The 56144-nt window shown below is 59.0% G+C and carries 56 protein-coding genes and 3 tRNA genes (2 of these 59 only partly in view); 22 read left to right on the top strand and 37 right to left on the bottom strand.

Translation table 11 applies throughout. The features are described from left to right. The 10 genes from serS to ACXHXG_RS30105 all read right to left on the bottom strand — a co-directional run. Positions 1-895: the 5' portion of a serine--tRNA ligase gene (gene serS / locus ACXHXG_RS30150; protein WP_283050192.1), read on the bottom strand. 389 nt of this gene lie to the left of the window's left edge; only the first 895 of its 1284 coding nucleotides appear in the window; it begins with the start codon at positions 893-895; its stop codon lies beyond the left edge, outside the window. A gap of 100 nt (positions 896-995) precedes the next feature. After that, entirely contained in the window at positions 996-1823 is an 828-nt protein-coding gene (gene tatC / locus ACXHXG_RS30145; RefSeq protein WP_285167109.1) for a twin-arginine translocase subunit TatC, read from the bottom strand. Then, entirely contained in the window at positions 1820-2509 is a 690-nt protein-coding gene (gene tatB / locus ACXHXG_RS30140; protein ID WP_285167107.1) for a Sec-independent protein translocase protein TatB, read from the bottom strand. Before tatB ends, tatC begins: the two co-directional genes overlap by 4 nt. A 55-nt stretch (positions 2510-2564) precedes the next feature. Beyond that, positions 2565-2768 (bottom strand): twin-arginine translocase TatA/TatE family subunit, encoded by a 204-nt coding sequence (locus tag ACXHXG_RS30135; RefSeq protein WP_104822927.1) that lies wholly within the window; start codon positions 2766-2768, stop codon positions 2565-2567. 236 nt (positions 2769-3004) lie between these two features. Next, positions 3005-3703 carry an SMC-Scp complex subunit ScpB gene (gene scpB, locus ACXHXG_RS30130; RefSeq protein ID WP_104825081.1) on the bottom strand — a complete coding sequence of 233 codons (699 nt, stop codon included), beginning with the start codon at positions 3701-3703 and terminating at the stop codon, positions 3005-3007. A gap of 40 nt (positions 3704-3743) precedes the next feature. Continuing rightward, positions 3744-4589, bottom strand: coding sequence for a segregation and condensation protein A (locus ACXHXG_RS30125; protein ID WP_457901653.1), 846 nt, complete (start codon positions 4587-4589; stop codon positions 3744-3746). A gap of 123 nt (positions 4590-4712) precedes the next feature. Next, on the bottom strand, positions 4713-5726 hold the full coding sequence (gene nagZ, locus ACXHXG_RS30120; protein ID WP_457901652.1) for a beta-N-acetylhexosaminidase: 1014 nt from the start codon (positions 5724-5726) through the stop codon (positions 4713-4715). A 113-nt stretch (positions 5727-5839) separates the two neighbouring features. Then, positions 5840-8707 (bottom strand): SPOR domain-containing protein, encoded by a 2868-nt coding sequence (locus ACXHXG_RS30115; RefSeq protein ID WP_457901651.1) that lies wholly within the window; start codon positions 8705-8707, stop codon positions 5840-5842. Positions 8708-8769: 62 nt separating this feature from the next. Next, the gene (gene argS, locus ACXHXG_RS30110; RefSeq protein WP_457901650.1) at positions 8770-10530 is read right to left on the bottom strand and encodes an arginine--tRNA ligase; all 1761 of its coding nucleotides are present in this window, start codon (positions 10528-10530) and stop codon (positions 8770-8772) included. Between the two features lie 54 nt (positions 10531-10584). After that, the gene (locus ACXHXG_RS30105; protein ID WP_283050180.1) at positions 10585-11802 is read right to left on the bottom strand and encodes a deoxyguanosinetriphosphate triphosphohydrolase; all 1218 of its coding nucleotides are present in this window, start codon (positions 11800-11802) and stop codon (positions 10585-10587) included. Positions 11803-12116: 314 nt separating this feature from the next. Between ACXHXG_RS30105 and erpA the strand changes: the two genes are divergently transcribed. Together erpA and xth are read left to right on the top strand one after the other, a co-directional pair. Beyond that, positions 12117-12449 carry an iron-sulfur cluster insertion protein ErpA gene (gene erpA / locus ACXHXG_RS30100; protein WP_104822921.1) on the top strand — a complete coding sequence of 111 codons (333 nt, stop codon included), beginning with the start codon at positions 12117-12119 and terminating at the stop codon, positions 12447-12449. Positions 12450-12580: 131 nt separating this feature from the next. Next, positions 12581-13372: an exodeoxyribonuclease III gene (xth, locus tag ACXHXG_RS30095; protein WP_104822920.1), complete on the top strand. Its 792-nt coding sequence runs from the start codon at positions 12581-12583 to the stop codon at positions 13370-13372. Between the two features lie 9 nt (positions 13373-13381). On the opposite strand, the gene exoR is transcribed toward xth, so the two are convergent. The 6 genes from exoR to ACXHXG_RS30065 all read right to left on the bottom strand — a co-directional run bounded on the left by exoR (position 13382) and on the right by ACXHXG_RS30065 (position 21749). Next, positions 13382-14185 carry an exopolysaccharide production regulator ExoR gene (exoR, locus tag ACXHXG_RS30090; RefSeq protein WP_104822919.1) on the bottom strand — a complete coding sequence of 268 codons (804 nt, stop codon included), beginning with the start codon at positions 14183-14185 and terminating at the stop codon, positions 13382-13384. Positions 14186-14891: 706 nt separating this feature from the next. Further along, positions 14892-16145, bottom strand: a complete 1254-nt coding sequence (locus ACXHXG_RS30085; protein WP_457901649.1) for an OmpP1/FadL family transporter — start codon at positions 16143-16145, stop codon at positions 14892-14894. A gap of 411 nt (positions 16146-16556) precedes the next feature. Next, positions 16557-19400 carry a valine--tRNA ligase gene (locus tag ACXHXG_RS30080; protein WP_457901648.1) on the bottom strand — a complete coding sequence of 948 codons (2844 nt, stop codon included), beginning with the start codon at positions 19398-19400 and terminating at the stop codon, positions 16557-16559. Positions 19401-19521: 121 nt separating this feature from the next. Next, positions 19522-20451: a PopZ family protein gene (locus tag ACXHXG_RS30075; RefSeq protein WP_457901647.1), complete on the bottom strand. Its 930-nt coding sequence runs from the start codon at positions 20449-20451 to the stop codon at positions 19522-19524. Between the two features lie 242 nt (positions 20452-20693). Continuing rightward, positions 20694-21365, bottom strand: a complete 672-nt coding sequence (locus ACXHXG_RS30070; RefSeq protein ID WP_457901646.1) for a protein-L-isoaspartate O-methyltransferase family protein — start codon at positions 21363-21365, stop codon at positions 20694-20696. Between the two features lie 310 nt (positions 21366-21675). Next, positions 21676-21749 (bottom strand) — tRNA-Cys (locus ACXHXG_RS30065). A gap of 394 nt (positions 21750-22143) precedes the next feature. On the opposite strand from ACXHXG_RS30065, the gene ACXHXG_RS30060 reads away from it, so the two are divergent. Together ACXHXG_RS30060 and ACXHXG_RS30055 are read left to right on the top strand one after the other, a co-directional pair. Beyond that, on the top strand, positions 22144-23247 hold the full coding sequence (locus ACXHXG_RS30060) for a porin (protein WP_457901645.1): 1104 nt from the start codon (positions 22144-22146) through the stop codon (positions 23245-23247). 444 nt (positions 23248-23691) lie between these two features. Continuing rightward, positions 23692-23847: a hypothetical protein gene (locus tag ACXHXG_RS30055; protein WP_158704448.1), complete on the top strand. Its 156-nt coding sequence runs from the start codon at positions 23692-23694 to the stop codon at positions 23845-23847. A 171-nt stretch (positions 23848-24018) separates the two neighbouring features. On the opposite strand, the gene ACXHXG_RS30050 is transcribed toward ACXHXG_RS30055, so the two are convergent. The 3 genes from ACXHXG_RS30050 to ACXHXG_RS30040 all read right to left on the bottom strand — a co-directional run bounded on the left by ACXHXG_RS30050 (position 24019) and on the right by ACXHXG_RS30040 (position 24979). Continuing rightward, positions 24019-24201 carry a hypothetical protein gene (locus ACXHXG_RS30050; protein WP_104822914.1) on the bottom strand — a complete coding sequence of 61 codons (183 nt, stop codon included), beginning with the start codon at positions 24199-24201 and terminating at the stop codon, positions 24019-24021. Positions 24202-24379: 178 nt separating this feature from the next. Next, a complete protein-coding gene (locus tag ACXHXG_RS30045; protein ID WP_158704447.1) occupies positions 24380-24583 on the bottom strand; it encodes a hypothetical protein in 204 nt (67 codons plus the stop codon). A gap of 321 nt (positions 24584-24904) precedes the next feature. Then, positions 24905-24979: transfer RNA gene (locus tag ACXHXG_RS30040), tRNA-Asn, on the bottom strand. Positions 24980-25096: 117 nt separating this feature from the next. Here ACXHXG_RS30040 and ACXHXG_RS30035 point away from each other — a divergent pair. After that, the gene (locus tag ACXHXG_RS30035) at positions 25097-25411 is read left to right on the top strand and encodes a hypothetical protein (protein ID WP_457901662.1); all 315 of its coding nucleotides are present in this window, start codon (positions 25097-25099) and stop codon (positions 25409-25411) included. Between the two features lie 10 nt (positions 25412-25421). Here the strand turns inward: ACXHXG_RS30035 and ACXHXG_RS30030 are convergent, their stop codons facing one another. Both ACXHXG_RS30030 and ACXHXG_RS30025 read right to left on the bottom strand, forming a co-directional pair. Then, positions 25422-25979, bottom strand: coding sequence for a sugar O-acetyltransferase (locus ACXHXG_RS30030; protein WP_457901644.1), 558 nt, complete (start codon positions 25977-25979; stop codon positions 25422-25424). Positions 25980-26076: 97 nt separating this feature from the next. After that, the gene (locus ACXHXG_RS30025) at positions 26077-26202 is read right to left on the bottom strand and encodes a hypothetical protein (RefSeq protein ID WP_283050160.1); all 126 of its coding nucleotides are present in this window, start codon (positions 26200-26202) and stop codon (positions 26077-26079) included. Positions 26203-26442: 240 nt separating this feature from the next. Here ACXHXG_RS30025 and ACXHXG_RS30020 point away from each other — a divergent pair, with 240 nt between their 5' ends. The 3 genes from ACXHXG_RS30020 to ACXHXG_RS30010 all read left to right on the top strand — a co-directional run bounded on the left by ACXHXG_RS30020 (position 26443) and on the right by ACXHXG_RS30010 (position 29799). Beyond that, positions 26443-27795 (top strand): extracellular solute-binding protein, encoded by a 1353-nt coding sequence (locus tag ACXHXG_RS30020; RefSeq protein WP_104822910.1) that lies wholly within the window; start codon positions 26443-26445, stop codon positions 27793-27795. A gap of 197 nt (positions 27796-27992) precedes the next feature. Then, a complete protein-coding gene (locus ACXHXG_RS30015) occupies positions 27993-28877 on the top strand; it encodes a carbohydrate ABC transporter permease (protein WP_457901643.1) in 885 nt (294 codons plus the stop codon). A gap of 7 nt (positions 28878-28884) precedes the next feature. Continuing rightward, positions 28885-29799 carry an ABC transporter permease subunit gene (locus ACXHXG_RS30010; protein ID WP_104822908.1) on the top strand — a complete coding sequence of 305 codons (915 nt, stop codon included), beginning with the start codon at positions 28885-28887 and terminating at the stop codon, positions 29797-29799. A gap of 244 nt (positions 29800-30043) precedes the next feature. Here ACXHXG_RS30010 and ACXHXG_RS30005 read toward each other — a convergent pair whose 3' ends face one another. Next, positions 30044-31156, bottom strand: a complete 1113-nt coding sequence (locus ACXHXG_RS30005; RefSeq protein ID WP_104822907.1) for a sn-glycerol-3-phosphate import ATP-binding protein UgpC — start codon at positions 31154-31156, stop codon at positions 30044-30046. Positions 31157-31404: 248 nt separating this feature from the next. Between ACXHXG_RS30005 and ACXHXG_RS30000 the strand changes: the two genes are divergently transcribed. Beyond that, entirely contained in the window at positions 31405-32862 is a 1458-nt protein-coding gene (locus ACXHXG_RS30000) for a cryptochrome/photolyase family protein (protein ID WP_457901642.1), read from the top strand. A gap of 4 nt (positions 32863-32866) precedes the next feature. Here ACXHXG_RS30000 and ACXHXG_RS29995 read toward each other — a convergent pair whose 3' ends face one another. Further along, positions 32867-33697, bottom strand: a complete 831-nt coding sequence (locus ACXHXG_RS29995; protein WP_457901641.1) for an SDR family NAD(P)-dependent oxidoreductase — start codon at positions 33695-33697, stop codon at positions 32867-32869. A gap of 295 nt (positions 33698-33992) precedes the next feature. Here ACXHXG_RS29995 and ACXHXG_RS29990 point away from each other — a divergent pair, with 295 nt between their 5' ends. From ACXHXG_RS29990 to ACXHXG_RS29970, 5 genes are all read left to right on the top strand, one after another. After that, a complete protein-coding gene (locus tag ACXHXG_RS29990; RefSeq protein ID WP_283050152.1) occupies positions 33993-35033 on the top strand; it encodes a cysteine synthase A in 1041 nt (346 codons plus the stop codon). A gap of 4 nt (positions 35034-35037) precedes the next feature. Beyond that, positions 35038-35775, top strand: a complete 738-nt coding sequence (locus tag ACXHXG_RS29985) for an alanyl-tRNA editing protein (protein ID WP_104822904.1) — start codon at positions 35038-35040, stop codon at positions 35773-35775. 53 nt (positions 35776-35828) lie between these two features. Continuing rightward, on the top strand, positions 35829-36686 hold the full coding sequence (gene sseA / locus ACXHXG_RS29980) for a 3-mercaptopyruvate sulfurtransferase (protein WP_457901640.1): 858 nt from the start codon (positions 35829-35831) through the stop codon (positions 36684-36686). Between the two features lie 59 nt (positions 36687-36745). Next, positions 36746-37258, top strand: a complete 513-nt coding sequence (locus ACXHXG_RS29975) for a GNAT family N-acetyltransferase (RefSeq protein WP_457901661.1) — start codon at positions 36746-36748, stop codon at positions 37256-37258. A gap of 71 nt (positions 37259-37329) precedes the next feature. Beyond that, positions 37330-37839: a DUF1203 domain-containing protein gene (locus tag ACXHXG_RS29970; RefSeq protein ID WP_457901639.1), complete on the top strand. Its 510-nt coding sequence runs from the start codon at positions 37330-37332 to the stop codon at positions 37837-37839. Between the two features lie 17 nt (positions 37840-37856). Here ACXHXG_RS29970 and ald read toward each other — a convergent pair whose 3' ends face one another. Further along, on the bottom strand, positions 37857-38975 hold the full coding sequence (gene ald / locus ACXHXG_RS29965) for an alanine dehydrogenase (protein ID WP_457901638.1): 1119 nt from the start codon (positions 38973-38975) through the stop codon (positions 37857-37859). 150 nt (positions 38976-39125) lie between these two features. Between ald and ACXHXG_RS29960 the strand changes: the two genes are divergently transcribed. Next, positions 39126-39587 (top strand): Lrp/AsnC family transcriptional regulator, encoded by a 462-nt coding sequence (locus ACXHXG_RS29960; RefSeq protein ID WP_104822900.1) that lies wholly within the window; start codon positions 39126-39128, stop codon positions 39585-39587. An 18-nt stretch (positions 39588-39605) separates the two neighbouring features. Here ACXHXG_RS29960 and ACXHXG_RS29955 read toward each other — a convergent pair whose 3' ends face one another. Further along, on the bottom strand, positions 39606-40415 hold the full coding sequence (locus ACXHXG_RS29955) for an endonuclease/exonuclease/phosphatase family protein (protein WP_457901637.1): 810 nt from the start codon (positions 40413-40415) through the stop codon (positions 39606-39608). 174 nt (positions 40416-40589) lie between these two features. On the opposite strand from ACXHXG_RS29955, the gene ACXHXG_RS29950 reads away from it, so the two are divergent. Next, a complete protein-coding gene (locus ACXHXG_RS29950) occupies positions 40590-40949 on the top strand; it encodes a PilZ domain-containing protein (RefSeq protein WP_104822899.1) in 360 nt (119 codons plus the stop codon). Positions 40950-41086: 137 nt separating this feature from the next. Next, on the top strand, positions 41087-43075 hold the full coding sequence (locus ACXHXG_RS29945) for a bifunctional 2',3'-cyclic-nucleotide 2'-phosphodiesterase/3'-nucleotidase (protein ID WP_285167095.1): 1989 nt from the start codon (positions 41087-41089) through the stop codon (positions 43073-43075). Positions 43076-43110: 35 nt separating this feature from the next. Here ACXHXG_RS29945 and ACXHXG_RS29940 read toward each other — a convergent pair whose 3' ends face one another. Then, a complete protein-coding gene (locus ACXHXG_RS29940) occupies positions 43111-44079 on the bottom strand; it encodes a LysR family transcriptional regulator (protein ID WP_283050140.1) in 969 nt (322 codons plus the stop codon). 136 nt (positions 44080-44215) lie between these two features. Between ACXHXG_RS29940 and ACXHXG_RS29935 the strand changes: the two genes are divergently transcribed. Further along, entirely contained in the window at positions 44216-44830 is a 615-nt protein-coding gene (locus ACXHXG_RS29935) for an FMN-dependent NADH-azoreductase (RefSeq protein WP_457901636.1), read from the top strand. Between the two features lie 57 nt (positions 44831-44887). Here ACXHXG_RS29935 and ACXHXG_RS29930 read toward each other — a convergent pair whose 3' ends face one another. Further along, positions 44888-45475: a TetR/AcrR family transcriptional regulator gene (locus tag ACXHXG_RS29930; RefSeq protein WP_457901635.1), complete on the bottom strand. Its 588-nt coding sequence runs from the start codon at positions 45473-45475 to the stop codon at positions 44888-44890. 106 nt (positions 45476-45581) lie between these two features. Here ACXHXG_RS29930 and ACXHXG_RS29925 point away from each other — a divergent pair, with 106 nt between their 5' ends. Beyond that, positions 45582-46358, top strand: coding sequence for an SDR family NAD(P)-dependent oxidoreductase (locus ACXHXG_RS29925; protein WP_104822894.1), 777 nt, complete (start codon positions 45582-45584; stop codon positions 46356-46358). Between the two features lie 185 nt (positions 46359-46543). Here ACXHXG_RS29925 and ACXHXG_RS29920 read toward each other — a convergent pair whose 3' ends face one another. From ACXHXG_RS29920 to ilvA, 3 genes are all read right to left on the bottom strand, one after another. Then, positions 46544-48550: an ABC transporter ATP-binding protein/permease gene (locus ACXHXG_RS29920; RefSeq protein WP_457901634.1), complete on the bottom strand. Its 2007-nt coding sequence runs from the start codon at positions 48548-48550 to the stop codon at positions 46544-46546. Between the two features lie 247 nt (positions 48551-48797). After that, the gene (locus ACXHXG_RS29915) at positions 48798-49136 is read right to left on the bottom strand and encodes an HlyU family transcriptional regulator (RefSeq protein ID WP_104822891.1); all 339 of its coding nucleotides are present in this window, start codon (positions 49134-49136) and stop codon (positions 48798-48800) included. A 37-nt stretch (positions 49137-49173) separates the two neighbouring features. Next, the gene (gene ilvA, locus ACXHXG_RS29910) at positions 49174-50424 is read right to left on the bottom strand and encodes a threonine ammonia-lyase (RefSeq protein ID WP_457901633.1); all 1251 of its coding nucleotides are present in this window, start codon (positions 50422-50424) and stop codon (positions 49174-49176) included. 448 nt (positions 50425-50872) lie between these two features. Here ilvA and ACXHXG_RS29905 point away from each other — a divergent pair. The 3 genes from ACXHXG_RS29905 (at position 50873) to ACXHXG_RS29895 (ending at position 52644) form a co-directional block, all read left to right on the top strand. Next, positions 50873-50957, top strand: a tRNA-Leu gene (locus ACXHXG_RS29905). Positions 50958-51199: 242 nt separating this feature from the next. Continuing rightward, positions 51200-51574, top strand: a complete 375-nt coding sequence (locus tag ACXHXG_RS29900; RefSeq protein WP_457901632.1) for a Rap1a/Tai family immunity protein — start codon at positions 51200-51202, stop codon at positions 51572-51574. After that, positions 51571-52644, top strand: coding sequence for a hypothetical protein (locus ACXHXG_RS29895; RefSeq protein WP_457901631.1), 1074 nt, complete (start codon positions 51571-51573; stop codon positions 52642-52644). The genes ACXHXG_RS29900 and ACXHXG_RS29895 overlap by 4 nt, the downstream gene beginning before the upstream one ends. A gap of 141 nt (positions 52645-52785) precedes the next feature. On the opposite strand, the gene ACXHXG_RS29890 is transcribed toward ACXHXG_RS29895, so the two are convergent. The 7 genes from ACXHXG_RS29890 to ACXHXG_RS29860 form a co-directional block, all read right to left on the bottom strand. After that, positions 52786-53391 carry a hypothetical protein gene (locus ACXHXG_RS29890; RefSeq protein WP_457901630.1) on the bottom strand — a complete coding sequence of 202 codons (606 nt, stop codon included), beginning with the start codon at positions 53389-53391 and terminating at the stop codon, positions 52786-52788. Next, the gene (locus ACXHXG_RS29885) at positions 53388-53735 is read right to left on the bottom strand and encodes a Rap1a/Tai family immunity protein (RefSeq protein ID WP_457901629.1); all 348 of its coding nucleotides are present in this window, start codon (positions 53733-53735) and stop codon (positions 53388-53390) included. Before ACXHXG_RS29885 ends, ACXHXG_RS29890 begins: the two co-directional genes overlap by 4 nt. A 9-nt stretch (positions 53736-53744) precedes the next feature. Then, positions 53745-54083, bottom strand: coding sequence for a hypothetical protein (locus ACXHXG_RS29880; protein WP_457901628.1), 339 nt, complete (start codon positions 54081-54083; stop codon positions 53745-53747). A gap of 293 nt (positions 54084-54376) precedes the next feature. Next, positions 54377-55066: a recombinase family protein gene (locus ACXHXG_RS29875; protein ID WP_457901627.1), complete on the bottom strand. Its 690-nt coding sequence runs from the start codon at positions 55064-55066 to the stop codon at positions 54377-54379. Between the two features lie 135 nt (positions 55067-55201). Next, entirely contained in the window at positions 55202-55645 is a 444-nt protein-coding gene (locus ACXHXG_RS29870) for a hypothetical protein (protein ID WP_457901626.1), read from the bottom strand. Beyond that, on the bottom strand, positions 55593-55934 hold the full coding sequence (locus tag ACXHXG_RS29865; RefSeq protein WP_457901625.1) for a hypothetical protein: 342 nt from the start codon (positions 55932-55934) through the stop codon (positions 55593-55595). The genes ACXHXG_RS29870 and ACXHXG_RS29865 overlap by 53 nt, the downstream gene beginning before the upstream one ends. Beyond that, positions 55927-56144 carry the 3' portion of a terminase small subunit gene (locus ACXHXG_RS29860; protein ID WP_457901624.1) on the bottom strand. It continues 370 nt past the right edge of the window, so 218 of the gene's 588 nt are visible here — the last part of the coding sequence; its start codon lies off the right edge, out of view — the gene reads right to left on this strand; its stop codon occupies positions 55927-55929. Before ACXHXG_RS29860 ends, ACXHXG_RS29865 begins: the two co-directional genes overlap by 8 nt.

Here is a 56144-nt window from a genome sequence, read left to right as displayed (position 1 = left end):
GCTCGGCAATCGAGCTTTCTGCGTCGGTTATGGAAACGAGTTCGCATTTCCAGAACTGGTGCTGGCGCAGCATGCCGCGCGTATCACGACCGGCCGAGCCCGCTTCCGACCGGAAAGACGGCGTCAGCGCCGTGAAGCGCAGCGGCAGCTTCTCCTGATCGAGGATTTCACCGGAGACGAGGTTGGTCAGCGTTACTTCGGCGGTCGGGATCAGCCAGCGGCCATCCGTGGTCTTGAACAGGTCCTCGGCGAATTTCGGCAATTGGCCGGTGCCGAACATGGCCTCGTCGCGCACCATCAGCGGAGAGCTGACTTCGGTATAGCCGTGTTCACCTGTATGAAGGTCCAGCATGAATTGGCCGAGCGCCCGTTCCAGGCGCGCAAGCTGCGAGGTCAGCACGGTGAAACGCGAGCCGGAGAGCTTGGCAGCGCGCTCGAAATCCATGTAGCCGAGTGCTTCGCCGATCTCGTAGTGCTCCTTCGGCGGATGGTTCCAGGTCGGCTTGGCGCCCCAGGCATGCTTGACGACATTGTCGTGCTCATCCTTGCCAACCGGCACGTCGTCGAGCGGAATATTGGGAATGCGCGACAGGGCGTCGTTGAGCTCGGCCGTCAGCACGCGCTCCTCTTCTTCCGCGGCCGGCAGCGACGTTTTGATCTCGGCGACTTCCGCCTTCAGCTTCTCGGCAAGCTCGGTGTTCTTCTGCGCCATGGCCGCGCCGATTTCCTTCGAAGCGGCGTTGCGGCGAGACTGCATATCCTGGACGGATTGGATGACGGAGCGGCGCTTCTCGTCGAGCGCAATGAGGCTTTGCGACAAAGGCTCGGCTCCGCGCTTAGCAAGCGCTGCATCCAAAGCCTCGGCATTCTCACGAATCCATCTGATATCAAGCATCGTCGTTCCAGGTCGTTGCACAAGATGATGACTCCGCCCGAGATTTCGGACGGAGATTAAACCGGCAGAACCTTATGGAAAGACGATGCGGACCTGCCGCTCAGACGCTATCCGTCTTGGCGACATCGGACGTCTCGTCACTCTCCTCGAGCGCTTGCCGGGCACGCTGGCGTTCCACGAGTCGCGCCGCGTAGATGGAAATCTCGTAGAGAAGGATCGTCGGCAGTGCAAGGCCGATCTGGGACATCGGATCCGGCGGCGTCAGCACGGCGGCGACGATGAAGGCGAAGACGATCGCGAACTTGCGCTTTTGCGCCAGCCAAGCCGATGTCAGCAGGCCGACGCGCGCCAGCAGCGTAGTGATGACCGGAAGCTGGAAGACGAGACCGAAGGAGAAGACCAGCGTCATGATGAGGCTGAGATATTCCGAGACCTTCGGCAGCAGCGCGATGCCCACCTGACCCTCGGCCGGTGCCTGCTGCATCTTCAGGAAGAACCACATCACCATGGGCGTGAAGAAGAAGTAGACGAGTGCGGCGCCCATCAGAAACAGAATCGGCGATGCGATCAGGAACGGCAGGAAGGCAGAACGCTCGTTCTTGTAGAGCCCGGGCGCGACGAATTTATAGATCTGTGCAGCGATGATCGGAAAAGAGATCACCAGCGCACCGAACATGGCAACCTTCACCTGCGTGAAGAAAAACTCCTGCGGCGCGGTATAGATCAGCTCGGCCTTGGTAACATCGAGGTGCGCCCAGACGACAGCCCATTTGTATGGATAGACCAGATAGTTGAAGAGATGTTTGGCAAAGGCGAAACATCCGATGAAGGCAATGAAAAACGCCACCAGCGACCAGATCAGCCGCGTGCGCAATTCCATGAGGTGTTCGATAAGCGGCTGCGGCTTATCGTCGATGTCACCCGTCATGCCTCGTCCTTCTTCTTAGGCGTTATTTTGCTCGCTGCAGGGCGCTTCCTGGGAGAGGCCGCGGCGGCTGGAGCATCGGCCGTGGCCGCTGCAACCTTGCGAGGCGCCCGCTTCGGCTTTTCCGCGACAACCGATGTGTCGACCAGCGCAGCAGCGACCTCGTCCGTCTTGCCCGGTGCTTTTGCCCGAGGCTTGCGAACAGCTTTCGGCTTAGCAGGCGCTTCCGCCGCAACGGCGGCCGGCTGCGGCGTAAGCGGCGCGGACGATACGGCCGGTGCGGCCTCGCTAGCTGCCGGAACGATTGGAGACATTTCCGGCAGCCCCATGGACGGCTCGGACACTGGTTCGGCCGGCGTCGATGTTGCCGCGACGGGCTGATCAGCGGTCGTCGAACGCTGCAAGTCGGCCTTGATCTCGTTGCCCATCTGCCGCAGCGGGTTCATTGCTTCTCGCAATGAATTGACCGGATTGAGTTTTTGCGCATCGGAGATCGTCTGGCGCACATCGTCCAGCTCCGCCTCACGCATGGCCTCATCGAATTGCGCGCGGAACTCGCCCGCCACTTTTCGGGCCCGCGCCGTCATTTTGCCGATTGTCCGCAACGTTGCCGGCAGTTCCTTAGGGCCAATGACCACAAGCGCCACGACGGCGATAACCAGCAGCTCAGACCAGCCTACATCGAACATGAAAAGGCTCCTGGGCCGACAGCGAGCGTCTCAACTCCCTGCGCACCCGACATGATTATTTCGATTCGTCGGCCTTGTGTTCAACCGTGCGGGACGCTGTCGTCTGAGACGGCGTCTCATCCTCGTCGCTCATGCCTTTTTTGAAGCTCTTGATGCCCTTGGCAACGTCACCCATCAGCTCCGGGATCTTTCCACGGCCGAACAACAACAGCGCGATGGCCAGGACGATAAGCCAGTGCCATATGCTTAGAGAACCCATTGCGATAACTCCCAATTTCAACGTCTTCCCGATGTAAGACGTTTACGGACGTTTTTCAAACACCAAAATGTGCTGCACCGGCGCACTTGGGGATAGCGAGCGCCAAAGCCGCAGTCGAACATCTCCAACTGAGGAGAACGGCTTCTATATTCGCATCTGCTAATGGCGAAACCGAGACTTGATGTCACTGTCTGGAAAAAAGCTTTGTCGCGGCCAATCCGCCTGCAACGACCCGCTTATTCATCCGAAGCGCCGCCTGGCGCCAGAAGGCCGAGTTCCTCCAGATCCAGTTGCGTGATCGGATCTTCGTCCTCGGTCAATTCGTCGCTCATCAATGGCGACGGAATGTTGAAATTGGCGGGAATACGGCCCGAAAGCAGCCCCGCCCCCTTCAATTCTTCGAGGCCGGGGAGGTCTCGCAGCTCTTCCAGCCCGAAATGATCGAGAAAATCCCGCGTCGTACCCAGCGTCACCGGACGGCCGGGCGTGCGCCGGCGACCGCGAAAGCGAACCCAGCCGGATTCCATCAGGACGTCCAGCGTCCCCTTGGAGGTCTGCACGCCTCTGATATCTTCAATCTCGGCGCGCGTCACCGGCTGGTGATAGGCAATGATGGCCAGGACTTCGAGTGCTGCGCGCGACAGTTTGCGCACCTCGTTGTCATCGCGGCGAATTACGAAGGAAAGATCGGCGGCCGTGCGAAAAGCCCAGGCGCCGTCGACCTGTATCAGATTGACGCCACGCGTCGCATAATCGGCCTTCAGACGCTGCATGATGGAGCGCACATCGATGCCGCGGGGAACGCGATCGGCGATAAAACCTTCGGACACCGGCTGAGCGGAGGCGAAGACCAAGGCCTCGGCGATGCGTTCGGCCTCGCGGATGAGGTGTTCGTCGACGGCCGGCTCTGTCGGCGCAGCCGCTTCATCGTCCATATGGTGGTCGTCGTCCGGGCCGGTCACGCTCACTCCTGCTCTATTCCGCCGCTTCGAGTTCTATATGGTTCGGCCCGCGACGCATATAGAGCGGCTGAAACGCGCCCTCCTGGCGGATTTCCAGCTTGCCCTCGCGCACGAGTTCCAGCGAGGCGGCAAAGGCGCTGGCGATGGCGGTGACACGCTCGCTCGCGCTGGTCATATAGCGCAGCAGATAGTGTTCCAGGGCCGTCCAGTCGGTGATCTCGCCGATCATACGGTTGAGAATCGTCCGGGCGTCGACCAGCGACCAAACGCGGCGACGCTCGATCGTTACCTGCGTGATCGCCTGGCGCTGACGCAGGCCGGCATAGGCAGTCAAGAGATCATAGAGGCTTGCGTCATAGGCCGATTGGCGCCGGTCGGGAATATGTTCGGGCGCGCCGCGGACGAAGACGTCGCGGCCGAGACGATTGCGGTTGACGAGGCCGGTCGCTGCGTCCCGCATGGCTTCCAGACGCTTCAGCCGGAAGGCAAGCGTTGCGGCCATTTCCTCGCCGGTCGGACCTTCTTCCTTGCTCTGCTGCGGAATGAGCAGCTTCGACTTGAGATAGGCGAGCCAGGCGGCCATGACTAGGTAATCGGCGGCAAGCTCGATACGGATCCGGCGGGCACGCTCGATGAACAACAGATATTGCTCGGCGAGCGCCAGCACGGAGATACGCGACAGATCGACCTTCTGGTTGCGGGCAAGATGTAGCAGAAGGTCGAGCGGGCCTTCGAAACCGGCGATATCGACGACCAGGGCAGGCTCATGCATGCCGCGCTCGGCACTATTGTCCTGCCACAGCTTGTCCATCGGCGCCGCCGCCTGCAGGCTGTTTTCCGTGCCGTCCACCTTGTTCACCTTTCAGATCCCTACTGCATAATTCCTTAAATCGGTACCGATTTAAGGAATTATGCAGCATTTCAAAGCGCTACAGCGTCCTTAGCGCGTCTTAAAAGACGCGCGGCGCTGTAGAGTTCGGTCTTACGCCACCGCAAATATCGCGTCGAATTCAGCGCGGATCGAAGCCTCGTCGGCACCGTCGTTGCGGCCGAAGGCTGCCTCGACCGCTTTCGCACGCGCCAGAGAAGCTCCGGCCAGCACCGGAACATTACGCACCACCTGCTGCATCTCATCCATGACGCCATTGCAGTGCAGCACGATATCGCATCCGCCCGCAACAATATTCGCCGCCCGCTCGCCGATTGTGCCGGCTAGAGCGTTCATCGAGGTATCGTCGGAAAGCAGCAGCCCCTGGAAGCCGATATGACCACGGATGATCTCGTCGATGACCTTCCGCGACGTCGTCGCCGGATTGGTGGGGTCGATGTCGGTAAAGACGACGTGGCAGGTCATTGCTATCAACTCGTCCTTGAGCGCCACGAAGGGCGGAAAATCATGCGCCTCCAGCTCCGCACGCGGAACCGTGACGACCGGCAATTCATGATGCGAATCGGCAAAGCCGCGGCCATGCCCGGGCATGTGCTTCATCACCGGCAGCACGCCGCCAGCCTTCAGACCTTCGGCGGCCGCGCGCCCCATCTCCGTCACCGTCGCAGGATCACCGCCATAGGCGCGGTTGCCGATAACATTGCTCGAGCCTTCGACGGGCACGTCGAGCACCGGCAGGCAATCGACGTTGATGCCGAACTTCAGGAGATCGAAGGCATGCAGCCGCGACATCAGCCAGGCGGCGCGCAGGCCCTGTTCGCGATCTTTGCGATAGATATCGCCCAGTGCCTGGCCGGACGGATAATGCGGCAGAATCGGCGGACGGATGCGCTGCACCCTGCCCCCTTCCTGATCGATCAATACCGGTGCATCGCGGCCGACGCTGTCGCGTAACGAAGCGACGAGATCGGCGATCTGCGCGGGCTCGGAAATGTTGCGTCCAAACAGGATAAAACCCCAAGGCTGTTCCGACTGATAGAAGGAACGCTCTTCGGGCGTGATGGAATGGCCGCTACAGCCGAGGATCATGGATTTTGATTCGGTCATGTTCGAATCATAAAGGCCACCTCGCGAAATGCGAATAACCTCAAACCGAGATACACAAAAGAAAACGGCGAGCCTCGGCCCGCCGTTTCAACAATCGTTGGGGCCTAGATCTCTTATTTAGAGATCAGGCAGGTGCCGCCTGCGGCGCGGTAACGCTGGCAGATGTCGGCAGCCTCATCCTTGGAGCCGGCGACGACGCGGACGCGATAGTAGGTGCCCTTGCCAGCGATATCGGCCTTGCGAATTTCGAGCGGGTGACCCCCGATGACGCTGGCGAACTTGACCTTCAGATTGGCCTGCGACTTCTGCGCTTCCGCCTCGGAAGGCAGCGAAGCGATCTGCACGCCGTAAGCACCGCTTGCACTTGCCGACGCGGCCGGAGCAGCCTGGGCCGCAGCCGGGCTCGCCGACGCGACCTGCTGCGGTTTCGGCTGAGCGGGAGTCGGAGCCGGGTGAGAGGCAGCGGCGTTATTCGTGGCAGCGACGGCGGGGGCGGCCTTGGCCGGCTGCTGCGCCGGACGCGAGGTCGGAACCGGAGTCGTTTTCACGACACGGATCGGCGTGCTTTCGGCGCTGGCTGAGTCGCCGTCGTCGGCCTGGTCCGCAGCCGGTTGCGAGGCCTGCGTCTCTGCCGTCGAGGGGCGAAGGTCGGCGGAGGCGACCTGATTGCCGACCGGCGGTTTTGCAGCCGGGGTCTTCGGCGTCGAAGCCGGAGATGCCGCCGTCGTCGTGTTGTCGACAGCCGGCTCCTCGCGGGCAACCAGCGAGCCATCTGGCTTGACGATCATCGTGCGCACCTTGCGCGGCGATACCGACGGAACCTGCGAATCATCGTTGGCGGCCGTATTGGCATTGTTGCCGTTCTGGTTCGGCAGCAACCGTGGATCCTCGGTTTCGCCGACCGGAGTCGGAGTGACCTGATCCTCGCTGCCGTCGTCAGGCGACACGGATTCGGGGATCAGCGTCTTCTGGACGACATCCACCGGCTGCTCATTGGAGGAAACCAGTTCCTTCTGCTTCGGCGCCGCGGTGCTGTCGCCGGCTACGCGGTCGTAGACTGCCTTGTCCTGGTTGGGAACAACCGTACCGCCCGGATTTTCCGGAGCGACCTTGACCGGATCGGCATCGGCCGTGATCACGCGCGGCTCTCCGGAGAAGGTCGAAATCGGCGAACCGTGACGAACCCAGCCGTAGATACCATAGGCGCCAAGACCCAGAACTGCGATGACGGCAGCGGCGGTCGCCATGCCACGGAACGAGCGTGCCGGACGACGGCTGGCCACAGCGGCCGGGTTCAGCGTCATGCGGGCGACGTTCTCGACCGGATTGGACGCTTCACGGTAGCTGCGGCGGAAATCCTCTTCCAACGCCCGTTCGAACTCGTCGAATTCCTCTGCAGGCTGTTTGGCCACAGCAGCGGGCTTTGCTGCCGCATTCTTGGACCAGGATGCGGCCATCGCGCCGCCGCCGAGGGCGGCTGCGGCAGCCGGCTTGATCGGCTCGGGGGCCGCTTCCTTGGCGGGCGTACCGAACAGGCTCGCCATCTCCGAGTCGATGTCGAAATCATATTCCGGCGGCACCACGATCGGCTCTTCCGGCTCGACCGGCGGCAGGTTTGGAACATGCGAGCCTTCGAAGTTCTCGACACGATCTTCAGTATCGGAGATTTCGGACGGATCGAATGGCAGAGCCTGATCGGCATCAAGAGCAGGCGCAGCCTTGCGGGCTATCGGTGCTGTGGCAACAGCGACGGGTTCAGTCGGGCGCTGCGGAGCCGGCTCCTGACGCGGAGGCTGCATGACGCTGGGCGCAGCAGCTGCGGCAGTCATCGCTGCCGCAGTGACGACGGGAGCAGCCGGAGGCGGCGCTACCGGGGTTGCCCGAGAGACAATGGGAGCAGGCTGCTGCGCAACCACCGGAGCGGGCGCAGGCTGCGGGATCGGTGCGGACTTGTTCGTTTCGGCAAAATCGAGCTCGGCAAGTTCCATCTCGATATCTGCGAGATCGAACTCGAAGTCCTGGCCGGCGAAGGGATCTTCGGCTTCCAGAGCGATCGGCTTTGGCTCTTCGCGCTGCGGAGGCACAGCAACGGGCGCAGTCACAGCAGCGACGGGGGCATCAACAGGTGCTGCCGGCGCCTTGGGCTCCAAGCCGAAAATATCGAAGCTCGGCTCGACCTTCGCCGTCGGCGCGGCACCCCTGGAGGGAACCGGATAGCGGTCGACATCGGCCAGCAGATCGTCGATTTCGGCGGAAAGAGCCGCAGCGTCCATCTGGACGGGCTCCGGCGCCCTGGCGACCGGCGCATCCGGTTGAGCCACGGCGGGCCGAGGCTGAGGCAGGTCCTGCATCATCGGCAGATCGAAATCGAGCGCCGTTTCGATGGGCGGCTGCGCCTGAACAACCGGCGGCGCGACCGGAGCTTGAGCCAAAGGCTTTGCTTGCGTCGGAGCCGCAACGGTGAAATTAGCAAGCGGCAGCCGCACGGTGGCGGCAGCGGACTGCGGCAGCGGCGCAGGTTTCGGAGCCGGAGCTACCGCCTGCGGTGCCGGAACGGGCTGCGGAGCAGGAGCTGGCTGCAAGGCCGGCGCGATCGACATTTCCAGTTCGTCGATCAGATCGCGTGCACCGACGGTTGGCTTGGCCGGAGCCACTGGCTGCGGCAACTCGGCAAACTGAGGTTCGCTGCGCACCGGCTCGACCGGATGCGAGAGCTGGGCTTCGCCGGCAAAAGGCTGATCTTCCGGCGAGACCGGAATGTCATCAGCAGGACTCAAACGAGGCGCATCATAACGCTCGAACTCCCGCAAGAGCTCATCTTCGAGATCGAAGGCCGGCTCTTGCCGCTGGGCTGCGGGCGCCGCCTGGGCGGCAGGCCGCGGCTCGAAACCGACGATGCGGGCGAGTTCGGCAAGCGGATCATCATCCGCAAAGAACTCGTCGTTTCCGCTTGCGCGATACGCCAACTGTTTTTCTGCCATCACCCAATCCACTCGCAAACGCTACAGATAAATGCCAGCGCAATGTGGGTAAATGGTGACGTTTATCGCATTTCATCCGGTGCTGCGGTCCCGGTTATACCAAGACCTGACTTCAAAACCGACGCGACAGCGTGCACCAGCCCAAGTCTGGCAATGCTTAATTCTCGGTTCTTATCGTTAACAAATCGTAATTCAGGTAAATCTTTACCTTTATTCCAATGTCCATGGAAGGAACTTGCCAGATCGTAAAGATAAAAAGCGATGCGGTGAGGCTCCTGCGACTGGGCTGCAGCCTCAATGATTCGCGGGAATTCCGCAATCTTTGCGATGAGCTGTAATTCGGTCGGATCGGAGATCGCGCCGCTGACCGCTTTTGCCAGATCGAGCGAGGCAATATCGAGATCAGGGAAGGCTTCCTTGGCCTGCCGGAAAACCGACATGCAGCGCGCATGCGCGTATTGCACGTAGAAGACAGGATTGTCCTTGGACTGCTCGGTCACCTTGGCGAAGTCGAAGTCCAGAGGTTCGGAATTCTTCCGGTACAGCATCATGAAGCGTACAGAATCGCGGCCGACTTCTTCGACCACGTCGCGCAGCGTGACGAAGTCGCCAGAGCGCTTCGACATCTTCACCGGCTCGCCATTACGGAACAACTTGACGAGCTGGCACAGCAGCACCGTCAGTTTCGCCTGACCGTCCGAAACACCACGCGCCACGGCTTCCAGCCGCTTGACGTAGCCGCCATGGTCGGCGCCGAGAATATAGATCATCTCGTTGAAGCCGCGGTCGAACTTGTTCTTGAAGTAGGCGACGTCGGCGGCGAAATAGGTATAGGAGCCATCCGACTTGATCAGCGGACGGTCGATGTCGTCACCCACTTCCGTCGAACGGAACAGGGTCTGCTCACGATCTTCCCAATCTTCCGGCAACTGTCCCTTCGGCGGCGGCAGCGCGCCCTTGTAGACGTATCCCTTGAAGGTCAGGTCGTTGATCGCGGTACGGATCAGGGCGGCACCATTGGCATGCAGCGTCCGCTCGGAGAAGAAGACGTCATGATGGACGTTCAACGCTTCCAGATCGGCACGGATCATCGCCATCATCGCGTCGATGGCGCGTTCCTTGATAATCGGCAGCCATTGATCTTCCGGCATGCCACGCAGCTTGGTGCCGAATTCCTTCGCCAGTGCCTCACCGACCGGAACGAGATAGTCGCCGGGATAGAGACCGGCCGGGATGTCGCCGACCTGCTCGCCAAGCGCCTCGCGGTAACGGAGGAAGACCGACCGCGCCAGCACATCGATCTGCGAGCCGGCGTCGTTGATGTAATATTCCTTGGTAACGTCATAGCCGGCAAAACCGAGCAGATTCGCCAGTGCATCGCCGACGACGGCGCCGCGGCAATGGCCGACATGCATCGGCCCCGTCGGATTGGCGGAGACATATTCGACGTTGACTTTCTGGCCTGCACCAAGGGTCGAGCGTCCGAATTTTTGGCCTTCGGAGATCATCGTCGCCAGCAGGCGCTGCCAATAGCCAACCGAAAGGCGAATATTGATGAAGCCGGGGCCAGCCACCGAAACCTCGGCAACATCGGCATCTTCCTTCAGCTTGCCGATGATGATCTCAGCGAGCGCGCGGGGATTGGTGCCGAGCGGCTTCGACAGCACCATGGCCGCATTGGTGGCGACATCGCCGTGGCTGGGATCTCGCGGCGGCTCCACGCCGATGCGTCCAAAGTCGAGTTCGGATCGCTCTTCCTTCACAATATCAATTTGTTCAAGAGCGTTCTTAATTCTGACTTCGAAATCGGTGAAAAGGTTCATCATAGTGTCCACGCATAGCTTGGGCGGGCCCTGTCGGCCCGACGCCGCCGCTGCCTATCGCAAATCGGGAGTCTGGTCAAACAAACGCCTGTGGGCGCTGATGGCGTAGGTATCGGTCATCCCCGCCAGATAGTCGCCGACATGGCGAGCCTTGGCGGCAACGGCGAGGCCGGCGATATGGTCGACCCAATAATGGCTCTGCATCTCCTGGGGATTGTCCATATAGGCGCGGAACAGATCAGTGACGATCTGCGCGGCGCCGGCGCGGATGCGCATGATATCCGGATGGCGGTAGATGCGTTTGAAGAGCATCTGCTTGATCTGCTTGTCCGTCTCGGCCATTTCCGGAGAGAAGGTGGCGATGATGCGGCCAGCAGCGCGGATATCGGCAACGTTGCTCGGCCTGATCTCGCCCAGCGCTTTTTGCGCAACGGAGATCACATCCTCCACCATGCGGGTGATCTGCCGGCGCATGATCTCATGCGTGAAGCGACTCGGCTCCAGATGCGGATAAAGCGCCCTCACCTCGGCCATCAGCGCCGAAAGAAATGGAATCTCCTCCAGCATCTCGAAATTCAGATAGCCGGAGCGCAGGCCGTCATCGATGTCATGGGTATTGTAAGCGATGTCGTCGGCGATCGCCGCCACCTGCGCCTCAAGGCTCGCAAAGGTCGCAATCTCCAGATCGTGGATTTCGCAATAGTCGAGGATCGGCTGCGGCACCGGGCCGCGCGTGCCCTGCCCATCTGATGTCAGCAGCGGACCGTTGTGCTTGACCAGCCCCTCCAACGTTTCCCAGGTGAGATTCAAACCATCGAATTCGGCATAACGCCGCTCGAGCTTCGTCACGATGCGCAGCGATTGCGCGTTGTGATCGAAGCCGCCATAGGGCAGCAGCACCTCATGCAGCGCGTCTTCACCGGTGTGGCCGAAGGGGGTGTGGCCGAAATCGTGGACGAGCGCCACGCCTTCTGCAAGATCCTCGTCGAGCTTCAGAGCGCGCGCCAAGGCGCGGGCGATCTGCGCCACCTCGATCGTGTGCGTCAGGCGCGTACGATAGTGATCGCCATCCTGCGCGATAAAAACCTGCGTCTTGTGCTTCAGCCGTCGGAAAGCGGTGGTATGCACGATGCGATCGCGGTCGCGTTGGAAATCGGAGCGCGTCGGGCTCGATCCCTCTTCATAAAGCCGTCCACGCGATTCCCGGGGATCGGTCGCATAGATAGCCCGCTCACCATAACCGAAACCCAATGCATGCCTGTCGATCGTCATTATCCATCCATTCCGGCGTTAGAGCGCCCGCGCTTTCGATTGAACGCGTGAAAGTCGCCCCATTCCTTCCAATCCAGAGCATCTTCTCCGCATTTTGATGATGCCATTCAAACTCGGGATGCTCTGGCCCATTGACGCCGCTTCACGGCCTTCATACCTATACCAAAGAAAAACAGCAAAATGGCACATGGCTCAACCATGAAACCTAGCTGTCAACGGCCGCACTTTCATGATAAAGGCTATGGATATCAGCCGTTTGAAAGGCGGACGGCTCATTGGTTCTCTCCGGATCTTGACCCCGGCAGGAGGAAGGCATGACTGAGACGAGTGTAACCCTATCGGACGCAGCGGCAAAGCGAATCGCCGCCATCGTCAGCGCCGAAACCGGCAAGCGAGCGCTTCGCGTCGCCGTCGAAGGCGGCGGCTGCTCCGGCTTCTCCTACAAATTCGATCTTGCCGACGGACCGCAAGAAGATGATATCGTTGTCGAAAAGGGCAACGCTACGGTACTGATCGACCAATTGTCGCTTGTCTACATGGCCGGCTCCGAGATCGATTTCGTCGATAACCTGCTCGGTCAGTCCTTTCAGATCAAGAATCCGAATGCGGTCGCAAGCTGCGGCTGCGGCACGAGTTTTTCGATCTGACTCTCCTGATTTTTTCCACAGATTGATTGCCGGTCGGAAGCTGTTGCTTATGGCCGGTTTTCATTTGGACGGGTGGCCAAGGTCGTTTGCTGCGGATAAAAGAAAAGCCGAAGCAGAGGAGCCATCCCTTCATGAAGATCGCCACCTGGAACATCAACGGCGTCAAAGCGCGTATCGAGAACCTGTGCCAGTGGCTGAAGGACTCCGATCCCGATATCGTTTGCCTGCAGGAGATCAAGACGGTCGACGAAGGCTTTCCGCGCTTTGAAATCGAAGCGCTGGGCTATCACGCCGAGACGCATGGGCAGAAGGGTTTCAACGGCGTCGCGATCCTGTCCAAGATGAAGCCCGACGAAGTGACGCGCGGCCTGCCGGGTGACGACGCCGATGAGCAGTCCCGCTTCATCGAAGCGGTGTTCTCTGTGCCGGGGCATGGCGCGCTTCGTGTCTGCTGCCTGTACCTACCGAACGGCAATCCCATCGATACGGAAAAATATCCCTATAAGCTCGCCTGGATGGAACGCCTGCGGAAATTCGCCGTCGGTCGGCTGGAGCTTGAGGAGCCGATCATCCTCGCCGGCGACTACAATGTTATCCCGGAACCGCATGATTGTTTCGATCCGAAAGTCTGGGAAAACGATGCGCTGTTCCTGCCGCAGACCCGCCAGGCTTTCCGCCAGCTCGAGCATCTTGGCTTCACCGATGCGGTGCGCGCCACGACGGATGCGACCAAGCTTTATTCCTTCTGGGATTACCAGGCGGGCGCCTGGCCGAAGAACAACGGCATTCGCATCGATCACCTGATGCTTTCGCCGGAAGCGGCCGATCGCCTGACGTCGGCTGCAATCGAAAAGCACGTGCGTGCCTGGGAAAAGCCGTCGGACCACGTTCCCGTCATTGCGCATTTCGATTTTCAAGGCTGAGATCGGGGATTATTCGGCGCCGGCGACGTCCAGTTGATGCGCCATGGAAACGGCGACGCGACGGTCGTCTTCGCTGGCTATCGAGAAGGCCTGCTCCTGCAGGTCTTGCATCCATGGACAATCCTTCGGCTTGCACTTTTCGAGCGCCGCCGTCATGAAGGCGAGGCCGCGCACTGACTGGCCTTCCTGGAAGAGAATATTGCCAAAGACGGACATTGCGCCGGGATGGCCGCTCTTACGGGCCTGGTTCAGCCACTTCTTGGCCTGCTGCACATTGGCCGAGCCGCCCTCACCCGCCAGCATCATCTGCGCGAGCTGAAACTGCGCCTCGGGAACGCCGAAGGTCGATGCGACCTGGAAATAGAGCTGGCGCGCCTGATTGAGGTCGACCTTGACCGGGCTGTTTGCAATGCCGGTCTTGTAGTAATTGGCGAGCGCAAGCAGTGCGTTGATGAAGAAGCCGGTATCTTCGGAGCCGGGCTCTACACCCTGCTGGGCGATCTCGCTATAGATCTTGAAGGCTTCGAAATCGTCCTGGGTCACGCCATCGCCGTCGGCATACATATTGGCCAGCGCCCAACGCGAGCCAGTGTGCCCCTTCTCGGCGGCGTAACGATAGGCTTCGACCGCCTCTTCCTTCTGGCCATTCTTGTAGGCCCGGAAGCCGAATTTAAAGAGATCGAAAGGCCCCGATTCCTTCGTGACACCCGCATTGATATCGAATGCCAGGGCCTGGCCTGCGAGTGCCACCGAAGTGGCAAGCGACAGGCTGAGCATCATCATTCTCGCTGATATGAACTCGGACTTAAACATAACAGTCGATTTCTTTCGCTCCATTCGCATCCGCTACGGTGATCCCATCTGCACCGTAAGGCCTGCGAATGTATTCCCTACCGGCGCGCAAACCAGCGAGATCCCCTTTTGAGGAGGTCTGCAGGACACCAGCCCAACGCCATTCGCCACATTTCCGAGCGTAGTCTGAAATTATGTCCAAACGAGCATCCACGCTGACGCGGTCACATGTCGCCCTTGAAACAGCCCGCCGCTTCGCTGTCCAAAGAGAGAGATTTACGATCGAACGGGTGTATGATTCCTTCGGGAAATAATGCGTTTCCGGCTGCGTCGTGAACGTCACCGTTCCGATCCCGAATTGCTCTTTTTTCCGAAGTGTAAACTGACCCATCAACCGTTTACGCACTTTCTACTAAGGCCTTCCCCTGTGCCCGTATAATCGCTGCTCCCCATTTGTGGCGGGAAATGGACAAATTGGGCGCCTGATACACGCCCGTAATCTGTTGAAATAAAGTGTTGCTGATTCGTCACAAAGAGTTTGCCGATCTTGAGGTTTCGTTAACCACGAAACGCTAGGCGAGACGGTTTTGCCGGTCGGATCTGAAAACGGCTTGGCGCCAAACTTGGAATTAAAACGCCGCGAGACCAAAAAGGGCTCGCGGCGCGGGAATCGCTTGAAGCGGCGAGGACGAGACCTCGAAAGCTGCTTCAGTTCAATGATTTACGCTTAGAATCTGACCTTCATCGACGTCGACAGTGCCGCGACGAGATCATTGCCGTAGCTGTAGGTCGCGTCATTGCCGTAGGTGATACCGTTGGAGGTGATGGTGCCGGATTTGCCGCTGGTCAGCAAGCCCAGCGCGCCGGCGAAGGTGAACTCGACATGTTCGGTCGGCTTGTAGGAAAGACCAGCACCGAGCGTCCAGGTATCCGAGCTCAAGCCATAACCCTGGCTGGTGCCGCGATCCCAGCTCAAGCTAAGCGCGCCGCTCCACTGGTCATTGAACTTATGACCAATGCCGCCGGTGATCGTCCAGCCGTCCTGGTAGAGCAGATCGAGCGAGGTGAGCTCGGTCGCACCGCCCGTATGGCAGGATATGCCACGCGTGGAGGTCGGGCAAAGCGCGATGCTCTGCAGAACGCTCCAGTTGGTCCACTTGACCGAACCGAAGGCCAGCCAGTCCGGTGCGATGCCGCTCTGCACCTTCCATTCAAGCGAGTCCGGTGCATCGGCCGAACCGAAGACGGACGTGGCTTTGCCGAAGAACGCGCGGACCGGCGGCAGTTCCGTCAGATCGACGGTGCCCTTGAGGTTATCGTATTTGACCCGGCTGTTGTAAACGAGGCTGGTACGGAGGGCATATTCGGGGATCTCATAGGCAAGACCGGCGCGCCAGCCCCAGCCATGACCGTCGACATCCAGCGAGCCGACACCGTCATAGACGGCGGAAAACGGAGCGGGAACGACGGAGACCAGACGGGACTTGTAGCCGCTGACTTCCTGATAGAAACCGCCGCCGATCAGGCGTAGCTGACCCGGACCCGCATCGAACTTGTAAGAGCAGGTCGCCGCATAATTGTGCGTACGCACCTTGGTCTCGATTTCATTGTTGGCGCCGGCCCAGTTCAGACCCGGATTGGTGTGTGCGCCGAACGGCTCGGAGTAATCGGCCATGCAGTCGATGTCATCGGTAATGCCGATCTTGAAGCCGATATAAGGCACCGCAAAATTCTCGCCGGCATCGACCGAATGCGGACGGCCATTGAGGTTGCCATCGGTCGGATCGATGTCCTTTGCATTCTTCAGCTTACGGTCGGGCATCACATAGGTCACGCCGGACTCGAAAACGTAACGTCCCTTATCGAAAAGTAAGTCAATATCGTAGCCGGCGCGATCAAGCCCGCCCGCAAAAGCGGCGCTGGCGAATGACGAGCCGATAATGAATGCAAATGCGCCCCTCAGCGCAATACGAAATGCCATTGTGTCTCCCCCGATTTCGTATTCATTAATCCGATTGTTGCGACGATCACCCGAATTGGCAATGCGGCGCCGGCAATCCACAATGTTGCGAGATATTGATTGACTTACGTAAGAAAGTGATTTGCACGCCCAATCACAGCCAAGTTTAGGCATTTTTTGCCTCTCTAATCTCTATAATGGGCCCCGGTTAGATTTTCATTCCACACCGCAACAATTCTGTTACAATCTGACAACAGTCCGGCTTTTCAATAAACCCTACCAATTTAGGGGTAACCTTTCTTGCCTGCGCGAAGCTGGAGTGTCTTGAAAAGCGACACATTTTTTTGACGCTTGCCATCGAATCAGCCGCGCAAAGAAAAAGGGCACGCTGCCTTCGCTGCGTACCCTTACATTCAGATTGTTACAGCTTCTTCAGCCGGCTTCGCTGACCCGGTCAAGCGCCACCTTGAGGCTCGAAAGTTGGCCTTCGAGTTCGCCCAAGCGCTCGCGTTCGGCGGCGACGACATCCGGGTTAGCATTGGCGACGAACTTCTCGTTCGAGAGCTTGCCGACGATGCGGGCCATTTCCTGTTCGTTTTTGGCGATCCCCTTTTCGAGACGCGCCTTTTCGGCAGCGAGGTCGATGAGGTTACCGAGCGGCAGGCAGGCTGTCGCTTCGCCGACGATGATCTGCGCCGCACCCTTCGGCGCGGTGTCGGAGAGCGAAATCTTCTCGACACGCGCCAGCCGCTTGATCGCCGCGTCATGGCGGAACAGGCGTTCGCGCGTCAGGCTGTTGGCGCCAACGAGCACCAGCGGCGCGGTGGCGGCCGGCGGCACGTTCATTTCCGAGCGTACGGAGCGCAAACCTGAGACGAGATCGATCAGCCAGTTGATCTCATCGGCAGCGACATCGTCGGCATAGGAAGGCGCCGGCCAATCGGCATGGCAGATCAGGCCATGGCGTTCCCTGCCCTCGCCTGCCGTATGCGCCCACAGTTCTTCGGTCATGAAGGGCATGAAGGGATGCAGCAGCTTATAGGTCTCTTCCAGAACGTAGGCGGCGCAGGATTGCGCCTCCGCCTTGGCGTTCTCGTCGTCACCGCTGAACACGGGCTTCAAGAGTTCGAGATACCAGTCGCAGAACTGGTTCCAGATGAAGCGATAAAGCGAGCCGGCGGCGTCGTTGAAACGATAGGCCTCCAACGCTTCGGTAACATCACGCTCAGTGCGGGCAAGCTCCGTCAGGATCCAGCGGTTGACGGTGAGTTCGGCTGCTTCCGGGACAAAATGCGGATCACTCTTCGCGCCGTTCATCTCGGCAAAGCGCGTAGCGTTCCAAAGCTTGGTGCCGAAATTACGGTAGCCGGCGATGCGGGCCGGATCGAGCTTCACGTCGCGACCCTGCGCCGCCATGATCGCCAGCGTAAAGCGCAGGGAATCGGCACCGTACTGGTCGATCAGTTCGAGCGGATCGATGACGTTGCCCTTGGACTTCGACATCTTCTGCCCGTTCTTGTCGCGCACCAGGGCGTGAACATAGACCGTGTGGAAAGGCTCGACGGGCTCGCCGTTTTCGTCCTGCATGAAATGCAGGCCCATCATCATCATGCGGGCAACCCAGAAGAAGATGATGTCGAAGCCGGTAACGAGCACATTGGTTGGATAGTAGCGCTCCAACTCCGGCGTCTGATCCGGCCACCCAAGCGTCGAGAACGGCCAGAGCGCCGAGGAGAACCAGGTATCGAGCACGTCTTCGTCGCGCGTCAGGATTTCGCCCGGCCTGAAGTTTTCCAGCAAGTCCTCGACATAGGCCTTCATGGGCCCTTCATGCGAAAGATAATGCTGGATGGCGGCCTGCAGCGCCTCTTCTTCCGTCTTCTCGACGAAGACCTGACCGTCCGGACCATACCATGCCGGGATCTGGTGGCCCCACCAGAGCTGTCGGGAAATGCACCAGGGCTGGATGTTCTCCATCCAGTCGTAATAGGTCTTGTCCCAGCTCTTCGGAACGAGCTTGGTGCGGCCTTCGCGAACGGAGGCGATTGCCGGTTCGGCAAGCGTCTTGGCATCGACATACCATTGTTCGGTCAAGCGCGGTTCGATCGGCACACCACCACGGTCACCATGCGGGATGGTATGCTTGTGCGGCTCGATCTTATCGAGCAGACCAGCCTCTTCGAAGATGCGGACGATGATCTTGCGGGCTTCGAAACGATCCTTACCCTCAAGCTCATCCCAGGCGCCATGCAACGCCGCCGGATTGTCGACACCTTCGAGGAAATCCTCGTTATCCTTGATGGTGACGCGGGCATCCGGCGTCAGGATGTTGACGACGCGAAGGCCGCGACGCTTGCCGACGTCGAAGTCGTTGAAATCATGCGCCGGCGTCATCTTGACGGCGCCGGTACCCGCGGTCGGATCCGGATATTCGTCGGCAACGATCGGAATGCGCCGGCCGACGATCGGCAGGGTAACATGCTTGCCGACGATCGCCTTGTAGCGTTCGTCACTCGGATGAACGGCGACGCCGGTATCGCCGAGCATGGTCTCCGGGCGGGTGGTGGCGACAACGAGATAGTCGCGCGTTTCCCATTCCGTCGGCTTGCCACTTTCATCGAAAGCGATCGGATGTTGATAGGTGACGCCTTCTTCGAGCGGATAGCGCAGATGCCAGAGATGGCCGTTGACCTCATGCTGCTCGACTTCGATATCCGAAATCGCCGTCAGCATTTTTGGATCCCAGTTGACCAGCCGCTTGTCGCGATAGATCAGGCCTTCCTTGTAGAGCGTGACGAAGACTTCGAGAACAGCCTTGGACAAGCCCTCGTCCATGGTGAAGCGTTCGCGCGACCAATCGCAGGAAGCGCCCAGGCGCTTCAACTGGTTGAAGATCAGGCCGCCCGATTCCGCCTTCCATTCCCAGACTTTTTCGATGAAGGCGTCACGACCCATGTCGCGGCGGCCGGGCTGCTGCCTCTCCATCAACTGGCGTTCGACAACCATCTGCGTGGCAATGCCGGCATGGTCCATGCCCGGCTGCCAGAGCACATCCTTGCCGCGCATGCGCTCGAACCGCACCATGATGTCCTGCAGCGTGTTGTTCAGCGCATGGCCCATATGCAGCGAACCGGTGACGTTCGGCGGCGGGATGACGATGGTGAAGCTTTCCGCGCCGGGCTTGGCGTTCGCACCAGCGCGAAAGGCGTCGGCCTCATCCCATTTCTGGGCGATCTTCGGTTCGACGGCGGCGGAATCATAGGTCTTGTCGAGCATTTGGGGACCGGATCTGGAGGGTTCGGTGATGCGGGTTGTAAATAGGATGGTCGCGGGCAAGTCAATAAAAAAGCCGCCCCGGAAGCCGGAGCGGCGGATCGTCTACCCGGGGCTCAGGCTGTCAGCGACGCGGGCCGCGAGCCACTCGTTCGATTTCCTCGCGCACGAGACGCTCGACCAGAGTCGGCAGATTATCGTCCAGCCATTCCTGCAGCATCGGCCGCAGCATCTCCTGGGCGATTTCGTCAAGCGACCGGCGCTCGCTGCCATCGATGGCAGCCGCGAGCTCGCCGAAGGAACGGGCAACCTGCGCACCGGCCGCTTCCGACATCAACGAGGATGTAAGCTCAGCCTGCACTTGCGGCAGGTAGCGATCCGCGGCTGTCGTAGATGGCGGCTGATTGAAAACCGGCATCTCAACTGAAGCGGCCGCAGTAGGAGCAATGGCAGCAGCCTTGCGCTCTTCGATCGACTCAGGCTGTGGTTCGATCTTGGCTGGTGCAACCACAGCTTCGGCGAGAAGGGCAGCGGCGGGCGGGGCCACGACCGGCGAGGTCACTGCCGGTGCAGGCGCTTCGGCGATCGCGCTACGCAAGGGCACGTCGGCGACCGGATCGACACGCGGCTCGGCAAGACGCGCGGCCATGGCCGGCGGCAATTCGCGCGGTTGCGGCGTGTCGCGTGCCGAACTCAGTTGTGCGGCATTGCGCTCGGAAGCGGCACGAACGCGCGCGGCGACATCGGCGAGCGACATGGTGCGGGCGGGCGCTTCCGGCTCGCGCATCGGAATCTGCGAATTGGCGGCGACAAAACGCGGCTCGGGGACAGCGGCTGCGGCCGACGGCACGTCATCCATTTCGGCAGCAGCAAATTGATCATCGACCGTCAGGTGGATATCGTCATCCTGCTCATCATCGGCAAGGGTATAAACAGCAGGCAGAGACGGCGAAATGGATTTGCCGGCGCCGGGCTCGTTGTTCTCGATGATCCGGCGGATCGACGCCAGAATCTCTTCCATGGACGGTTCACGCACTACACTTGGCTGAGCCATATTCATCCCCGTTTTCCCAGACAACGACCGGATTCCCGCCAAAGCAGCGCCCGAATCAGCGCCAGCGTAGAATACTACCCTTGGGAAAAAAATCACCGCGACAGCACTAAGCCACCTGATGCACAGTTTTGTTACGGTGGCTGCGAATCACCTGATATTGTGGACTTCTCTCTCCAAATCCCCAACGAAAAACGGGCGCCCGAAGCGCCCGTCTCAAAAGGATGGTTCAACCGCTTAAGCGGTCAGAATACGAATGCCTTGGCCTTGGCAAAGCCCGGCAGCGGTTTGACCGAAGCGTTGAAGAAGACGTTTTCGGAAAGGGCGCCACGCTCGCGTATGAAGACGGTGGCGCGCGCGGCGTGGCCATAGCCGAGGACGACGATCAACCGGCCACCTTCGCCAAGCTGGTCAAGAAGCACCTGCGGCACTTCTTCGACCGAACCATCGACGAAAATCACGTCATAGGGACCGCTGCCGGCATGGCCTTTTTCCAACTCGCCGGTGATGACGGTCACGTTTGCCTGACCGAGCGCGGCGAGATTGGCCTTGGCTTCTGCAGCCAGCGCCTCATCGGATTCAAGTGCGACAACGGTGCCTGCAAGGATCGACAGGAGTGCCGAGACGTAACCCGTGCCGCAGCCGACATCGATAACCTTGTCTTCCTTGGTGATTTCACCGAGCTGCAGCAGCTTTGCCAGCGGCGAGGCTTCCATCAGGAAACGCGCCGGCTTGCCGGAAGCTGCGGGGCTGACCTCAATGTCATTGTCGATATAGGCCAGGAGCTTCGACTTCTCCGGCACGAAATTCTCGCGCGGTACCGTCAAAAACGCGTTCAACACGGAATGGGAGGTGACATCCGTCGTGCGGATCTGGTTCTCGACCATTTTCACGCGTGCTGCTTCGAAATCCATCATATCCTCTCGCGCCCAAAGGCAAAGCCGGGGTTGCTGTATGCTCAGCGTGTCTTAATCGCGTGCGGCTACGCTTTCAAGGCATCGCAGCGTCGGGCGTAGAGATTCATGGCATGGCGTCGCGGCGCAACAACAGGCGTTCCCTATTGTGCGCGAGTCAAATCGATGCCTCAACCCGGAGCCAATGGACGCTAAAGCAGGAACAAACTGCCGCACCTAGAATAAAGCGTGGCGGAACATTGGAGGCCCAAACTGCCACATCTTCCAAAAAGCGGGCCAAAATCAACCAATTAGAGATGACATAGGAGAAGGATGGAGGCCTCGCCCGGAATCGAACCGGGATTCAAGGATTTGCAGTCCTCTGCGTAACCACTCCGCCACGAGGCCATCCGATTTGTAAAGGCGAGTGATGGCGGGCGTTTAGAACGAATCTTATTGGAGCGCAAGACCTATCGCGGCTGATGATCAAATAACTTGATTCCCACTCTATAAACTCCGACAAGGCGCGGCAAAGCTTAACGATTATTAAGCACCAACTACGCCTCCGAAGGCCGCCATTTGGCGGATTGCGTCATTTTTGCAACAAGATTTTTTTTCGAGTAGCGTGCGAATAGTTCGTCAGTCTTAGTATCTTGTCAAATCATTGAGACGGGTTCAGGAAATAGTTCGCGAGGCTTATTACTTCGCACCTACTGATAGGGAACATGAACGGGATGGGGTTGGGCACGTCGTCTTTTCGGCGCGATATCTCATGCCCAATCAGGAAAAGATTGGAGTTATTATGAACATCAAGAGCCTTCTTCTCGGCTCCGCTGCCGCGCTTGCAGCAGCATCCGGCGCTCACGCGGCCGACGCCATTGTCGCCGCCGAGCCGGAGCCCCTCGAATACGTTCGCATCTGCGACGCATACGGTGCAGGCTACTTCTTCATTCCGGGCACCGAAACCTGCCTCAAGGTTGGCGGCAAGGTTCGTACGGAAGGTGAGTGGTACAACGCTTACAACCGTGACAGCCACCAGGGCACGCTCTGGCACACCCGCGCCGAGCTGAACGTCGATACCGCGACCGACACCGAATACGGTCCATTGAAGACAGAAACCATCGTTCGCTGGGACTGGAACGACGGCAACTCCACCAGCACCAACCTGCTGTGGTCCTACATCAGCCTCGGTGGCTTCACCGTCGGTAAGAAGGACTCGGCCTACAACCTCTACATCGGTTACGCCGGCGACGTCATCAACGACGATGTGATCTATGACGGTCCGTACGAACTGAACCAGTTGACCTACAACTATGACGCCGGCAACGGCTTCACGGCGGTCATCTCGCTCGAAGATTCCAATTCCAGCGGCTCGGGCGCTTCTTACGGCGCAAGCTGGTGGACGGATGACAAGGCCGATCACTACGCGCCGGACGTCGTGGTCGGTGCTGGTTACAAAGCCGGTGCATGGTCCTTCAAGGTTGTCGGCGGTTATGACTCGATCGTCGAAGAAGGTGCTGTCAAGGCCCGCGTCGATGCGGACTTCGGTGCATTTTCGGCTTTCTTGATGGGCGGCTGGAACACCGACGGCGACAAGCTCAACAAGTATGCCGGTACCAACCAGGATATCTCCGCTTGCACGGCGCCGAACGGCACTGTGAACGAATCCAAATGCGGTTGGGGTGATTGGGCTGTTTGGGGTGGCGTTGGCGTTCCGATCAACGACAAGCTGAAGTGGAACGTGCAGCTTGCCTACACTGACTCGAAGATCTTCGAAGCGACCTCGAACCTCAAGTTCAATCCGGTCAAGGATCTGCTGATCGAGCCGGAAGTGACTTACGTTCACTATGATTATGCCAAGGACGATACCGTCTCCGGCATCCTCCGCTTCGAGCGCAACTTCTGACCTGATCTGAATTGACCTCCGATCAGAGAAGAGAGGGGCCTAGCTTTCCCTGCTAGGCCCCTTTTCTATGCCGATCGCCTCCCGAATATATAACCTCGGCCCCACCTGATCCCCCACCGGGACAGCGGAAGACACTACTTTCGGCAGGCGGCATTCTTATTGCCACCACTATACCACACGTTGCAATTGACACTCAGGTAACTTAAAGGGGAACTTTGCGGCCATCGCAGCGTTAAGTCCTGAAGGGACGTTGGTCCAAACAAGGAGTCGATGCTTTGAGACACTTCGCTTCGATAGCCCTGGCAGCCTCACTTGCTATGGGAACAGTGCTGGCCGCCGCGGTTCCGGCAACGGCAATGCCGTTGACAAGCTCGCCCTCGCCTAGCCTTTCCAGCGTCATTCTGGTTCAGGAGCGCGGATCCCGACGAAACCAGGATTGGTACGATGGGCGATATTGGCGTGATCGCCACTACCACCACCGCTACTGGCGCGATAGCCGCTGGGATCGCCGCCGTTACTATGATGATGATGACTGGCGATATCGCCGCTACCATCACCGGCACCACGGAGGCATCTACTTCGAATTCCGGTAATCCATAGCGACAAGTGCCGAATTCGTTACGCGTCAAAGCGGCGGATGCGATTGCCGCAAAGAGCGGATGCTTGTGCCCATATCCCAAAAACATTCCGGCCGTTGCCGACGATATATGCGGCAACGGCCGGGCCTATTTTTCTGGCGCTAACGGCCGGCAGTTCGAAGCAGCGACAGGATCAACGGCAGACGCGTTCCTTGCGGACAACCCAGTGGCCATGAACATGGTGCCGTACGGTCTTCACAACGCAATGATGGTGATGATGATCGTCGACATGCACGATCGTGGCCGCCTCAGACTGCGTGCTGATGCCGACGAAGGAAGCCAGGGCAACGGCGGAAGCAAGAATCAGGTTTTTCATTTCGAACCTCTAAAGCATTTGGGGGAATATGCTGCGCGATAGGCGCACGACGTTTTTGCGCCCGTTCAGATTAACGCTACATGAATGTATCCTCACATTTTCGAGAGCAGCCGAACCTGTGGGAAGAGTGCGTGAGAACGCCACGCTGGGCGCGAAGAGAAAGCCGCGACAGCCCGTTTCAGCCCAGGCTATCACCGGCCACGCGCCGCATGATTTCTTCTGATCGATGATCCTGTTCCGTCGCCTGCTTCATGGCTTCGCTACGCTCGTGATCGAGCGGTTTGGCGACAGATTGGGCGACCCGAGCGGAAAGGCCGCGCTCCATTAAAACAGAAAGGCCGAGCGATGCCTCGCGCCGGCCTTTCATGCTCCAGTTCGACACTGCCGGTACCTCCGCGGTCAGCGATCGAAATGGTCCATGAACTAGAATATGGCGCGGCTGCAAAATTCTGCAATAGGTAAATCGGAGTAGGACAACCGTCCGAGCGCTCGGCCAATTCGCCTAGCTCGATAGCGATTCAGCTAAACCAGGCCGGACCTCGCTCCGCCCGTCTCGGGGCAGCGCGGAAGCTGATGACGAGGAAGCACTTAATCTTTCGAGGAAAAACAATCGCTTAGCGAAAGAACCATTAGAATAAAATTAGGAGCCGGTTCAATCAAGAACCGGCTCCTACAATAAAGTCAGCTACTAAGCTGAATAAACTGGCTCCCCGGGCCGGATTCGAACCGGCGACCTGTCGATTAACAGTCGAATGCTCTACCGCTGAGCTACCAGGGAATACCGCTTGGCGCGGTGTGAGCGGGGTAATACAAATGCTTTCCCGATTTGCCAAGCGGTTTTTTCAAAAAAATCCATTTCCCTTGTATTATTTCGTCGCCTTACCATTTCCTGTGGATGACCGATCAAGCCAGAACCAAAGAAAAGACCGATCGCAACGGCAACGGAAAGGCGCAGCGTTTCGGAATAGATCATACCACACATGAGCTCGTCCTTGGCTCAATTCGTATTCCGCTTCCGCAATCGAGGCTTGCCCGGCTTGGCATCGGCCTTGCGTTGATCCTCGGCGGCCTTCTCGGCTTCCTACCCATCCTCGGCTTTTGGATGCTGCCGCTTGGCTTCATCCTGTTGTCACATGATCTGCCGCTCGTAAGGCGGTGGCGACGACGCCTTGCCGTGTGGTGGACAAAACGGCGGCGCCCTACGGATTGATGTCCGTTGCCTATTTGGCGAGCAAAGCCCTCGCTGGATTGCCTATTACGGTCGTACCCGCCGCGACATCCTTGGTAACGACGGCGCCTGCTCCGACGATCGCTCCATCGCCGATGGTTACGCCGCCAAGGATGATGGCGCCGCCGCCGATCCAGACATCCCGGCCGATCTCAACCGGACGCGTGATTTCCAGCCCTGCACGCCGCTGCACCGGATCCTTGTGGTGCTCGGCACAATATATGTGAACACCCGGCCCCAGCATACTGCCGCCGCCGATGCGCACCGGGGCATTATCGAGAATGGTGCATCCGGCATTGAAATAGACGCGCGGGCCGAGCGAGATGTTCATGCCATAGGAGCAATGAAACGGCGCTTCGATGAACGCGCCCTCGCCCACATTGGCAAACAGCATGGACAGCGCGGGACCAATACCACCGCGCTCACCCGGCGGCATGGTGTTATGCTGATGCACAGCCTCCCGGGCAAGTGCGCGCAGGGCATCAAGTTCCGGATCGAGGCAGCGATACCATTCTCCCGCCGCCATCTTCTGTCGCTCGCTTCTGCCCATTGATCCGCTCCCCCGACGCCTCCGTCACCATATCGGGGTGATCATGCACACGATCCGGGCGGGCGGCAAGGAGAGCTCACGGCTCAGTCTGCGCCCCTCAATACCCTGCAATCAGCAGCGTCAAAGGGCCGAGCGCCATCAGGGTGAGCGCCGCCATGATCAGGAGCAGCTCCCTCATTATATATCGTTCCATTCTGATGAGGCGCGGGGATCTGCGACCCATGCGCGACTCCTCTCCATATCAAAATATTAGATGCACCTTATGCGATACATAAGACGCCGTCTTCCCCTCCTAAAGGATTAATCCGCGATAGCCCTTTAAAAGCGTTCGCAAAGGCGCAAAACTGCCGGCGGACGAGAGGTTTCCGCCCACAACAAACTGTCACACAGCTTGTCTATAACGCCGCTGCCGCGAACTTGCGCAAGGCCCACCGGTTCCGCGCTTTCAAAAGGAAATAGGGATATGTCCAAATTTTATAACTGCATTTCGGCGGCTGCCGCCGGCGTCATGAGCTTAGCGCTGGCCCTGCCGGCTGCTGCTGCTCCGATCAAGTTCGATTTCTGGTTCGGCCTGTCCGGCGACCTGGAGCGTGTTGTTCAGACCCTGTGCACGAACTTCAACAATTCGCAGACCGATTATCAGGTCGTCTGCACCGGCCAGGGCAACTACGACGCCGCTCTGCAGAACACCATTGCCGCCTTCCGTGCTGGCAAGCAGCCGGCCATCGTGCAGGTTTATGACGTCGGCACCGCAACCATGATGCTTTCCGGCGCCTATTATCCGGTCGGCAAGCTGATGTCGGAAAACGGCTACAAGGTTAAGTGGGACGACTATTTCCCCGGCATCGCTCGCTACTACGCCACCTCGAAGGGCGAGCTGCTTTCCTTCCCGTTCAACTCTTCGACCGCCCTGCTCTACTGGAACAAGGACGCCTTCGCAAAGATCGGCAAGACCGCCGCTCCGAAGACCTGGGAAGAAGCCGCCGACGACATGAAGGCGCTGAAGGGCGCTGGCTATGATTGCCCGATGGCTATCAACATCTCCGGCAACGAGAGCTGGCAGTTGATGGAACAGTTCTCGGCCATCCACAACGAGCCGGTCGCTACCCAGAACAACGGCTATGACGGCCTCGACGCCCGCCTGACCGTCAACAAGACAAAGTTCGTCAAGTACGTCACCGACCTCAAGAGCTGGTACGACGCCGGCCTCATCAAGATCAAGTCGAAGGATCTCGGCCAGGATATGGTCCAGGCCTTTGCAGCGGGCGATTGCCAGATGATCATGACCTCGGTCGGCGACCATGGCACGGTCGGCAAGACGCAGAAGGCCGGCATGAACTGGGATGTTGCCGAGCTTCCGGTTTACGCCGGTACTGAGCGCAAGAATTCGCTCGTCGGCGGCGCTTCGCTCTGGGTTCTCTCCGGCAAGTCGTCTGACGAATACAAGGGCGCTGCAGCGTTCCTCGACTTCATCGGCAAGCCCGAAACCGCTCTGTTCTGGTCCACCAACACCGGCTACATCCCGGTCAAGAAGTCTGGCTTCGACTTCATGAAGTCCTCCGGCTTCTACGACAAGGCTCCCTATAAGGGCCGCGAAGTCGCCATCGCCAGCTTGACCGCTTCCGAGCCGACCCCGATCACCCGCGGCGTCCGCCTCGGCAACTTCACGCAGATCCGTGCTGAATTCGGCAACCAGATGCAGGCCATCTTCGCCAACAAGGTCAGCGTCCAGGAAGGCATCGACAACCTCGTCAAGAACGGCAATGCTGTTCTCGATCGCTTTGAAGCCACCTACAAGGGCAAGCAACTGCCGTAAGCAGTTCGCCCGTGAATAGACGACGTCCGCCGGACTTTCCCGGCGGACGTTCGTTATGACCGCGAATGGCATTAGAATATCCCGCTTTCAGTTGGAATCATCTGAAACGGACGAGGTATTCTCGATTCAAACGGTAGAGCGTCCTGTGTGCGTTCAGACGACCGCACGGCGCTCGGGGGTCCAAGCCGGAAGAAGCAATGGAAAAGCGTACGACTTTCAGCAAGTGGAGCGTCGGCATCCTGTTCGCAGTGCCGCAACTCCTCCTTATCTTCACCTTCTTCTATTGGCCCGCCGGCCAGGCGATCTTCTGGTCGCTGACGCTGCAGCAACCCTGGGGCGGCGGCAATATCTGGGTCGGACTCGACAACTTCAAATCCATTCTCGCCAATGCCGATTACTGGAATTCGGTGACGATCAGCATCATCTTCGCGGCGATCAGCACCAGCATTTCCATGGGGGTCGCGCTGATACTGGCCGCTCTCACGGACCGGCAGCTCAAAGGTTCGAAATTCTACCGCGTCGTGCTTATCTGGCCCTATGGCATCGCGGCTCCCGCTTCGGCGATGGCCTTTCGCTTCATCTTGGCGCCCGAAGCCGGCTTCATGTCCGTTGTCAACCATTATTGGCCGGGTTTTTGGGACCCGGGCCTCGACGGCAACGCCGCCATGGCCTCTATCATTGCCGCCTTCTCGTGGAAATATACCGGCTACAGCTTCATCTTCTTCCTTGCCGCCTTCCAGGCCATTCCGCGCTCCTTGATCGAAGCAGCGGCGATGGACGGCTCAGGCGTGATCCGGCGCTTCTGGGACGTCCAGTTCCCCATGATCACACCGACGATCTTCTTCCTGCTGGTGATCAACATCACCGAAAGTTTCCAGGATTCCTACGGCATCGTCGACATCATGACATCCGGCGGCCCGCACAATTCCACGAACCTCATGGTCTACAAAATCGTCTTCGACGGCTTCAGAGGTCTCGACTATTCCGGCGCGGCGGCGCAGAGCATCATCCTGATGCTGCTGATCATCGTGCTCACCATCTTCCAATTCCGCTTCATCGAGCGGCGCGTGCATTACCGTTGAGGCTGACATGGTCGAGCGCACCCCAATTCTCAATTTCTTCACCCATGTGATCCTGTTCCTCGGCTTCATAGTGGCGGTAGGACCGCTGGCCATCGTCGCGATTGCCGCATCTCACAACCTTTCCGAGGTTAACCAGGTGCCGATGTCGTTGGTCCCCGGCACCGATTTCTGGATCAATATCAAGACGGCGTGGACCACGGCCAATCTCGGCCCCAAGCTGCTGAACAGCCTGATCTTCGCGGGCGGCGTCGCGGCGGGCAAGGTGATCGTTTCGGCGCTGACAGCTTTTTCGCTTGTCTATTTCCGGTATCCTGGCCGCGGCTTCATCTTCTGGCTGATTTTCGTCACGCTGATGCTGCCGCTCGAAGTGCGTATCGTACCGACCTATGCGGTCGCCGCCAACGTATTGTCGCCCTACCAGGCGATCCTCGACGTTACCGGCATCACCTGGCTCATCGAAAGGATTTCTGGCATTCAGGTCTCGCTGGATCTGGGGCTGCTCAATTCCTACCCCGGCTTGATCCTGCCGCTGGTCGCGACGGCGACCGGTACTTTCCTCTACCGTCAGTTCTTCCTGACGATACCCGACGAGCTGACCGAGGCCGCGCGCATGGACGGCGCCGGATCGCTGCGCTTCTTCATCGACATCCTGCTGCCGCTGTCGCGCACCAACATGGCCGCGCTCGGCACCATCATGTTCCTCTGGGCCTGGAACCAATACCTGTGGCCGCTGCTCGTCACCACAGATCCGTCGCATGCGACCGCGGTGACGGAACTCAAGCAGCTCATCCCGAACGTAGGCGGTCTTCCCGAGTGGCACATCGCCATGGCCGGCACGCTGATCGTCATGGTGCCGCCTCTCGCCGTCGTCGTGCTGATGCAGCGCTGGGTCGTTCGCGGAGTGATCGCCACCGAGAAGTGATTGGATTGCCTGCCGCGCTTCCCCGGGGAATGCGGCAGACTTTCGAGGCCGGATCATTGCGGCGATAGTGGCGCGTGACAGAACCGGACGTCGTCGCGATATTGCGACGTCGATGGAATGTGCTCCCGCCGATCAGGACAGAGCCAGCTTCGGGCCACAGCAACTGCCTTTGGCCCAGGCAATAAAAAGCCCGGAAATCGGTAGGGATTTCCGGGCACTCTTGCTGAAAATTGATGTCTGAAAATTAGTTTGCGGCAACCTTGAGGGGTGTGACGGAGGCAATGGTATCGAGCCGCAGGCCGGTGTCCTGGGCGAAGAGATGCGTATGCTGCTGAGGAAGCTCCAGGCCGACACTGTCGCCCGTCTGTCCCGTGGTATGGTCCGCAACGGCAACGGCGAAGTTGGAGCCGTTGATGTCGCAATGGATGACGCGGCCGGCGCCGAGTTCTTCGACGAAATCCACCGTGGCGGGAACGGCACCCGGCGTGCCGGCCGGCACGAGACGCGCATGTTCCGGGCGGATGCCGAGCGTGACCGGCTGGCCGGCATGACGCTTGCCGATATTGGCGTCGACAGCGATCGGCAGGCCATCAAAGATAAATTGCTCGCCATTTGCCGCGAAGGAGCCCTCAAGGAAATTCATTGCCGGCGAACCGATGAAGGAACCGACGAAACGGGTGCGCGGCGTATTGTAGACCTCGAGCGGCGTGCCGACCTGCTCGACATTGCCCTTGTACATGACCACCAGCTTGTCAGCGAGCGTCATGGCCTCAACCTGATCGTGGGTGACGAAAACCGAGGTGGCCGCCAGGCGCTTGTGCAGGCGGCGGATTTCGACACGCATCTGCACGCGCAGCTTGGCATCGAGATTGGAGAGCGGTTCGTCGAAGAGGAAGACTTTCGGTTCGCGGATGATGGCGCGGCCCATGGCGACGCGCTGGCGCTGGCCGCCTGAAAGCTCTGATGGTTTGCGGGCGAGGAAATCTTCGAGACCAACGATGCGGGCCGTTTCCTTGATGCGACGGTCACGTTCCTCGCGCGGCACACCGGCCACCTTGAGCGCGTAGCCCATGTTGGCGGCGACATCCATGTGCGGATAAAGCGCGTAGTTCTGGAAGACCATGGCGCAGCCGCGCTCGCGGGGCTCGAGCTGATTGACGACCTTGCCGTCAATGATGATTTCGCCCGAGGTGATATCCTCGAGGCCGGCGATCATGCGCAGTAGGGTGGATTTGCCGCAGCCGGAAGGGCCGAGAATGACGACGAATTCACCGGAGCGGAAGTTCAGATCGACGCCATGCACGACCTGATTGCGTCCATAGGCCTTGCGAACTTGCTCGATCCGGATCTCTGCCATCTTGCGCTTTCCTGCCTGTCAATTCTGGGGCCTTAAGTTCGCTGGACTGCTAGCGAACTTGCATTACAAAAAGGTGACAAGGGCCCCGTTATATCACAGGCGGCATCGAGATTCCCTCACAAGAGTTACGTGCGCTATTCCACATGAAATGTACGGGCGGCGGAACTATTGTGCTGACGGCTTCGTATATTGCTTCCGGCAGCGAAGAAGCATGTAAGGAAGAAGAAGGCTGGTCAAAGGCAAGGACGATGACGACCACGAAAAATGAGCCCAATCCCGTGCTGCTGTGGTTTCGCAAGGATCTCCGCCTTGATGATAATCACGCCCTGCAAGCCGCCGCAACATCCGGCCGCCCGGTCATTCCGGTCTACATTCGTGAGCGCGGAGAAAAGGCTAGCGGGCCGCTGGGCGCAGCGCAGGAGTGGTGGCTGCATCATTCGCTGGTCGCACTACAGAAAGCTCTGCATGCCCTTGGCAGCAAGCTCATCCTCCGACAAGGCGATGCGCAGACAGTACTTGAAAAACTTCTTGCAGAGACCGGGGCCGAAGCCGTCGTCTGGAACCGGCGGTATGATCCCGCCGGCATAGCGGTGGACACACAAGTCAAAGCGGCGCTGCGAGACAACGGCATCGAGGCCAACAGCTTCGCGGGCCAATTGCTCCATGAGCCACCGCGCCTGCGCTCAGGCACCGGCAACCACTACAAGAGCTATGCGCCGTTCTGGCGCGCGCTGGAGCAATCTGGCGAGCCGCCGTTTCCTATCGTGGCTCCCGAACAGCTCCCGGCTCCCGGCCGTTGGCCTCATTCGGATTCGCTCGACTCCTGGTCGCTGCTTCCCACCAAGCCGAACTGGGCATCAGATTTTCCGGACATGTGGACACCGGGCGAAGCTGCCGCGCATGAGAAGCTGGAGAATTTCGTGGAGACCGCGCTCGACGGCTACGCGGTCGATCGCGATTTCCCGGACAAGCCGGCAACTTCCCTGCTTTCGCCACATCTGGCACTCGGAGAAATCTCGCCTGCCCGCATTTGGCATGCGACGCGAGCGCTGGCCGGTAAGGTGCGCACGGACGACATCGTTCGCTTTCGAAAGGAGCTTGTCTGGCGAGAATTCTGCTATCACCAGCTCTTCCACTTTCCGAAGCTGAACTCAGTCAACTGGAACGAGCGTTACGACGATTTTCCCTGGCATGCGGATGTCAAGCTTTTCGATAGCTGGCGTCGCGGCCAAACAGGATATCCGATCGTCGATGCCGGTATGCGGCAGCTTTGGCGTCACGGCTGGATGCACAATCGCATCCGCATGATCACGGCCTCGTTCCTGATTAAGGATCTGTTGATCGACTGGCGGGAGGGCGAAGCCTGGTTTCGCGATACGCTCGTCGACGCCGATCCAGCGGCCAATGCTGCGAACTGGCAATGGGTCGCGGGCTCCGGCGCCGATGCCTCACCTTTCTTCCGCATCTTCAACCCGGTGTTACAGGGCGAGAAATTCGATCCGGATGGCGGCTATATCAGGGCGTTCGTACCGGAGCTGGCCGATCTCGACAGCCAATATATCCATCGCCCATTCGAAGCGCCGGCCGACGTGCTAAAACGTGCAGGCATACAACTCGGCGAGGACTATCCTCTCCCGATCGTCGATCACGCCGCGGCGCGGCAACGGGCGCTCGATGCCCACGCATCACTGAAAAATGATCGATAAGACTTTATTCGGCAGGGTGCGGAGTCGCACGCGTCCCCACCGACCGGCCGTTGCGGCCGCTTCCGAGAAAATATCTGAGAACGCGGAAATAGAGGCTGTAGGGCAAAAACTTCAAAAGCTTTGCCCGGAAGACCAGGCGCTTCGGGAAGCTGATCTCGAAAGCCGATGATTTCAATCCGGCTGATATCGCGTCAGCCGCCTGCTGTGCCGAGACCATATCCGGCATCTCGAATTTGTTTTGCGCAGTCATTGGCGTATCGACATAACCGGGAGTGACGAGTTGGATGTGAATGCCCATGCGCTCGAGCTCGAAGTTCAGGCTTTCGGCCATGTTGATAAGGGCAGCCTTGCTCGCGCCATATGCGGCGCCACCAGGCAGGCCGCCATAGCCAGCAACGGACGACACGAAGGCAACCTGGCCATATCCCCGGGCACGCATATGCCGGACCGCCGGCACGAGGCAGTTGACGACGCCATGGAGATTGACGGCAAAACTGCGCTCGAACACCTCATGATTGAGATCTTCGCCCCGCGCCGGCAAATAAATGCCGGCGTTCAGAACCGCCAAGGCGACGGGGCCGTGTTGATATTCGATTGCAGCAACCGTGTGCTCCATATCCTCGGCATTGGTCACATCGCCATCCAGCACGACGATACTACCGGCAAGAGCGCCTGCCTCGGCCTGTAGGGCCAAAAGCTTTTCGTGGCTGCGCGCCGTAACGGCCACCTTGTATCCTTCTTCCGCCAGTTTCAGCGCGAGAGCACGGCCGACGCCGGAACTGGCGCCGGTGATCCAGACGACTCCATGTTCAGGACGTGCGATGAACGGGCTCATGGTTCTTCTCCTTGGCTGGCGGTCGTCTACATCAAACGCTTAGCCGCGACCGACCGTGGCATTTTAGCAATAGCGTATCATTGTGGCCGCTTTCGGCCGGTTTAGCGGCTCCGCGCGGAAAACAATGTCACCAATTGGAGACTAGGCACCCCATGAAAGACTTAGGCAAACGAATGCTGCCAAGTCGAATTTTGCGGCTTGAACAAGCAGCAAGGAACAGAATTTCTTGCCTATGCCGCCTTGTGAAGGGAAAAGACCGTTCTTACAGTAGTCCTGAACAGAAGGCAGAGATTCCATGACCGTCCATCCCTCCGTCCTAGAAGCGATCGGCAACACGCCACTGATCAAACTCAAGGGTGCCTCCGAGGCGACGGGCTCGACCATCCTCGGCAAGGCGGAGTTCCTGAACCCCGGCCAGTCGGTCAAGGATCGCGCCGCGCTCTACATCATCCGCGATGCCGAAAAGAAAGGCCTGCTGAAGCCCGGCGGCGTCATCGTCGAGGGGACTGCGGGCAATACCGGCATCGGCCTGACGGTGGTCGCCAAAGCGCTCGGCTACCGCACCGTCATCGTCATTCCCGAAACGCAGAGCCAGGAAAAGAAGGATGCCCTGAGGCTGCTCGGCGCCGAGCTCGTGGAAGTGCCGGCCGTCCCCTACAAAAATCCCAACAACTACGTGAAGGTTTCCGGCCGGCTTGCTGCGGAGTTGGCGAAGACCGATCCGAACGGAGCGATCTGGGCCAACCAGTTCGACAACGTCGCCAACCGTCAGGCGCATATTGAAACGACCGCCAAGGAAATCTGGGCCGATACCAACGGCAAGATCGATGGTTTTATCTGCTCCGTTGGTTCCGGAGGCACGTTGGCGGGTGTCGCCATGGGCCTGCATGCCTTCAACAAGGACATCAAGATCGGCATCGCCGATCCGGAAGGGGCGGCACTTTACGAATTCTACAAGAACGGCGAACTGAAATCCTCCGGCTCTTCGATCACCGAAGGTATCGGCCAGGGCCGCGTGACGGCAAATCTGGAAGGTTTTACGCCCGATTTCGCCTATCAGATCAGCGATGCCGAAGCCCTGCCCTATGTCTTCGATCTGGTCGAACACGAAGGTCTCTGCCTCGGCGGCTCGACGGCCATCAACATTGCGGGCGCCGTGCGCCTTGCTAGGGATCTCGGCCCCGGCCATACGATCGTGACCATCCTCGCCGACTATGGCAACCGCTATCAATCAAAGCTTTTCAATCCGGATTTCCTGAAGTCGAAGGGTCTGCCGCTGCCGGCATATCTGACGACGAATTCCGATATTCCTATTCCTTACGAAAACCTCGCGTGATCTTATGTCGGTGAATGCCCTTTATCGTGACGATTTCTATCTCTCGACCGCCGAGGCTGTCGTAACCGCAATTCACGAGGACGGGGGCATCGAGCTCAATCAAACCTGCTTCTACGCGACCTCCGGCGGGCAGCCGGGGGATACCGGTTTCTTCGAGCGCGCGGACGGTTCGAAAATCACGCTTGGCCAAACCAAGCATGGAGCGACGAAGGACATCATCGTCCATGTGCCGCTTGAGGCAGAAGCAAAGCCTGCCGTCGGTGAAAAACTGGTGCTGCATGTCGACTGGCCGCGCCGCTACAGGCTGATGCGCATGCACACGGCCTGTCATCTGCTCTCGGTCGTCTGCCAATATCCGATCACGGGTGCGGCAGTCGGCGAGGATGAAAGCCGCGTCGATTTCGACATGGGCGAGACGATCGACAAGGACGAGGTGACGGCGAAAATGATGGCGCTCGTCAATGAGAACCATCCCGTTTTCGTCCAGTGGATTACGGATGAGGAGCTTGCAGCCAATCCGGGTATCGTCAAATCGAAGAACGTGCGTCCGCCGATCGGACTCGGCCGCGTCAGCCTGGTCTGCATCGGCGAAAACTCCGCCATTGACAGCCAGCCCTGCGGCGGCACACATGTGTCGGAAACGCAGGAAGTCGGGGCAATCTACATCGCCAAGATCGAGAAGAAGGGCAAGGAGAACCGCCGCTTCCGCATCCGTTTCGGCACGCCCGCCGACGAAGTTTGACCCGGCGGTTCCTGGATTAAACAAGGCCCGATATAAATCAGGGAGAGATCATCATGACAGCGGAGAAGAGCCGTTTCGTCGTATCCGCCGACTGGCTGCAGAACGAATTGGGCGCCAAGGACCTGCGTATCCTCGACGCATCCTTCTACCTGCCGGCGCAGAAGCGCGATGCTGATGCCGAATATGCCAGCGGCCACATTCCCGGCGCCATCCGCTTCGATCAGGACAAGATCGCCGATCACTCCACCGACTTGCCGCATATGGTGCCTTCGCCGGAATTCTTCGCGGCCGAGGTCGGCAAGCTCGGGATCAGCGAGACCGATCGCATCGTGGTCTATGATGGTCCCGGCGTCTTCGCCTCCCCGCGGGTCTGGTGGCTGTTTCATGTCGTGATGGGCGCCGCGAATGTCTTCGTGCTCGACGGCGGCCTGGATGGCTGGAAGGCCGAAGGACGGCCGCTGGAAACCGCCCTGCCCGCATTTGCACCGGCCACCTTCAAGCCGAATTTCAACGCAGCCCGTGTTGTCCCCTTCGAAGAGATGCGCGAGATCGTCGACAGCGGCTCGCTGCAGATCGCCGATGCCCGCAGTGCCGGTCGTTTCGCCGCCACCGAACCGGAGCCGCGCGAAGGCATGCGCTCCGGCCATATGCCGGGCGCAAAAAGCCTTCCGTCCGGCAGCTTCGCGGTGAACGGCAAGTTCAAGTCCCTGCCGGAACTGCGCGAAACGATCGAGAAGGCCGGCATCGATCTTGAAAAGCCTGTGGTGACCACCTGCGGCTCCGGGATCACTGCCGCCATTATCACGCTGGCGCTGGAATCGCTCGGCCATGGCGTCAACCGTCTCTATGACGGCTCCTGGTCGGAATGGGGCAGCCGGCCGGACACGCGCATCGTCACCGGTAAAGATTGAGCGGCGCAGACCCCGTGAAAACGCCATCGTCGCTCAAAGTCCATATTACCCGGTTGGAAATGATCGCGCCTCCCAAGGCGAGCCTGCCCGTGCCTGTCAATATCCAGACGGCCATCATGCGCTCGCCCGGCATTCCCCTGCCGTTTTACCGCTATCTCTACCGCCAGGTCGGCGCTCGCTGGCATTGGGTCGACCGGCTTCGCTTGCGTGACGAGGAACTGACGGCCGTCCTGCACGACCAGCGCAACGACATCAGCGTGCTCTATGTCAACGGCGCGCCGGCCGGCTTCTTCGAATATTTCCGCGAGGATGAGGAGACGATCGAGCTAAGCCATTTCGGCCTGATCGAGCACGCTCTCGGGCTCGGCATCGGCAAGTGGTTCCTGTTGCAGGCGCTCTACGCCATGTGGACGCTGAGTCCGCAACGCATCACCACGACCACCAACAATCTCGACCATCCGCGGGCGCTTCAGCTCTACCAGATGTTCGGCTTCTCCCCGGTCTCGACCGGCGAAGGCATCGTAAGGCCGCTGAGCGACAAGGAACTGCTGGAGCTGGCAAAGAAAAGCTAGCCGCAGGAATCGGGTGGCTTCATCTGTTCACTGGGCGCATCACATGACAAACCCTAAAAAGGAGATTTGTCATGTCCGCGATTGCTTTTGCCGCCATGCCCACGTCCGATGCCGAAGCTCTCTGGAACGGCGGTGTAGATGCCTACGGTCACCGGCCGGAGACAATGGTTTCGGATGGTCCCGGCCATCCCTGCCGCCACTGCCTGCAAAATATCGATGCGGGCGAAGAGCTCTATGTCTTCGCCTATCGGCCGTTTCCGGATCTGCAGCCCTACGCCGAGACCGGGCCGGTTTTCCTGCATAAGGTTCCTTGCCGGCGTTACGAAGCCGAGGAAGTCCTGCCGCCCGTGCTGACCACCAGTCCGGATTTCATCGTGCGCGGCTATGGCGAAAACAACCGCATCGTCTACGGCACCGGTGCCGTGACACCGATCGGAGACATCAAGGCCTATGCCGCCGAACTCCTAAGCCGCGACGGCATCGCCTATGTGCATGTCCGCTCGGCGCGCAATAATTGCTATCAGTGCCGGATCAATAAAAAAGAAGCGCCGGCATACGGTGACGCCGGCGCTTCCGTCTGACGTGAGCGCGATGGGATTTACGCCACGTTCAAGACGCTTTCCGGGGCGAAGGCCTCGTAGCCGAGCGCTTCGGCGACGGGTCTGTTGGTGACACGGCCCTTGTGGATGTTGAGGCCGTTGCGCAGGTGCTTGTCCTCGGCAATGGCGCGCAGGCCGCGATCTGCGAGCGCGAGGCCGTGATAGATGGTGGCATTGTTCAACGCTTGCGCCGAGGTGACCGGAACCGCCCCCGGCATATTGGCGACGCAATAGTGCACGATTCCGTCGACCTCATAGGTCGGTTCGGAATGGGTGGTTGCATGGGAGGTTTCGAAGCAACCGCCCTGGTCGATGGCGACATCGACGATAACGGCGCCCTTCTTCATGCCGGACAGCATTTCGCGGGTAACAAGCTTTGGCGCTGCTGCGCCGGGGATCAGCACCGCGCCGATCACGAGATCAGCAGCGAAGACCTCGTCCTCCAGCGCCTGGATGCTGGAATAGCGCGTGTGGACACGGCCGTTGAAGATATCGTCCAACTGGCGCAGACGCGGCAGCGAACGATCGAGAATGCTGACATCGGCACCGAGGCCGGCCGCCATTTTGGCCGCATGCAGGCCGACGACGCCGCCGCCGATGATGGCAACCTTGGCCGGCAGAACGCCGGGCACACCGCCAAGCAGGATGCCAAGACCACCATTGGCCTTCTGCAGCGCGGTGGCGCCCGCCTGGATCGACAGACGGCCGGCAACTTCCGACATCGGCGCGAGCAGCGGCAGACCACCACGCTCATCAGTGACGGTTTCATAAGCGATGGCGGTGACGCCGGAGGCGATCAAGCCCTTGGTCTGCTCCGGATCGGGCGCGAGATGCAGATAGGTATAGAGAAGCTGGCCATCGCGCAGTTGCGACCATTCGGAAGGCTGCGGCTCCTTGACCTTTACGATCATGTCGCACTTTTCGAAAATGTCCTTCGCAGTGGCGGCGATCTTGGCGCCGGCGGCGATATAGGCGTGATCATCGGCCCCGATACCGGCGCCCGCTTTGGTCTCAACCCAGACCTCATGACCATGGGCCACATATTCGCGAACGGATGCAGGCGTCAGACCGACGCGATATTCATGATTCTTGATCTCTTTCGGACAACCTACGCGCATTTGCTCCTCCTGAATGCTTTTCCGGTTTGCAACTGTTCCGGTATGGATGAGACCACTTTCGCCCTGAAATGTCCTTGCAAAGACAATTTGCTGAACAAGCATTTTTCGTGGATTATTGCGTTTAAACCAATTTTTTCGAAAGATCTTCGAATGCCGGATATAGACACCATCGATCGTGCGATTTTGGGAGTACTGCAACAGAACGCCAGGATCACCAATGCCGAACTTGCGGAAAAGGTCGGCCTGTCACCCTCCGCCTGCTCGCGCCGGCTCGACATTCTGGAGAAAAATGGTGTTATCGGCGGATATCATGCCCGGCTGTCGCACAAGGCGCTCGACTATAAGATGATCGCCATCGTGCATATCTCGCTGTCCGGCCAGTTCGCCAAGACGCTGTCGGAGTTCGAAACGGCGGTGAAACGCTGCCCGAACGTGCTCGTCTGCTACCTTATGTCCGGCGAATACGACTATATCCTGCGCGTCGCGGCGCGCGATCTCGAAGATTACGAACGCATCCACCGCGACTGGCTCTCCGCTTTGCCGCATGTGGTGAAGATCAATTCCAGCTTCGCGCTGCGCGAGATCATCGACCGGCCGAATGTCGGCCTCTAGGCCGCGCCGCTGGTCGAACTATCGCATATCCAGCAGCAAGGCGCGGTGATCGGAGACTTCCGGTTCGGCGACGGGGTCGAACTCGATCACCTCCACCGCGGATGTCACCAGCATATAGTCGGCGAAACGCGGCTCCTTGCGGTAATAGGAAGTCCGTGTATCGCGATGACCGCGCGAGGTGACGAGGTCGGAAAGCCCCAATGCGCCGAGGGAATCGAAGGTTACGCTTCCCGGCAGGACATTGAAGTCACCGCAGACGACCAGCTTCTCATTGCCCTTGTGAACATGCCGGATGAGTTCCACCAACGCGTCCGCCTGATCACGGCGAGCCGGTGTGTCGCCCTTGCCGTCCATATCGCGCAGGCCATGCATATGGGCGATGGTGACGGGGAAACCGCCCTCGTAATCGAAGATGCGGATGCAATGGGCGTTGCGCGACCGCGGGTGCGGACCCCAGCCGTCGGCCGAAAATTCCCCATGTACGAAGCCCGACGCCTGGCCGATGACCGGATAGGACTTACGGACAAAGGTTGCCAGGCCGAATTCGGAGGCTATCCGCCGATCACCGTCAAAGACATCGCCTCGCGCTGTCGGACTGAAGAAGGCGTCGTGCATGGGCAGGGCGGCGGCGATCTCCTCAAAAAGATTGGCTCGTTGCGGAAGTTCGACGCCGTGGTCGCGATAGACCAGCCATTCGGAGGGTGCATCCTCGGTGCGCGTGACCTCCTGCAGGCACAGAACATCCGCGTCGACATCGACTAGGTACTGCATGAGCGGCCCATGCAATAGGCCGCCCCACACATTCAGCGAAACGATGCGCAACGCCATTTCTTCTTTCTCCAAAACTCCCGCTCGACCTCCATAAGAAAGTCTGGAGTTGAAACATTAAAAGCAACAGGTCCCGATTCGGAACGGATCCTGTCAATTTTACCGATCGTCCTAAGCACCTTTCAACGCCTACCTGCTATCCGGAATTGTCAGACACAGGCATCGAGGTCAGTTATGCAGCCGATTTCAAAACCGCTTACTGAAAACAATCTGAAAATCAAAGCGAGGCGTTCGCCGCGCAAGTATGCCCGTCTGATGGGTCGGGTCCGATATTTCGCCAAGGCGGTTACCGGCCGTGTGGTCAATATTTCCACCGGCGGCATCGCGCTCGACCTGCAATCGCCGATCCATGCCGCCGCCGGCAGCAAGGTCCGGGTCGAATGCGACGACATCGGCGTATTGGACGGCATCGTGCGCTGGACCCATAGCGGCCGGATCGGTATCGAGTTCGACCCCTCCTCCAATGCGTCGGCGCAGGTTGCTTCCTATTTCCGCTTTTTCCACAAGGACATACAGCCGGTTCTCAAACGTTGACGGCTTCTTCGCTCCCTGGCGGGAGGATCACAATAAGCCTGTCATATTACTAGTGCACACCTTCGAAAATCGTCTTAATCTCCCTCGCCCCGAAAGGTGATCGAGGGATCATGGATTCATTGTTGAAGGAGTGTTTCATGTCTTCCATTCTGGAATTGCCCAGCATGTCGCGCCGTTCTTTGCTGCAGGGCCTCAGCGCCACCGCCGCGCTGATCGTGCTGCATCCATTTGCCGCCCGCGCCGCCGGCAATCAGGCGCATCTGCGTCTCATGGAAACGACGGACATTCACGTCAACGTCTTCCCCTACGACTATTACGCCGACAAGCCGAACGACACGATGGGTCTGTCGCGCACGGCAACGATCATCGACAACATCCGTGCCGAGGCCACCAATTCGCTGCTGATCGACAATGGTGACGTGCTCCAGGGCAATCCGATGGGCGACTACATGGCCTATCAGCACGGCATGAAGGACGGCGACGTCCATCCCGTCATCAAGGCAATGAACACGCTCGGCTATGAGGTCGGCACGCTCGGAAATCACGAGTTCAACTATGGCCTCGACTTCATGTTCAAGGTTCTGGGCGGAGCGAATTTCCCCTTCGTCTGCGCCAATCTGACCAAGGGCCAGCTTGCCTCCGACCCGAAGAAGGACGACCTGTTCTTCAAGCCCTATCTGATCCTCGACAAGAAGATCAAAGATGGCGCCGGCAATGAGAACACGATCAAGATCGGCTTCATCGGCTTCGTGCCGCCGCAGATCATGCTCTGGGACATCAAGAACCTTGAAGGCAAGGCACAGACGCGCGACATCGTCGAGGCTGCCAAGGCCTGGGTACCCGTCATGAAGGAAGAAGGCGCCGACATCATCATCGCCCTCTCGCATTCCGGCATCGACGGCAGCGGCCCGAGCGACAAGATGGAAAACGCCTCGCTCTACGTTGCGGCAGTTGACGGCATCGATGCCGTCTTCACCGGCCACCAGCATCTCGTCTTCCCTGGCCCGAAGACCTGGGACGGTATCAAGGGCGCCGATCCGGTGAAGGGCACGCTGCACGGCAAGCCCGCCGTCATGGCCGGCTTCTGGGGCTCGCATCTCGGTCTGATCGACCTGCTGCTCGAAAAGGACGGCAAGAGCTGGAAGATCGTCGATTTCACCTCCGAGGCACGGCCGATCTATCACCGCGACGACAAGAAGAAAGTCATCGCCGATGTCGCCGACAAGAAGGAAGTGGTGGAAGCGGCAAAGGCCGAGCATGAGGCGACGCTGACCTATGTCCGCACGCCCGTCGGCAAGACCTCTGCGCCGCTTTATTCGTATTTTGCTCTCGTCGCCGACGATCCGTCGGTGCAGATCGTGAGCCAGGCGCAGGTCTGGTACATCAAGAACATGCTGAAGGAGACACAGTATAAGGATCTGCCGGTGCTTTCGGCGGCTGCGCCCTTCAAATGCGGCGGCCGCAACGGCGCCGACTATTATACCGACGTTCCCGCCGGCAATATCGCCATCAAAAACGTCGCCGACCTCTACCTCTATCCAAATACGGTGCAGGCGGTCGTCATCAACGGCGCGCAGGTCAAGAACTGGCTGGAAATGTCCGCAGCGATGTTCAATCAGGTCCAACCGGGCGCCAAGGATGCGGATCTGATCAACAATAGTTTCCCGTCCTATAACTTCGACGTCATCGACGGTGTCACCTACCAGATCGACCTCTCGCAGCCGCGCCGCTTCGGCGATGACGGCAAGGTCTTGAATGCCGACGCAAATCGCATCCGGAACCTGCAGTTCGACGGAAAACCGATCGATCCGGCTCAGAAATTCCTGGTCGTCAGCAACAACTACCGCGCCGGCGGTGGTGGCAACTTCCCGGAAATCGCTTCGGATAAGGTCGTCTATCAGGCTCCGGATACTAACCGCGACGTTATCGTCCGCTATGTCCATGACCAGGGCACGATCAATCCGACCGCTGACGGCAACTGGACCTTCAAGCCGCTGCCGGGCACGACCGTTCTGTTCCAGAGCTCACCGAAGGCTAAGGATTTCCTCGCTGATGTGAAGAGCGTGAAGATCGAGGACGCCGGCGAAGGTGTCGACGGCTTCCGCAATTACCGGCTGGTACTCTGATTCCGTTGACCCTCCCCCCGCGCGGGGGAGGGTTTTCATTCCGCCGCCAACGGCTTCTCGTTCGGATGAAACATTTCGACGGCCGCCTTGAAATCCGCCTGGTTCGGGCATCGCGAAAGGCGCGAACTGAAAGCTTCGATCATCCAGGCAGCGGCGGGACCGGGAGGACTGGCAAGCTTGTGGACGGCGTAGATCGGATATTCGCTCTGGTCGTACGCATCGAGGGCCAGAGGCACCAACCGTCCCTTCTGTAGGTCTTCCATGATGAGCGAAGCCGGCAGCCCGCCCCAGCCGAGGCCGCCGCGCATCAATTGATGCTTGGTCGCGATATCGCTGACATGCCAGATCTTGTAGGAGAGGACGTTGAAATCTTTGCCACTCGTGAGACCGGAGGCATCGGTAACGACCAATTGCACCTCCTCCCGCACATCGGCAAGCGTCAACGGCCTCCCAATCTGAGCGAGTGGATGATGGGGCGACGCGACCGGAAGCATGAAGGAGTGGCCGATACGCTCGACGACCAGCGAATCATCCTTCTTGAACACCGCGCCACCAATACCGATCGTAGACTTACCGCTGGCGACGAGTTCCATCATCGTGCCGAGTTCGCCGGTGTCGAGCCGAAGCGAGACGAGCGGGAAGCGCTCGCGAAACTCGCTCAACACGTCGACGGTGGCATGTATCGGCACCATGACGCTGATGGCCACCGCCACTTCCGATTCAAGTCCCGCCTTCAAACCTTTGACGCGCGCACGCATCACTTCGAGATCGCCGAGAATACGACGCGCATCTTCCAGCATAGCTTTGCCCGCGTCCGTCAATGTTGGCTGACGGGAGCCGGAACGCTCGAATAGCGGTACCTCGAGCTGGGCCTCGAGATTGGCAATCGTGTAGCTGATGACCGATTGCGCACGGTTTAAGGTTCGCGATGCGGCGGAAAAGCTGCCGGATTCGGCAACGGTGAGAAAGACCTGCAACTGGTCGAGGGTCGGATTGGGAAGCATGGGCCATCCATTCTATCGATAATTCCAATCCATATTATCACAGTTTTTTCGATGGCACTGCAGACTTATTTCTTTTCTCGAACGATGGCTGGCCTCCCTGCCTGGCTCTCGCAACTCATTGAAAAGGAACACGACCATGTCCTCTATTCTGCTTTTGACGTCCAGCCCGCGCAGCGACTCGCTTTCCACCAAGATCGCCAGCGAGCTTGCCGACAAGATCAAGGCCCAGAACCCGGGCAAGACGATCGTCCATCGCAATCTGGCCGCTGCGCCGCTGCCGCATATCGATGAACTCTTCACTGCCGCCATCCGCACCCCGGCCGAGGCTCGCACGCCCGAGCAGACCGAAGCCGTCAAGGTTTCCGACCAACTGGTGGACGAGCTGCTTGCCGCCGACACCGTCGTCATCGGCACCGGCCTCATCAACTTCAACATCTATTCGTCGCTGAAGGCCTGGATCGACAACATCGCCCGCGCCGGCCGCACCTTCACCTACACCGAAACCGGCCCGAAGGGTCTGGTGACCGGCAAGAAGGCTTATATTGTGCTCGCTTCCGGCGGCGTCTATTCCGAAGGTCCGGCTGCCCCGCTCAATCATGCCGTTCCCTATCTGAAGTCGGTTCTCGGCTTCATCGGCATCACCGAAGTCGAGACCGTCTATGTCGAAGGCCTTGCCTTCGGTCCGGAAGCCGCTGAAAAGGCGATCGGCGCTGCCCAGGCCCGCGCAACCGAACTGGCACTTGCCGCGTAAGCTTTCAAAACAATCGTAATTCCCTGCGAGCGGCCGGTCCCCCACCGGCCGCATTTTTTATTTCCGGCCGTCTGTCGCCAGTTCCTTCAAGAAGCTCTTCGCAGCCTCCAGAATTTCACGGGAGAGCTCTTCGTCGTTTGCGATGCGCGCAAGGCCGACCGCGCCGCTCATCAAGCATGAGGCGACAATGGCATTGCGCCGCATCTCCGCGGCATCCTGGTGCGGCAGGCGCGCGGCCATCGTTTCGAAGTTTTTCCGTATCCCTTCCGTTGCAATGGTTCGCACGGCATCGCCGCTGCGCGCGATATCGGCCGTCAACGCTGCATAGGCACAGCCTTCGCCGCGGTGGTCGCGATGTAGCGTGCTGAGATAATCGTCGGCATAGTCCTCCAGAGAAATATCCGCCGGATCGATCCCCTTCCCCTCCAATTGCCGCCGCCACGATTCCACCGCTGCCTGGACGGCTTCAGCGACGAGTTCGTCACGGGAGGCGAAATGCTTGTAGAATCCGCCGACCGTCAGGCCGGCTTCCTTCATCAGATCGGCAACGCCAATACCCTCCAGCCCCTCCTCCCGCAGGCGCTTGGCGGCAAGTGTCACGATGCGCTCATGCGTCTTCTGCTTCTCCAACTGAGAATGACCCATCGAAAAATCTCCTCGATCTACCTTGACAAATGTAGATTATGATCATAATCCTTATAGAGAACGATCATAATCCAGATCGTGATCAAAGCCAATAGGAGCTACGAACATGCGTCTCAAGAACAAGGTTGCCATCATCACAGGTGGGAACAGCGGCATCGGGCTGGCCACCGCCCGCCTCTTCCTCGCCGAAGGCGCCAAGGTCGCCATCACCGGCCGCAATCCACAGACCCTTGCCGCCGCCGTTGAAGAGCTTGGCGGCGACGTGCTGGCACTGCAGGTCGATGTCACCGACGTTGCAGCCACCGAGAAAGCTTTCGCCGACGCGGCTCAGAAGCTCGGCAATTTCGACATCGTCTTCGCCAATGCGGGGATTGCCGGCGAAACCGCCGTTGGAAGGACCACGCTTGAGCAGTTCGAGACGGTGGTGCGCACCAACTTCACCGCCGTCTTCTTTACGGTGCAGGCTGCGTTGCCGCATCTGAACGACGGCGCCTCGGTGATCCTGAACGGTTCCGTGCACGCTGTTCTCGGCATCCCCGGCTACTCCGCCTATGCCGGCACCAAGGGTGCCGTCCGCGCCATGACCCGCAACCTGGCATCCGAACTCGCCCCGCGCGGCATCCGCGTCAACCAGGTCACGCCCGGCGCCACCAAGACGCCGATCTGGAACACACGGGCGATGACGGAAGATGCCAAGGATGCCCTGGAAGCCCGTTTCGGTAGCCTGAGCCCGCTTGGCCGCATGAGCGAAGCCGACGAGATCGCCAACGCTGCCCTCTATTTCGCATCGGACGATTCCCGGAACGTCACGGCGATCGAAATCACCGTCGACGGCGGCGCGACCAGCGCTCCCTCGGGTGCCAAGCTTTTCCGCACGGCGTAAATGGATCGGAGAAAGCAAGGCCTGTATTCGACCACTGGTAATTGCTGTCGCAGAAAATCGGTCGCGGAACTCAAAGTTATGCGACCGACTTTTTGACAAAAGCCCTTCCATGCTTCGAGCACGCGACAGGCACTTCCTCCACCTGAGCCTCGCCCAAGCCTTTGGGACACCCAACCAGGCGGACTTCAATTTTTATTCGAAGACGATGCCGTTTTGCTTGAAGTCGCTTTGCCTTTCGGGAGGGAGCGCGGGTTCTCCAAAAGGCGCAAAAGCACATTCGGTCTTCTTGCCCGCTGGACAAGATCGATATCGCTCACAAGCTTTGCACCGCCCTCGCGCCGCTCCAACGTGATCTTGCGGCTATGGAAGACTTCCAGCTCGGCGCGGTGCGCCACGCTGATGATTGTGACCTTCGGCAATTCCTCGATCACCGTCTCCATCATCTTGTCCTGACTCTTCTCATCGAGTGCTGACGTTGCTTCATCCAGCACGATGATATCGGGATTGTGCAGCAGGAGACGCGCAAAGGCGAGCCGCTGCTTTTCGCCGCCCGACAACGTCTGGTCCCATGGCGCTTCTTCCTCGATCTTCTCGTTCAGATAATCGAGTCCCACCTTGTCGAGGGCCGCCTTGATCTCATCCAGCGTCCAGCTATCGGCGGCGCTAGGATAGGCGACGGCGCGGCGAAGCGTCCCGGAAGGGATGTAAGGCCGCTGCGGCAACATGAACAGCCGTCTGTCGGCGTGGAAATCGACGCTGCCGTCACCCCACGGCCAGAGACCTGCGATGGCCCGCACCAGCGTGCTCTTGCCTGAGCCGGATTCTCCGGCCACCAGCACCCGCTCGCCCGGTTCGATCACGACCTGTGTTTCCTTGACCACGGCGGTGCCGTCGTCAAGCGACACGGAGAGATCGTTCAGGCTGACCATCGCATCGCCCTCAGTTTCGCCGTGCTTGATGCGTCCCAAAGCGTCGCTCTGCTCCGCGCGCTCGAGCCCGTCAAGCGACACCATCAGCGAAGCGACGCGCCGTGCGCAGGCGTTCCAATCGGCGAGACGGGGGTAGTTGTCGACCAGCCATCCGAACGCGCTCTGAACAATGGCGAAGGCAGAGGCAGCCTGCATGACCTGCCCAAGGGTCATGCTGCCTTCAAGAAACTTTGGAGCGCAAAGCAAAATCGGCACGACGGGCGCAAACAGGCTCGACCCCTGCGACACAAGCGTCGTACGCATGTGCTGGCGGGCAAGGAGCGCCCATTGCCCGAGCACATTGGCGAAGGTCTTGTCGAGGTCGCTACGCTCCTCCTCCTCACCGCCGAGTAATGCGATGCTCTCGCCGTTTTCCCGCACATGTGTCAGCGTGTAGCGAAATTCGGCTTCCGCCTGATTTTTGACCTCGGAAACGTGGACGAAATAGCGGCCGATGATCGCCATAGAGCTGGACGTGATCGCGGCGTAGAGGACCGCGGTGACGACGAGAAAGCCGGGAATAGTGACCGTCGTAGCGGCGATCGTCAGGGTCAGGGCACCGCCGATCGTCCAGAGCACCACGATGAAGGTCGAGGCCGATAGAAATGCGGAAATGACGCCGGCGATGAAATCGACGGGGGATTCCGTGGCAATCCGCAAATCTTCCGAGATGCGCGCTTCGGGGTTCTTGTGGTCGCCGCCGATGAGGTTCAACTGATAGTAACGGCCGTTTGCGAGCCAGCGCGCGATGACTGCGGTCGTCAGCCAGGAACGCCAGCGGCGCTGAATCGCCATCCGAAGGAAGACTTGTGTAACGACGAGGGTCATGCTTCCCAACGCGAGTGGCAGGAATACGGCGCTCAGAAAATAGACGGTGCTGGCATTGCGTTGCTCTATGGCGTCGAAAATTGCGCGATTCCAGATATTAATTCCATACTGGAAGCCGACATTCATGCCGATCAGGGCCAATAGCACGATCGTGCACGGCCAAGAGAGCCGGTCGCCGCCGCGGCCCCAGTAACCACGCGCGCTGATCCAGAAGCGCCTCAGCAAATACCGCTTGCGCGCCTGCTCGGCCTCCTCAGGCGTGAGCTCTGGATCTGGTTCGATCACATCTGGCGGCGGCGCGACCTCGACGGTCGATCCCTCCCCTTGGCGCGACTTCTCGGCACCGTGCGGTTGAGTGCCGTCGACCGATTTCGGATTGATTTTAGCGTCGGTCATAGCGCAACAACGACTTAAAAATCGAAAGGTTTCATGGTGCCGGTGTCGAAGACGAATGGCGGTCGCGGGGGGCTTGTCGAGAAAATCAGTCCGTCGCCACTCGAACGCTTGAGAATGCCGTCAGTCGAATGGAAAAACCGCCCGCAGTGTCTGTGCTGCAAGCGGTTCGACATCAATATCTGCTTTAGTTCCGCATTTCCGATAGGCTAGGCCATCCAGCCTATGTCGTTCGAGCCAGTTCCTGAACTCAGACCTGACGAACCTTTTCGCCGTCGCCGAACAGAGAGGGGCCGTTTTGGTCGATGATCTGCTGCGCCTTGCGGAAGGTCGATTCAAGCGCATCGTCCGACGAGGTGAAAACATCGGCGCGGATGAAATTGCGCACCAGCACCTCGCCGTTCACTTCCTTCTCGATCCGGCCCATCAGGCGGAACTGATTGCCTTCGCGCTGCGGCGTCGCATAGATCGTGCAGCCGTTATGCTCCTGCGGTTCCGCGGTGACGGAGGGACCGCCGGTCTTTTCGGCGCTCGTCGTCGAAGCGCCGCCGGTGAAGATCGAGAAAATATTCGACAAGATCGAAGCCATGAATCGCCTTTAGCATGAAGGACGTGGGGTGGCAAAGTTAAATAATCAGGTTCGCCAGAATGTCGTTCTCGGTGATGTCCTGATAGCCCATGCCGGCACGCTCGAAATTCTCGACCAGTTGCTTGAAATTGTCGGGATGCTTGGTTTCGATACCGATCAGGATGGAACCGAAATTGCGGGCGCTCTTCTTCAGATATTCGAAGCGGGCGATATCGTCGTCCGGACCGAGCAAATTGAGGAAATCGCGTAGCGCGCCGGGACGCTGAGCCAGCCGCAGGATGAAGTATTTCTTCAGCCCGGCATGGCGCATGGCGCGCTCCTTGACATCGGGCAGGCGCTCGAAATCGAAATTGCCGCCGGAGACGACCGCAACGATCGTCTTGCCGCGGATGCTCTCACGGTCCATTTGCTCAAGCGCGGTGATCGCCAGCGCGCCAGCCGGCTCCAGCACGACGCCTTCGACATTCAGCATATCGGTGATCGTCACGCAGATGGCATTTTCCGCAATCAGCATGACCTGCTCCGGCGCAAAACTTCTCAGGGCCGCAAAATTCAGGTCGCCGATGCGACCGACCGCTGCGCCGTCGACGAAATTGTCGACCTTCGCCAGCGTCACCACCTGCCCCGCCTCCATGCTGCGCCTGAGGCTCGGCGCTCCCGCCGGCTCGGCAAAGACGAATGCGTCCTTGGCGAGGCGATCGGCAAAAAAGCCGGTGATACCAGCCGCCAATCCACCGCCGCCGACGGGCAGCACGATGCGGTCGGGCACGACGCCATCCGGCAATTGCTCGGCGATTTCGGCCCCGACCGTCGCCTGCCCCTCGATGATATCGGCATGATCGAACGGCGGCACCATGACGCCGTCAATTTGCTGCACATGGTCGCGCGCTGCCTGGTAGCACTGGTCGAAGAAATCGCCGAACAGCTTTATGGTGATGAATTCGCCGCCGAACATGCGGGTCTTGTCGATCTTCTGCTGCGGCGTCGTCACCGGCATGTAGACCACGCCCGGCACTCCGAAATGGCGGCAGACGAAGGCAAAACCCTGCGCATGATTGCCGGCCGACGCGCAGACGAATGTCTTGCCGGTACCACCTTCGGCAATCACCTTGCGGAAGAAATTGAAGGCGCCGCGGATCTTGTAGGAGCGCACCGGCGTCAGATCCTCGCGCTTTAGCCAGATCTCCGCACCGTAGCGAGCGGAAAGATGCTCGTTCAGTTGCAGCGGCGTTGCGGAAAAAAGGCCACGCATGGCCTCGGTGGCGTCGAGAACATCCTGCTTGTCCACGGTCTTGGTCCGTTCCTGTTCAATCCACCTTCGCTATGACACAGGAAAGATGAGTAAAGAAAGCCTCTTTGTTGCGCTTTCCGACCTGCCCAGGCGACATTGCGACACCACAAATCGACGGCTACGACCATCCAACGCGCAACTGCTGCATTTCGCGCCACCGTGTTACATCCGGTCGCAACGCAAAATCTTCGAATTGACAGGAAGCAAAGGCCCGCCTCCAATGCAAGCCAGCCATCATGATGATGGTCAGAGGCCCGCTCCAATCCGGTTTCCCCGGTGCCGGCGGGCTTCGCTTGTGAGCCACACTCTCAGATATAGGGCGGATGCTGACGCCAGTCCTCATCAAGGTATTCGGCTGATGGGATGCGTTCGCGCTCAGAATTCAAAAATCTGTGTTCCGAAGCTTCCCAAATCAGACCTTGCAAGATATTGAAATCGCGAAAACGCGGACGTGGCGAAATTGGTAGACGCAAGGGACTTAAAATCCCTCACCTTCGGGTATACGGGTTCGACCCCCGTCGTCCGCACCATATTGAAAATATTGAGAAAACTGAGCTACCCCTTCCTCGGCTGAAAATCCCGATAATTCAGCTGGGGGCACAGCAGGGGGCACGGAACGCGGCGGCTCCGAATTTTTGGCAGCCAATTTTACGCCAGCCCATGCGCGGAACCCGGTAAAAAAACTCTGTGGGAGATATCCCCACGCTACCGTAGGTTTCATTGACTTGGCATTTGAATGCAGGCAACGCTTCACGCATCACTGGGGACTGTGATGAAAAAATATCTACTAACAGCTGTGGTCACGGCTGCCATAGCCACTTGGGCTGCCCCGGCCTTTGCGGGACCGTTCACGTTCAACAACGGAAACCAACTGTACCGTTATTGCTTGGGAGAGGATGACCCGGCCACGAAGTCGTCTGATCGAGTGTACTGCATAGGCTACATTGTGGGAGTGGCCGATGCCATGAGCGCCGTGAGGGCTGCTAATGGCGCGAAACCATGCATTCGAGAGGGTATTTCCGTACAGCAACTGGTTGATGTTGTGATCAAGAGCTTACATGACCACCCGGAAAAAAGGGGTGATACGGCTGCTAGTATTGCCGGGGTGGCAATCGCGGATGCCTACTGCCCAGCAGGCGACAAATGAGGAAACAGACGATTTCCATGGTGCTGGCGCTGGTCTGCGCTTGGGGATTTCTCGGTAGGGCCCCCGCTGCTGCTGCCGATGTTGAGGTCGTCGAGTGGCGCGGGCATAAGGTTGTCAGCCTAACCGGCGACATCGATAAAGGGACAGAGCAGAAGCTGGCAGAAAAATTGGCAGAGGTCGCACCGCTGCCTTACGGCTTGCCCGTTCTATTGCTGAATAGCCCCGGCGGTCTCGTTGATGAGGCTTTAAAGATATCGGCTCTCCTTGATGGCAAGCGGGTGCATACGGTCGTTCCAGATGGGGCCAAATGCGCCTCAGCATGCGCGTCCATTGTATTCATCGCGGGGGCAGCTCGAACCGTCGAGGAAGGCGGCTTGCTTGGTCAACATTCCTGCTCACGCGGAGGGGTACCGGACAAGGACTGCAATGAAAAACTAAGCCAGCACGCTGTAGAGCATGGTGTATCCTATGGGAGCATTGCGGCGTTCGTCACATACGTAAGCCCCGAAAATATCCTTTGGTTCAGTCGCGAAGACGCTGAGGGATGGGGCTTGACCAAATACCCCGGCGAAGACCTAAGCGGGTTTGAGAAAAGCGAACCAAGGGTGTTTAAGTTACTGAGCGGAAAAATCCCGCCAGCGCAGTCAGCGTGGCGCATCAACTTTCGAGATGATGGGTATGAGGCATTCGTCAGAACCGTGTCTGATGCCGAGCGCGAGATGCAGCTAAACGTCTTCTGCACAGAAAAAGTGAGCGGGCACCTGTTTCTGAGCATGGAAGTGAATGGCCCAGCCGATGTGGTGCGGGATGCAATTATCGGCACTTCGGTTGTGACCGATAAGGGCGATTGGAAGGATTACCGGCCGTTAGTTCTGCAGCAAACCAAGCAGATAACGGAAATCGTGACAGCAATCCCGACCAAGCAACTAAAAGCCTTCCTAACGAAAGCCGACAGGTTGAGCTTTGGGGTCGCGCTGAAAAAGCCCTACGAGCCGATGATTGCTCAGACATGGTTGGCCAGCAGCAGGAAGGTTCTGATGTTCGCGGCCAATAACTGCACCGATAAATAGGGCAGATTTTGCGGATGCCGGGGGACCCTTTTTGCCCCATGGGGTGGCCTGCCGAAGATGGGCACCGGGGCGTGGCCCAGCCCTGCCGGAGCGGATACGGCCGAAGATGGTTAGAACGGTTGGGTGTTTTCGCTCCCTTGATCACTCGTCAAATGTAAAGGTTTCGGTTCCCAGATTGGTCGTCACATCGACCTGTATTGGATTGCATCCCATCATGTAGATGGCCCTTTGACCGAACGAAAGTGATCCGTTGGGGTCGCGTTTTTCAAATGTTCCGATAGGGGAAGCTCCGGGGCAGTTCCCGCGATTAAATACGACATCCTTAATTTTCAAAGAGTTGAGGCGGTTCGTTATGGTCACGAACCACGATCCGTCTTGGTTTTTCGCGACACTCATGCCGCCTTGGGTATAGGCATCCCATGTGAATGTTTGCGCCCCCTTGTTGGTGTTAACCTGCACCTCGATCGGGTCACACATATAGTGAGCAAATGCCCCGGTCTGCCCGAATGAGACAGAAACAGGCATCGGGATTTTCTCTTGGGAGGGACAGTAGCCGCGATTTACGTCCACCGAATTGATGACCAACCCATCAGTGCGGATTGTCAAATCAAGCTCCCAAAGTAGGTTTTGTCGATCCATTGGCCTCTTATCGATGGTGACTAAATCCGGTTCATCACTTGCAGCGGGTGCGATTGTCAATAAGGCGAATGCGGTCGCGACGACGGCGATAGATAGGGCTTTCTTCATTTGCTTGCCCCCGGACAAAAGGCGTTGAGGATTGCGTTGTTTACAAGGACGGCCGCCGATTGATCCCGGTTTTCTGGGCGTTCGCGTAAGCTCCTCACCACAATATCGGTCACTTGCTGTACGGTCACGCCCAGTCGAATGCATGACTTGCCGCTCGCTTCGAATAGGCTCATCGGATCGACGACACCCGAGATATAGGCGTGGCAGTCTTCCACGTTCAGCGGGTTAATTGCCGAGCGCCAACCATACAATTGGTTTCCGTCAGCAAACCCGGCAAAGGCTGGTGCGGCCGGGATGGCGACGGCCGCGCATGCCAGTGCGGCAAAAATCGGGGTTTTCTTCATTTTCCACCCTCACGGACAAGGCATGATTTTTTGGAAGGCAGAACTGACAACGGCGACGGCGGGAAGTTGATCAGCACTTGCGCCGACCGATGCATCTTCTTTGAGAAACAGATCAATTAAATCCTTGGTCTGTGGCTTCCCATCGGGCGACGGACAAATGATTGGCTTGGCGGAAGCTTTGCCTAATTCGACAAGAGCATAAAACATTTTGTCGACCCATTGACCGCACTGGGGGGAATGGCTTTCGCACATCGTGCGCAATTGGGACGTTGTTAGATTTTCGGCAAATGCCGGGCCTGCAGTCGCAAGGACAAGCGCCGAAGCGGTCGCGAGAATTAAGGGCTTCATGAAAATCTCGTTGCAGTTGGAAATGGATGCAACGATAGCGCGTGGGGGTTAATCGAGCGTCAAAGGCCGAAGACCCAGACCGTTGCTCGAGAATTAATTAGTCATCTCTAATAGTCGACTTTTGAGTGTCCAGTCTGTGTGTTGGGGGGTACCTTTTGCCGTCCCCACCCCCCGCCTGCCGAAGATGGCCCCCCGGAGTGGCGGCCCGTCGAGGCGTGAGGCTTGGCAGGACAAGGGCAACACTAGCCACCGCCATAGTGCCTGCCCTATCCATTGCCCTTTGCTGTCTCTGCCTAACGTTCCAGCATCCGGCTGATGGCGGTTCTGGTGAAGGGCGTTCCAGCGCTTGAGACGTAACCAGCCTTGGCCAGTTCCTCGGCAACATCACCCAGCGAGCGGCGCTTGCCGTTGACCGGGTAGCGGTGCAGCTTCTTGGCCAGTGCGACCATCTCAGCGCCGCCTTCAATCTCGGCATAATTCAATCTGCCGCCGACCTTCCGGCCCGTTTCGCGGCGCTTGCGCTCACGGGCACCTTTCAGCTTTTCGACTAGCATGGCTTTCTCGAATTCGGAGACGGCACCAAGCACTTGCCGGATCAACGTTGCAGTCGGGGTGTCGTCAAGGAAGCTGTCGGGGCTATCGACCGCGATTAGATCGATGCCGCGCGCCTTGAGCATCGCATGGCCGGTCTCCATCACGATGAGGTCGCGGGCGAAGCGGCTGGCTGTCTCGACGAGGATGGTGCGCACGCCATTCGAAAGCAGTCGCTCAAGCATGGCAGAAAAGCCGGGGCGAGCTGTCACCGGATCGGCACCACTAACTGCAGCGTCATAGTACGCGTCGACGATTTCATAGCCTGCCGCCTTGGCAAATGCGTCGATGGCACCCCGTTGCCGCCGCTCGCTGTCTTTGCCCTCCCCGATATTGGCTGCGCTGGACGTTCTGAGATAGGCAACAGCCTTGGTGTTTCCGTTGCTGCTCAAGCTCTTTGCTCCTTTATGTGTGTCAATTGCTTGAGCAATTGATACACAAATGATCAAATCGATGCCAGAGAAATCGAGAAGTGAGTGAAACGCGGCATTAACGGTCCATGCACCGCTCCGTTTGAAATAGGCGGACTAACTCGTCGTCTTTGGGCACAAAACCAATGGCGGCATACTCCGCATCTCGCGATCCAAGTTTGCCTCATAATCTGGCTTGAGACCTACAGATGCGAGTTGTTCCGGTGTTGGATGCGGGTCGAAATAAAGGCTTTCGAAATTCATAACCGTTTTGTCGGGATTAAGATGAAACCGCGAAATGATCGAAGCCGCGCCGGAACGTGCGGTCATCGTAACTCGATCATCTCCGATGTCTGCGACTGTTATGTTTTTTTGAAGAACTTTGCTTGTGCCCTTGTCCATCATGACGAGATTTTTGCCATCAAAGGCCAAAAAGGCTCCAGCACAGGATGATCCTAATTCATGGAGCTCGCTTGTTTCCAGCTTCTGGACTATGGGGCTTTTCTCTTCAGGTGTGCAACCCGCCAAAATCGCCGCGACCGCAAGCCATAGCAGTTTCATTCCACTGTTTCGCATGCCAGATCTCTTCGTTAACGTCATCTCGGAGCATGACACTGCTCCGATAACGTTCTGCAAACGGAGATAGCAGCATTTTAGGAATACCCGTCAGGGGCGGCACATAAGGCCGACAGCGCTCAATGTGCCATGCGTATTTCTGCGCGCGGACGGCGGAAATCCTGTCGCCGCTCTCTTCCGCCAGATCGGCCTGCCTTCGAAGATCAGCAACAACGCCTTCGCGGTTGACCTGCGGAGGTTTTGCCTTTCGTCTTGCCATCAGGTCCTCAGTCAAGATCGATTATCCCCGCTGCCCGTATCGGCGCTGTCTCGGCATCCCATTCAATGGCAGACGGTACGACGGCAACCGGTTTGCCCCCGTGAGCACCAGCGTTCATTTTTCGCTTCTCTGCCATCGAGCGCTTAGTACCGGCAAGTGCTGGCTTTGGGCCGGTTCCAGAGCCGAATTGCGCTCGCCATTCGTCTTCGCTTAATTCGAGCAGTT

Source organism: Rhizobium sp. LEGMi-198b, assembly GCF_054114205.1.
The sequence above is the reverse complement of the archived record's forward strand: the minus strand, read 5'-3'. Positions and strand labels throughout refer to the sequence as shown.

What these genes read in the sequence shown, in the direction of transcription:
- ACXHXG_RS29900 (WP_457901632.1), top strand. Translation starts at nt 51,200, where the DNA reads ATGAAAAAATATCTACTAACAGCTGTGGTCACGGCTGCCATAGCCACT.
- ACXHXG_RS30115 (WP_457901651.1), bottom strand. Translation starts at nt 8,707, where the DNA reads ATGGCAGAAAAACAGTTGGCGTATCGCGCAAGCGGAAACGACGAGTTC.
- ACXHXG_RS30070 (WP_457901646.1), bottom strand. Translation starts at nt 21,365, where the DNA reads ATGATGGATTTCGAAGCAGCACGCGTGAAAATGGTCGAGAACCAGATC.
- ACXHXG_RS30035 (WP_457901662.1), top strand. Translation starts at nt 25,097, where the DNA reads ATGACCGATCAAGCCAGAACCAAAGAAAAGACCGATCGCAACGGCAAC.
- ACXHXG_RS30060 (WP_457901645.1), top strand. Translation starts at nt 22,144, where the DNA reads ATGAACATCAAGAGCCTTCTTCTCGGCTCCGCTGCCGCGCTTGCAGCA.
- ACXHXG_RS29930 (WP_457901635.1), bottom strand. Translation starts at nt 45,475, where the DNA reads ATGGGTCATTCTCAGTTGGAGAAGCAGAAGACGCATGAGCGCATCGTG.
- ACXHXG_RS30030 (WP_457901644.1), bottom strand. Translation starts at nt 25,979, where the DNA reads ATGGGCAGAAGCGAGCGACAGAAGATGGCGGCGGGAGAATGGTATCGC.
- ACXHXG_RS30055 (WP_158704448.1), top strand. Translation starts at nt 23,692, where the DNA reads ATGGGCGATATTGGCGTGATCGCCACTACCACCACCGCTACTGGCGCG.
- tatC (WP_285167109.1), bottom strand. Translation starts at nt 1,823, where the DNA reads ATGACGGGTGACATCGACGATAAGCCGCAGCCGCTTATCGAACACCTC.
- ACXHXG_RS30015 (WP_457901643.1), top strand. Translation starts at nt 27,993, where the DNA reads ATGGAAAAGCGTACGACTTTCAGCAAGTGGAGCGTCGGCATCCTGTTC.
- ACXHXG_RS29895 (WP_457901631.1), top strand. Translation starts at nt 51,571, where the DNA reads ATGAGGAAACAGACGATTTCCATGGTGCTGGCGCTGGTCTGCGCTTGG.
- erpA (WP_104822921.1), top strand. Translation starts at nt 12,117, where the DNA reads ATGACTGAGACGAGTGTAACCCTATCGGACGCAGCGGCAAAGCGAATC.
- scpB (WP_104825081.1), bottom strand. Translation starts at nt 3,703, where the DNA reads ATGGACGATGAAGCGGCTGCGCCGACAGAGCCGGCCGTCGACGAACAC.
- ACXHXG_RS29990 (WP_283050152.1), top strand. Translation starts at nt 33,993, where the DNA reads ATGACCGTCCATCCCTCCGTCCTAGAAGCGATCGGCAACACGCCACTG.
- ACXHXG_RS30135 (WP_104822927.1), bottom strand. Translation starts at nt 2,768, where the DNA reads ATGGGTTCTCTAAGCATATGGCACTGGCTTATCGTCCTGGCCATCGCG.
- ACXHXG_RS30020 (WP_104822910.1), top strand. Translation starts at nt 26,443, where the DNA reads ATGTCCAAATTTTATAACTGCATTTCGGCGGCTGCCGCCGGCGTCATG.
- ACXHXG_RS29925 (WP_104822894.1), top strand. Translation starts at nt 45,582, where the DNA reads ATGCGTCTCAAGAACAAGGTTGCCATCATCACAGGTGGGAACAGCGGC.
- ACXHXG_RS29920 (WP_457901634.1), bottom strand. Translation starts at nt 48,550, where the DNA reads ATGACCGACGCTAAAATCAATCCGAAATCGGTCGACGGCACTCAACCG.
- tatB (WP_285167107.1), bottom strand. Translation starts at nt 2,509, where the DNA reads ATGTTCGATGTAGGCTGGTCTGAGCTGCTGGTTATCGCCGTCGTGGCG.
- ACXHXG_RS30025 (WP_283050160.1), bottom strand. Translation starts at nt 26,202, where the DNA reads ATGGGTCGCAGATCCCCGCGCCTCATCAGAATGGAACGATATATAATG.
- ald (WP_457901638.1), bottom strand. Translation starts at nt 38,975, where the DNA reads ATGCGCGTAGGTTGTCCGAAAGAGATCAAGAATCATGAATATCGCGTC.
- ACXHXG_RS29985 (WP_104822904.1), top strand. Translation starts at nt 35,038, where the DNA reads ATGTCGGTGAATGCCCTTTATCGTGACGATTTCTATCTCTCGACCGCC.
- ACXHXG_RS29915 (WP_104822891.1), bottom strand. Translation starts at nt 49,136, where the DNA reads ATGGCTTCGATCTTGTCGAATATTTTCTCGATCTTCACCGGCGGCGCT.
- ACXHXG_RS29935 (WP_457901636.1), top strand. Translation starts at nt 44,216, where the DNA reads ATGTCCTCTATTCTGCTTTTGACGTCCAGCCCGCGCAGCGACTCGCTT.
- xth (WP_104822920.1), top strand. Translation starts at nt 12,581, where the DNA reads ATGAAGATCGCCACCTGGAACATCAACGGCGTCAAAGCGCGTATCGAG.
- sseA (WP_457901640.1), top strand. Translation starts at nt 35,829, where the DNA reads ATGACAGCGGAGAAGAGCCGTTTCGTCGTATCCGCCGACTGGCTGCAG.
- nagZ (WP_457901652.1), bottom strand. Translation starts at nt 5,726, where the DNA reads ATGACCGAATCAAAATCCATGATCCTCGGCTGTAGCGGCCATTCCATC.
- ACXHXG_RS29945 (WP_285167095.1), top strand. Translation starts at nt 41,087, where the DNA reads ATGTCTTCCATTCTGGAATTGCCCAGCATGTCGCGCCGTTCTTTGCTG.
- ACXHXG_RS30000 (WP_457901642.1), top strand. Translation starts at nt 31,405, where the DNA reads ATGACGACCACGAAAAATGAGCCCAATCCCGTGCTGCTGTGGTTTCGC.
- ACXHXG_RS29870 (WP_457901626.1), bottom strand. Translation starts at nt 55,645, where the DNA reads ATGAAACTGCTATGGCTTGCGGTCGCGGCGATTTTGGCGGGTTGCACA.
- ACXHXG_RS29885 (WP_457901629.1), bottom strand. Translation starts at nt 53,735, where the DNA reads ATGAAGAAAACCCCGATTTTTGCCGCACTGGCATGCGCGGCCGTCGCC.
- ACXHXG_RS30085 (WP_457901649.1), bottom strand. Translation starts at nt 16,145, where the DNA reads ATGGCATTTCGTATTGCGCTGAGGGGCGCATTTGCATTCATTATCGGC.
- ACXHXG_RS30005 (WP_104822907.1), bottom strand. Translation starts at nt 31,156, where the DNA reads ATGGCAGAGATCCGGATCGAGCAAGTTCGCAAGGCCTATGGACGCAAT.
- ACXHXG_RS29955 (WP_457901637.1), bottom strand. Translation starts at nt 40,415, where the DNA reads ATGGCGTTGCGCATCGTTTCGCTGAATGTGTGGGGCGGCCTATTGCAT.
- ACXHXG_RS29995 (WP_457901641.1), bottom strand. Translation starts at nt 33,697, where the DNA reads ATGAGCCCGTTCATCGCACGTCCTGAACATGGAGTCGTCTGGATCACC.
- ACXHXG_RS29975 (WP_457901661.1), top strand. Translation starts at nt 36,746, where the DNA reads ATGATCGCGCCTCCCAAGGCGAGCCTGCCCGTGCCTGTCAATATCCAG.
- ACXHXG_RS30050 (WP_104822914.1), bottom strand. Translation starts at nt 24,201, where the DNA reads ATGAAAAACCTGATTCTTGCTTCCGCCGTTGCCCTGGCTTCCTTCGTC.
- ACXHXG_RS29880 (WP_457901628.1), bottom strand. Translation starts at nt 54,083, where the DNA reads ATGAAGCCCTTAATTCTCGCGACCGCTTCGGCGCTTGTCCTTGCGACT.
- argS (WP_457901650.1), bottom strand. Translation starts at nt 10,530, where the DNA reads ATGAACCTTTTCACCGATTTCGAAGTCAGAATTAAGAACGCTCTTGAA.
- ACXHXG_RS29960 (WP_104822900.1), top strand. Translation starts at nt 39,126, where the DNA reads ATGCCGGATATAGACACCATCGATCGTGCGATTTTGGGAGTACTGCAA.
- exoR (WP_104822919.1), bottom strand. Translation starts at nt 14,185, where the DNA reads ATGTTTAAGTCCGAGTTCATATCAGCGAGAATGATGATGCTCAGCCTG.
- ACXHXG_RS29970 (WP_457901639.1), top strand. Translation starts at nt 37,330, where the DNA reads ATGTCCGCGATTGCTTTTGCCGCCATGCCCACGTCCGATGCCGAAGCT.
- ACXHXG_RS30010 (WP_104822908.1), top strand. Translation starts at nt 28,885, where the DNA reads ATGGTCGAGCGCACCCCAATTCTCAATTTCTTCACCCATGTGATCCTG.
- ACXHXG_RS29950 (WP_104822899.1), top strand. Translation starts at nt 40,590, where the DNA reads ATGCAGCCGATTTCAAAACCGCTTACTGAAAACAATCTGAAAATCAAA.
- ACXHXG_RS29940 (WP_283050140.1), bottom strand. Translation starts at nt 44,079, where the DNA reads ATGCTTCCCAATCCGACCCTCGACCAGTTGCAGGTCTTTCTCACCGTT.
- ACXHXG_RS30105 (WP_283050180.1), bottom strand. Translation starts at nt 11,802, where the DNA reads ATGACGATCGACAGGCATGCATTGGGTTTCGGTTATGGTGAGCGGGCT.
- ACXHXG_RS29890 (WP_457901630.1), bottom strand. Translation starts at nt 53,391, where the DNA reads ATGAAGAAAGCCCTATCTATCGCCGTCGTCGCGACCGCATTCGCCTTA.
- ACXHXG_RS30075 (WP_457901647.1), bottom strand. Translation starts at nt 20,451, where the DNA reads ATGGCTCAGCCAAGTGTAGTGCGTGAACCGTCCATGGAAGAGATTCTG.
- ACXHXG_RS30080 (WP_457901648.1), bottom strand. Translation starts at nt 19,400, where the DNA reads ATGCTCGACAAGACCTATGATTCCGCCGCCGTCGAACCGAAGATCGCC.